The following is a 57,671-nucleotide window of genomic DNA, read 5'->3' on the forward strand; positions in this document are numbered from 1 at the left end:
CGCAACTTATTTAATAAAACAGTATGTCCTAAATGTAAATCGGGTGCAGTAGGATCAAAACCTGCTTTAATAGTTAATGGCTTATTTTTAGCTAATTTTGTTGCAAGTTCTTGTATTGGAAGAATTTCTTCACATCCTCTTTGTAGCTCTTCGCTAACTGTTTCTGCAATAAACATACACGTAAAACCTTTTAATGATTGACCTGACTTCTTACAGCGGGTATCTTAGCCCGGTTATTACATTCTCGCTAGAGGACAAACACTCTGTTAGGATTTAATGATGAATGCTCTAAACCAAACGTGATTTATTATAGCTAAATTGTTAACAAAAATGCTATTAACTGGCTCATAAAGCTTATTTAAAATTAAAATAATAAACCAGGAAGAAATAAATCTATGCTCAAGATAACTAGATGTTGTTATATACGCAATCATACCAGGCGTTATGATTAAAAAATAATATTTTCATATGTGGGTATTCGGATAAAGAGGCAAATTATTTGCATGAGCTTTAAATCGACATTAAGGGTATGTATTTTATTGTTTAGTTACCGCCAAAGTGTTTAGTAGATAGATAGAATCTAAAAACGTGCTACTAAATATTTTATAAGAATAAACATAATAAGAGGTATACAAAAAATGGCATGGCTCTTCGCATGGATTGTCACCCCGACTTACTTAATTACCATTTTAAAAATGATAGTAGTAAAGGCGAAACATGGATCAACAACCCAATGTCTCATTAGATAAATCAAATAAACCTTCAAAAATTTTGGCGTTAATAGCAATCTTAGTCGCATTTGCATTGCCTTTTATTTTAGTAAAAACATTTCATAATAAACAAAAAACCTCTTCTAATGCTCAGGTTAACTTACCATTGCCTAATACCGAGCCTGTAGTAGAAGAAACGATTCAGCCCACAATGCAATTACCTGAATTACCTATTGATACATCTGCCGATGTGACGCCTACAACTACCGATGCAGAAAAATCTACCTCATCTACCCTAGCTAATAGAGATGCGGCTAAACCTCCACCGCTAGCAGCACCGCCTAAACAGAGGCCAACTGAAATAAAACAATCTACATGGCAAATTGTCAAAACACGTGATCGTGACTCATTAGCTAATGTATTTAGCCGTGTTGGCTTAAGTGCTAAAACATTGCATACTGTTATGCAAGATATTACGCAAAAACAAGCCTTAACAAAGCTAAAGCCAAATCAGGAATTACAATTTTTAATTAAAAATCAACTTTTAGAAAAAATGATTCTTCCCTTTACGGATACTCAATATTTAGTCATTTATCGCGATAATAAACACTATAAAAGTGAAATTAAATTACGCAAAATGAATAGTTATAATCATTTTTTAACCGCAACCATCAAAGGTTCTTTATACACTACAGCGAAGAAGCAAAATATTCCTTATAAATTAATTCAACAACTGACAGAGATTTTCACATGGGATGTTGATTTTGCTAAAGATGTTAAAACAGGTGATCAATTTACTATTATGTACAAAGCCTTTTATGTTGAAAATAAACTAGTAGGCACGGGCGATATCATTGCTGTATCTTATAGGCATGGTAATAAAACTTTCCAAGCAATTCGTCATACTACGCGTTCAGGGCAAATAGACTACTACACCCCACAGGGTACTAGCCTAAAAAAAGCATTTACCCGTTATCCTTTGAAATTTAGCCATATTAGTTCCACGTTTAGCATGGCTCGTTATCATCCGGTTTTACATTATACCCGCGCTCATAAAGGAATTGATTTAGCCGCTCGAATTGGCACACCTATTCAAGCAACTGGTGATGGTCGAATAGAAATTATTGGCCGTCAAAATGGTTATGGCAATATGATTAAAATTAATCATAACAAACAATTTAGTACCATTTATGGGCATATGCTGAAATTTCAAAAAGGATTGAGTAAAGGAGATTTTGTTAAGCGTGGGCAAGTCATTGGTTATGTTGGTCAAACAGGTTTAGCTTCAGGGCCCCATTGCCATTACGAATTTCATATCAATAACCGCCCTAGGAATCCAGCAACCGTAGACTTACCTCGTGGTAACCCCATTTCTGGAAAAGAATTAGTAGCGTTTCGTGCAAAGGCAACTACAATGCTTGCTCAGTTAAAACTTTTTGAAGATGCGCGACTTGCTAGTGTTACAAAGAAAGGATTAACTAAACCTGAGTCTAGAAAGGTTTAACATTTATTAATTATTTTAAGCATTTTTGATTATTTATTTTAATCCTTAATCGCTTATAAAAATAAATTTTAGAATTTTTAAAAAAAAGTAAAAAGATAATTAAGTAAATAGCAATCGACAAACCACAATACTCGCTATAACGCCAGCTAAATCAGCAAGAAGACCGGCCGCAATGGCGTGCCTTGTTCGTCTGATACCGACAGCACCAAAATAAACAGCAATAACATAAAAAGTTGTTTCCGTACTGCCCATCATGGTTGCTGCCGCCTTGGCAATAAACGAATCACCGCCATGTTGGTGAATTAGTTCAGCCATAATACCGGTGGCAGCGCTACCAGAAAAAGGTCTTATCATCGCTAAAGGTAGTAACTCTGTAGGCATGCCTAATTTTTCTAACACAGGTGCAAGTAAAGTATTTAACAATGTAAAAAAGCCAGATGCCCTTAACATACCAATAGCAACAATCATGGCAATTAAGTAGGGCATGATATTTACACTAGTTTCAAAACCTTGTTTAGCCCCCTTTACAAAAGCATCGAAAACATTAATCTTTTTAAACGAAGCATATAACGGTATACCTGCAACAAAGCTTAAAAAAAGGCAATTCGATAACTGATTAACAAGATTACTCATGCGCTTTTAATTCCTTTATTTGATAAATGGGAAGGCGTGCTAAGCGTTTGACAGCCACAATGGCCACAATAGTGGAGCAGGTTGTAGCAAGTAGGGAACTAATAATAACGCTACTAGGATGCAAACTACCATTAGCAGCAAGAAAAGCGATAGCTGTGGCAGGAATCAGTTGCACGCTAGAGGTGTTAATTGCTAGAAAAGTACACATGGCATTGGATGCTTCATCAACATGAGTATTTAAGCGCTGCAATTCTTTCATCGCCCTTAATCCAAAAGGCGTTGCTGCATTAGCAAGGCCTAACATATTAGCAGAAATATTTAATATCATAGCTCCCATTGCAGGATGTTCAGCAGGCACATCTGGAAATAAGGGACGCATAATAGGTTTAAGTAAACGAGCAAATTTATTAACTAAACCAGACTCAGCTGCTATTTCCATAATACCTAACCAAAATGCCATAATTCCAGCTAAACCTAGAGCAATTTCAAAACCGAGTTTGGCTGAGTCAGTTACCGCTTGTACGACCTGATCAAGTCGGCCTTGAATAATTCCTACAACGACTGAAAGCAAAATCATACTTAGCCATATTATATTTAACACCCTTGCCCTCCAGATTTATCCTAGGTAAGCTTGTTTACTTTAATTTTTTTCTAAAGATATGATGATTACCTATCTAGCGAAATTTAGATATCTAGTTTATTTGATTATTTTACTTATTTCTCTGCCTTTATCCGCAAATGATTTGGCAGAAGAGCAAGCTAACCTAACCATTAAACAACTATATCATACCCTTAATAGCAACATGAACTTGGATATGGTTAACCGCCTTAATAAAATTAGTGCTTCTTTTGTGGGTAAACCTTATATTTTAGGCTCCCTAGGAGAAGGTGCAACAGCCTCATTTGATCAATTTCCTCAATATCGTACGGATGGTTTTGATTGTGAAACGTATGTAACTACCGTAATTGCCTTAGCATTTGCTAATCAGTTAAATGAATTTAAGAAGTGCCTAAAGAAAATTCGTTACTATCAAGGCCAAGTAGACTACTTAACACGAAATCATTTTACAGGCGTTGATTGGAATTATAACAATCAGCAGCAAGGTTTTCTTAAAGATATAACCACTACTTTTAGGGATAAAAATAATCAATCTATAGCACAAGTTGCGACCGCTTTGATAGATAAACCGGCTTGGTATAAATTCAAGTCGTCAGAAACCATCCGTTTAAAACAAAACGACAATACAGAGCAAGCAAAAAGGCTTGAAAAATTAAAACAAATGGGTAGCCACCTTCCCCGTGTCAAAGAACACGTGCCCTATTTGCCCCTGACTGCTTTATTTAATGATAAAGGCGAGCCTAATTATAATTTATTTAAGCAAATTCCTAATGGAGCGATTATTGAAATTGTTCGACCTAATTGGGAACTAAATAAAAAGATCGGTACTAATCTTAATATTTCTCATCTAGGATTTGCATTTCGAAAAGAGAACCAACTTATCTTTAGGCAAGCCTCTTCTGAGTATGGCAAAGTCGTTGATGTTTCTTTAATTAATTATCTAAAGGAAGCGACAAAAAGCCCCACTATTAAAGGTATTAATGTACAAATCATTATACCCAGTAAACCCTTAAATAAGGACTGTAGTTTAGCTAATAATTAAATAATTGATTATTAAGAATATATCTAAACTAGCTCTCTTTCGAGACTCGCTGCAAAGAGTCAAGTTGCAAGTTGCGCCAGTAAATTGGCCATTGCAGTAAAGTTTCCAAAGAAGGCACTAAGCTTCTGATTGCGAAATTAGAAGTAATGCTTAATAATGGAAAAATTCACTTGTACAAGGAGTGGGAATGTTAAGTAGGTTCTTTTCCCAACAGCTAACTGTATTGAGCCTTATAACGCTAGTATTTAGTGGTTGCTCCCGTTATGAACCACCCTATAATAATTTTCAACCATACAACCGTGTTGGCAGAGATTTTGTCGTTGGTGCAACCGCCGGTACTGTAGTCGGTGCTGTAGTAGGCGGGACAGTAGGTACAACACTTGCTGGTACTGCCATTGGTGCAGCCACAGTAGTTGGGCATGGTCTTTATAAGAATAGTAAACAATATATGTTAAGGGAGCTACAACGAGCTGACGTCCAATATATTAAATATGGCGATACGACGACATTAATTGTACCCACTGACAGATATTTTCGATTTAATTCAGCTAAACTCAATGAGCTTTGTTATCGGGGCTTAATGCTTATTGCTAGCGTCATTAAAATATCTTGCCCGATTGGCCCAGTTTATGTTGCTGGTTTTACTGATAATGTAGGTTCGCGTTATCATAAAAATACGCTTACTCAAGCACGAGCAGAAGCCATGTTAACATTTTTATGGGCAAATAATATTCACGCTAGACGCCTCAACGCTGAAGGCTATGGTGATAAATATCCCGTATCGGATAATAGATTAATTCATGGCAGCGCACAAAACCGGCGCTTAGAAATTCAATGTGCAAATACACCAATTATTTCTGCACCGCCAGCCTATGTTGGCATGACAAAATAAATTTCCTTAAAAACTGCTAGTGAGGAAACAAGGTCAGTCGAAAAAAGGCCTGAAAAAGTGCATTGTATATGACATATATTAACATCCCCATCTACAGGGGACAGGCTTTGAAGACTTTTTTCGGATGAAGTCGAACCTGAATGCCAGTTTCTAACGAAGTCTAATAAAATTTTAACAGTGTGACTGGCTTTTAAATAGCAACACTGTTAAGGTAGAGCCATACTTAATAAACTGGATTAATAAAAAAAGGGATTTTAAGTTGTAGATATTGTTGTTAATTGAGAATTAAATGAATTTAAAGTTTATTGGTGGCATCCTACTTATTGTTGGTACATCTATTGGTGGAGGAATGCTGGCGCTACCTGTTGCAACCGCAGCAGCAGGTTTTTGGTCTTCATCAATTTTTCTATTGTTATGCTGGGCTATAATGACCCTCGGCGCTTTGTTTATTCTAGAAGCTAATCTATATTTACCGCCTGGTAAACATATGGTTTCTATGGCAGCTGCAACACTTGGTAACTCAGGTTTGTTAGTGGCTTGGTTAAGTTATCTTTTTTTACTCTACACTCTTCTATCTGCTTACATTTCAGGCGGTGCTGATGTGATGGGTAGTTTATTTTCGCGGATTGGTATTTCTTTATCAGAATGGCAGAGTAGCCTTTTATTTACTCTTTTATTTGGTTCAATTGTTTACAGTGGTATACATAAAGTCGATTTATTAAATCGCGCTCTAATGTTTGGTAAATTAGCTATTTACTTGATTTTAGTAATTCTAATTGCACCACATGTTCATATGGTGAATTTAGCAGTAGGTAATTATCGTTATATTACGTCAAGCATTATGATTTTAATTACCTCATTTGGTTTTGCTATTATTGTGCCTAATCTGCGAGATTACTTTAATGATGATCTTATTACTTTGCGTAAGGTCATTTTAATTGGCTCATTAATACCTTTAATTTGTTATCTAGCTTGGAATGCCGTTATTATTGGCTCTTTACCCACGCAAGGCGAAAAGGGACTGGCTGCTTTAATGCAAAGCGAGCACACTACCAGTGATTTAGCAAACGTGTTATCCACTACTGTACAAAGTACAACAATCAATACCTTTTTTAATTTCTTCACTTCTATTTGTATGTTAACTGCTTTCTTAGGTGTTGCACTTTGTTTAATTAGCTTTCTTGCAGATGGCCTTAAAGTAGAACAAAAGGGTCGCAGCGGATTATTACTATTTATTTTAACCTTTCTACCTCCTCTCTTAATTGTAATCTATTATCCAGGCGCCTATATCCACGCGCTTAATTATGCTGGAATAATTTGTGTTGTTTTATTACTGCTTCTTCCAGCGTTAATGGTAGCTTACGGTAGAAAAAAGTTTGCTGGGCGATACCAAGTCGTAGGCGGTTTTTATACGCCTTGGTCCATTGTAATTATCTCTATAATTCTTTTACTTAACGCCATAATGCAATTGTTTTGATTATAAATATTACTTAGGGAACAGAAATAAGTAGATTGACAATTTAACAAATAAAAGATAGGATATTGGTTTAATGTTAAACAAAGAGATTGTTTTTGTGTCAAAATCGAAGTTCATTGGGGGAACTCTATTAATTGTTGGGACTTCCATTGGCGGAGGGATGCTCGCATTACCTGTTTCAACAGCGGGGGCAGGATTTACCAATTCAATCTTTTTTTTAATATTTTGCTGGTTAATTATGACTATTGGCGCTCTATTAATTTTAGAAGTTAATTTACGCCTTCCAGCAGGTAGTAATATGGTGTCTATGGCTAAATCTACTCTTGGTTTACCAGGACAGATTATCGCTTGGCTTACTTACTTATTTTTACTTTATACTCTTCTATCAGCCTATATTTCTGGGGGCAGTGATGTTTTTGATGGTCTATTACAACGACTAAATTATAATTTGCCTGCTTGGATGACATCTTTATTATTCACCTTCTTTTTTAGCTTAGTTGTTTATGCCGGTATTAGCACGGTTGATTATGTTAATCGAGGTCTGATGTTTGGTAAATTAGGTATTTATGTTTTGCTAGTTATTATTATTAGTCCACATGTTAATCTTAATGCATTAAAAGGAGGTTCAGCCCAAGCTATCACCGGTAGTTTAATGATCTTAGTTACCTCATTTGGGTTTGCCTCTATTGTTCCAAGCTTACGAGATTATTTTAAAGATGATATTACCAGTTTAAGGCGAGTAATCCTTATTGGCTCTTTAGTGCCCCTTATTTGTTATATCATTTGGGATGCTGTTATTATGGGTGTAGTCCAACGAGGCGGTGAAAATGGGCTTTTAGCACTTATGAATAGTAACCATGCTACCAGTGGCCTTACTGAAGCACTAAGTAATGTTATACACAGTCCTTGGATTACGGGGTTCTTTGGTTTTTTTACCTCTATTTGTATGATTACAGCTTTTTTAGGTGTATCTATAGGCTTATTTGACTTTTTAGCAGATGGATTAGCGTTAAAGAAAAAAGGTTTACAGGGGAAATGGGTACTGGCCCTTACTTTTCTTCCACCACTAGCAATTGTCTTGATCAATCCCGGTATTTACTTACATGCGCTAAGTTATGCGGGCGTGTGTTGTGTAGTACTTTTATTGCTTCTTCCTTCTATCATGACTTGGCGGGCTCGTAAATTAGATACAAACGAAAATTCGCATATAGTACCTGGTGGTAACTTTACATTAATTTTAGTTATGGTTATTGCGATATTTCTGCTTACGATTGCTGTTTGAATCTAGAAAGTGACGTCAGTATTGTTGACAATAAATAGAGTTCAAGCATAGCATGATCCCTTATTTAAGTTTAATAGGCCATTAATGGGAATTGATGCAATACGTCTCTTAGTAGGAGATGATCTAAATGCTGTAAATGATTTAATTTTAGAGAAAATTCAATCGCCGGTTAAACTTATGAATGATATTGCTGAGTATGTGATTCAAGGTGGAGGCAAAAGAATAAGATGTTTATTAGTTCTTCTTGTTAGTCGGGCCTGTAATTATCTTGGCAAAGAACATATTATATTGGCCGCTATGGTTGAGTTTTTTCATACTGCAACGCTTTTACATGATGATGTACTAGATGTTTCTACACTAAGACGTGGTAGAAAAACAGCTAATACTTTATGGGGAAACAAAGCTAGTATTTTAGCAGGTGATTTTTTATTTATTAAACACCTAGAACTTATGGTTGAATTAGGTGATATCCGTATAATCCAACTCTTAATTAGTATCGCTCCTCAAATAGGTAATGGTGAAATACAGCAATTTTCTAGCGTTTACCGTGCTGATATTAGCGTGGAGGAATATTTTGATTCAATCAGAGCTAAAACAGCACTTCTTTTTGCTGTTGCCTCCAAACTTGGAGCGCTTATTAGTAAAACGGATAATAAAACTCAACAGGGTTTGTATAACTATGGTTTACAGTTAGGAACAGCTTTTCAATTAATTGATGATGCCATGGATTATTGCTCTGAAGCAGAAATAATGGGAAAAAATATTGGCGATGATTTAGCAAGCGGAAAAGCGACACTACCTCTAATTTATGCATTACAACAAGGTAATCAATCTCAACAAAAGATTATAAAGCAAAGTATTGAACAAGGCTCGCTGGAATTATTACCACAAATCCTTGAAATATTAGATGAAACAGGCGCAATTAAGTACACTTTTAATTTAGCTGCTCTAAAGGTTGAGTCAGCTATTTCGTCATTAAACATGCTTCCTAATTCTAACTACAAAGAAGCTTTGCAAGAATTAGCCCAATATGTTCTTGAGCGCAAAAATTAATATCTCTTAATCATTTAGGTGATGAAATTAACTAGAAAATTTTTTCGATAAGATTATTAGATTTAGTTATTTAAGATGTATTTAAATTTTTAAAAATCCGAATATATCTTAATAAATCATATTAAAGCCTTTAGTTCACATCATGACATAAATAATTACTATGTCTTTGAGGGAAGATATGCATACAGTAATCAATGAATTAATATGCCCAATTTGGGGCGCTGAACAATGGATTCAAGAAGGATGGAACAAGCTAACGTCGGAAGAAAAACAAGACATTAATAGGCGCTTAGAACAGTTTTTCAGTAATGGTCTTCCTTTTAAGTTAAAACATGAGAAACAGCTATATATCTACATGTTCTCCTTAATGGCTCAGTTAGAAGTCTTAGCTATTCAATTACCTTTACGATTTGCTGAAAAAATTGCAAATCCTTTTTTAAAAGAAAAACTACGAGCTCAGCTACTTGATGAGATATTCCACGCAATAATATTCACAAGAGTCGCTTTTACTTTATCTGCTCCTTACCATTTTCCACCTACCTATAATGAAAAAATTGAAAAAATCTGTTGCTACGTTCGCTCGATTGAATGTCCTAAAGTAGGTTTAGCTGTTATGAACCTAGTATGTGAAGGCTTGGTAGAAGAAATATTTTCAGCTATGTACAATAATGATGTTGCTCGCGAATTATTTGAAATTATATTAAACGACGAACATAGGCATGTTTCTGAAACAGAGTTATATAGAGAAATTGGTTTACCACAAACAGAAATTCTCGAAGAAGAATTAACCAAGCTTGAATCACTTGTTATTTCTGCTTTTTTGTCTCAACCACAATACGCCACTGCAATAACTGCATTACTCACCCCACAAGGGAGACAAAATCTTACTAAAGAGCTATATGAAAAGCACAAAAGTCAATTAAAGAAAATTAATATGACACCTAGTGAAGAATGGGAGCTAGCATTTCATTTAGATAATTACTTTAACCAAGAATATAAGCCTCAAGTTAATGAAGTCAGAAATGAAATTTATCAAGAGATCTTTGAAATAGAGATGTCACCCATGCGTAAAGCATTAATAACTGGGGCCAATTTCTCTGGCGATCCAATAATGACAGCTCAGTTTAATTTAGATATTAGCAATTTTGGTTTTTTTGATCATAAATATCCTCACGAATTGTTAACACCCTTAGTAATGCAAGCAATAAGTTATGTCCTTATTTCACATGATCAATTCCGTAATTTTCTTAGTTATAAAAAATTACATTCCAGTAAAGGTGCATATGTAGCAATTATAGAAAAATTACCTAACTGTTTTGATCAAATGGGGACTATTAGTTTTAGAAATTGTCATGAATTTAATGTGGAAAGCTTAGTAGAAAAGATTGAGCGACACAAAAAAATAATGGTTGAGGCCTATAAAAAACGTACCCAGCTGGAATTAGAATCCCCTGAGTTAAAAGATGGTTCTGAGACACTACTTTATAATGGCGACTATGATGTTTATCCTTTCCCAGCTCCTGGAAGCTATGGTGTTTATTTGAGTAATGTTGGGCCTTTAGGATACACTAAGGCTAAAGCACCTTTATCAAAACATATGGGGCTCAATGCTCTTTTATTGGCTGTAACAAGAACACAGACATGGAATAATGATTCTAAATCATTTGAAATTAAAGATTTCCTACCTATCTCTTTTAGTATAGATGTACGTATTTTTGATGGCTTAGTGCCTATACCTCAGTTAGTTAATGAGGCATTCCAACTCATGCTAAAAAAAATGGATAAAGAAAAACAGGAGTTTTTAGAAACAGGTAATTTATCTGAGAGTAACTATAATAGATTAACAGATAAAATTTCCGATATTTTCTTAAAAGAAAACAAATTATTTAGTCGTAGAAAAATAATTTCTTATTTAATGAGCAATGCAGCACTGATTAAGAAATTGAAGCGCTTATATGCAGATGAAATTAAAAACGAGGGCTTAGATATATCTGATTATATTGCTAAGCACTTAATGAAGGACTATTCAAAATTTGAAATGGATGAATGGATTGAAAACCAACATCTTATGAAATTGGTTGATAAATTATTGAATGAAAATAGAGAGATTGGATATAGAGTATTGTGCTTGATGCAAACCGCTACATTTGATTATATAGATATTGAGGCCACTTTTAATAATCTTTATCAAAAAGTTGCAAACGGGCGCTTACATAAACTAGCCAAGCTATTACCTAAGCTTGTTGGATAATATCTTCGAGAATAAATAATGAATACAACGAAATTTAAAAAAATGGTTGAAAGCCTTATTATGACGCCTAGCCTTTACATTGGTTTAGTTATTGGATCTCTTTTAGGTGCTATAGGAGGCGGCTTAGGGGGTGGAATTACAGGCGCTGTTACAGGTTATTTTTATAAAGGAGCGCTAATTCAACAATTTAATGTATGTATTTTATGTCCGGCAGCTCTTTTAGGTTACTCTGTTTCTGCGGCTACCATGGATTTATTAGCCAGTACCTTAATTGGGCTAACGCTTGGTAGTGGCTTAGGGGGTATTGGGACAGGCCTCTCTACTGCCTTATGTGTTTACCTTAATAAAAAACTACCTCTTAACTTATCTCGTGAAACTATGAGGCCAGTAATTAAATTTTGTTATGTAGTTGCTGGTATATTAGGCCTTAGTATTCTTTTAGGTGCGCTACTCGGTCTAGGAGCTCATCTATTATATGGGCCTACTATTGGCGCGTTTTTTGGATTTATACTTACTTTGTTATACATTATAAATTGGATACGCTATCAATAAAATAATCAAAACGTTTTCATTATTTGACTAATGCACTTAGCAATTTAAGCCAAAAATAAAATTCTGACAAATTGCTAAATTTCATTGATAGCAATAGAAGCAAAAAATTTAACGCTGAATTGTGCCTGGTCTCTTTGGAGAGCTTTTAAACGTTATTATTAGTAATATCATAATTAACCCAATAACAGCGCCGCACCCTGTCCCAATACCAAGTGACTTTAAACTACCAATTGTAGCTCCTAAATTCATTCCTATAACAATTTCAATACTCATCCAGCAGGCTAATGATAAAATTTGTATAATATTTTCTGGTGATGCATTGCAATTATTTTTTGTCTTTTTATGTATCTTAAATAGCACTACACTAGTAATCACTACTCCGCTACACAATGCGCCAATAATTGATCCTATCAGACTTCCTAGAATAATGGAGGTATCAAAAGCAAACAGAAAACCTGTGCTTGCTCCACACAGTTGGAATGAATAGCCAATAAAACCACCTGAAATAAAGCCGATAATAGCCCCTGATGTGCCACCAATAAAAATACTAAATACAGCTGCAATATAGAGATTGGGATTAAGGATAAATTGATAAATCCATTTTTTTATCGTAAGAATTTTTTTGGCAAAATTCATAATAATCCTTACTTAAATAGAATATCTTATAATTCTTTCTATTGAGAAGCTAGGATATACTTAAAAATTCTTTTGTATATCAATATGCTATGCATGAAAATTTTGCTCAAAATTAGTAGAGAGAACGTACTTTTTTTATTAGTTGCTATTGTTTTAACAGGTGCTCCTCTTTTTTTATTTATTGACAGCCCCCTTGTGGCCTCATTTTTTAATTATGGCCAGGATACTTGCAATTTAATTATGTTTATTACATATAGTCTTTTTTTATTATTTGCTAAAAAAAAGTTGTATTGGCTCATATTACTGATGACAATTTGTAGCCTAGGTGCAGAAATTATAGGGTCTTTATTGCTAACACTTTATGAATATCGTTTAAATAATATTCCTTTGTATATTCCTATGGCACATGCTGTTTTATATGCAACGGTTTATTGTCTTTGTAATCATGAAATAGTTAAATCTAAGCGTTTAATCCTTGAAGAGTTTTTTACTAGATTTGCCTTCCTAACGTCATGCCTGTCCTTATTTATACTAACTGATATAGCTGGATTTATTTGTTACTTGCTTTTTTTATTTATTTTATGCTTTCGTAAAAACCAATTATTTTATTTAGTCATGTTTGCAATGGTATATTATATTGAGCTTTTAGGAACTGTTTTTTCTACTTGGTCTTGGTATGGCGTTACCGGTAAGCATCCTTATTATCCGCCGATTGGCTATACCCCTTCAGGCATGGCTGGTTTATATATACTCATTGATTTACTAAGCAATTCTATTTATTTTTACCATTTGAAGTTATTAAGATTTATTTATCGTATCACACCTCAACTTAAACTTAAGACGCATACATAAGGACCTCTATTTAATGTTCTTGGCAAACGGGTTTATTTTACTAGGATTAAATGCTATTTTCTTAAAAGTTAAGGTATTGCAGATTAGCTATAGATAAACTTTTATATTTACTTAAAGTAAGTTCTAAGTAGTCCTATTTTACTTTAAAACAATCTCGCTAATCATAACATTAAGAAGTTTCTCTCTACTTTGATGTATAACAAGCCTATCATGTTTGCTACTATAAATTTATATTGGAGTTCTTCATAAATTGTCAGTGAAGTCCGTTATTTAATTAGAGATAAATATTTTTTATGACAAAAGTTAAGCCTTTTCTTAAATGGGCTGGTAGTAAATTTCGCTGCCTTGATATTATTCTTTCTGAGCTTCCTCAAGCTAAGCGTTTAATAGAGCCTTTTGCTGGTTCAGGCGCTATCTTTATTAACTCGAATTATTCTAATTATTTACTAGCAGAGCAAAACCAAGATCTTGTTCTTATGTTTCAAACATTACAGCAAGAAGGATTAAATTTTATTGATTACTGTGAACAATTTTTTACCTCAACGAATAATTCAGCTGACCGTTATTATCAATTAAGAGAACAATTTAACCACTGTAAAGGTTCACGGTTACGAGCTGCCTTATTTTTGTATTTAAATCGGCATGGTTATAATGGCCTGTGTCGCTATAATAAAAAGGGTGTATATAATGTCCCTTTTGGACGCTACACTAAACCTTACTTTCCACGCGCTGAAATGTTATTTTTTCACCAAAAAAGCCAGGCAGTAAAATTTTTACAAAGTGATTTTAGAGCAACTTTTAAGCTTGCAGAACCAGGTGATATTATATATTGTGACCCACCCTATGTACCTTTATCAGCTAGTGCAAATTTTTCTTCTTACACTCAATTTAAATTTACTGAGCAAGATCATATAGAGCTTGCACAACTAGCAAAATACAGTGCCGGTCAAGGGATAACCGTTATTATTTCTAATCATGATACAGCATTTACCCGACATCATTATCAAGAAAGTGAAATCATTTCTTTTCCTGTTAAACGCTTTATTAGCTGTCAATCACTAAGCCGTAGGCCGGCTCAGGAGCTCATGGCTATTTTTAAAGGCGATTCTTAAAATCCACAAGTTATGGCTAGAAAGATTTAATTAAATTGTATTTGAACGAAAATCTTTCATAAAGAATGCTAATATAGTTACCAATAACAATGAAATGGGTAGAACTGATAAAGCCAATTGGTAATCAACAACTGTATAAATGTGTTCACCAGCAACAACATTACTATCACCAAACATATCGAGCAATTTACCAACTAAAGGCTGAAAGATAACCCCGCCTAACGTTACAATCATATTCACTGCTGCAAAAACGGTTCCTGATAGCTGCGCACCACTATTTTCTTTTGCCATGATAAAAACAATAATTTCTGTGGAGCTAAAAACACCATATAAAAACAATAATATATTAAGGGCAGAATATGATAGGCCCGGATAATACAACACTAAACTTATGCAAATTAAACCCATGATAGCGCCAACAACTAAGGGCAATACACGCCGTCCACTTTGATCTGATAAATAACCCACTAAGGGCGCGCCTACTGCCCAGCCTAAAAACATGGCTGAAACAGTTTTTGCAGCTTCAACTTTTGTTAAGTGATGAGCTTGTTCTAAGTAACTTTTACCCCACAGCTCACCGAAAACAGATAATGACGTATAAAGACAAGCGCCTACCAATCCAATTAACCATACTTGTGGCGAAGAGAGTACATGCCATACTTTCTTAAAAAATTCTGGCAAGGGATATCCATGCTTTTTATGACCAGCTGGGCCGTCACGTACAACAAGAGAAATCACTATAGTTAAAACAGCACCAATAATTATCATTAAGCGCAGAACATGTAACCAGCCAAAATCAACTGCAATATCCGTAATTTTTACTTCCCCATAAACAAGCCCTAACATGCCCAGCGTTGTTATCAATCCTGCCATTAAGGAAAAATATCTTTTGGGTAACCAACTCAATGCTAAAGATAAAACGCCAACAAATGCAAAAGAAGAGCCAAAACCAACTAAAAATCGGCCACATCCGGCAATCCACATTGAGGAAATATTAGTAAACATCCATGAACCAAGCGTGCAACATAAACAAGCAAATGTTAATAGTCTATGGGGCCCATATCGATCCATTAGCATACCGACGGGTAATTGCATAGGCGAATAAGCAAAATAGTAAAAAGCAGATAATTGTCCAAAGGTAGTTGCTGAAATATGGCCAAAAGCCGCACTCAATTCACTTTGTAGGGCACCAGGTATAATCCTTAGAACAAACTCATAACAGTAAAAGAATGCGCCTACAGCACAAACAAGGCTGCCAAATATAGCTTGGCTTTTACTGACAGTTTTAATCATTTGTAATTGCATAAGTTTCTTTCAGAAAAAAGGTTAAAATAGCAGCAATAATAATACCTAACGGAATTACCGATAATGCGAATTGATAATCGTCGGCCGTATATAAACTATGAAGCTTACCAAAGCCTAATTTATCTGCAGATATTACTATATTTGCGTGAGAGGCTAGACTAAAGTCTAATAATCGACCTACTAAAGGCTGTAGAAACATGGCACCAAACATAACTATCATGTTAGTTAAAGCCATAGCCGTCCCAGCTGCTTCATTTGGACTAAGCTCCCTTCCAACAGCAAAAACAATACATTGCGCACTGTAAAAAAGACCTAACATAAACATTAAAATTTGAATACTTAACTCATTTAGATTAGGTATATATAATACAGCCATCATAACAATGGCAGCACCTGAGGCCCCAATTAATAAAGGTAATTTACGTCTTTTTATTTTATCTGAGATAAACCCCATTAAAGGTGCACCAACTGTAAAGCCAAGAAAAAGAAGAGAGTTGGCAAAATCAGCACTAGCAGTAGTCAAATGATGTGCATGCTTTAGATAAGGAATACCCCATAACTCAGCAAAGACAGTAGTCGGTAAATAAACTAAGCAGCCAATTGCACCATTTATCCACATTTGTTTATTTTTAATAATAATACCTAGATCAATCATGCTTTTATGGAAACTAGCAATCGTACCACTAGCTCCTTCTGCTTTATTTTTATCGCGAATACCTAGCCATAATATAATTGCTAGAAATAAACCAAAATAAGCCGTCATTTCAACTGTAGGACGCCAACCAATTTTAGTTACAAATTCACCTAATAAATTATCCCCTAACATAGCACCAATTGTACCTAATGCTGCAGCAAGACCTGATACTAACGCTAGCTTATCCTCTGGCAACCAAATAGTAGCTAATTTTAATACTCCTACAAAAGCAAAAGCAGAACCAAAACCAACTAAAAAACGACCTAAAGCTGCTACCCAAACAATAGATGTACTTGCAAATAGAAAAGTTCCTATAGCGCAAACAAAACAAGCAAAAGTAAGTAAACGCCTAGGACCAAAGCGATCTAACAAAATACCAACAGGTACTTGCATTGGCACATAAGCGTAATAATAAAACGCTGATAAAAAACCAAACCCTGTTGCAGATAAGTGAAAATGAGCGCGCAGCGCAGGCTCCATTACACTAGGCGATATTCTTAATAAATATTCATAACTATAATAAATAGCGCCAAGCCCACAAATTAACCAAGCACTGAGGAAATACCTTTTATTACTATTACTATGCAAATTAAGCTCCTTAACGTGAGGTTAAGTACCATATCCCTTGGTTTAAAATCATTATATTAATACTGATAGCCTTCTAGCTAATCACGATTGTATAGAGCGGCTTACACCACTTGCTATTGCTGCTTTTGCTACAGCTTGAGTTACTCGTTCTCTTAAGCGAGGATCAATGGGCTTTGGAATAATATAATTAGGCCCAAATTCCCAGTCTGAAACACCAGGGTAGTTATCTTTTACAATTTGTGGTACGGGTTCTAAAACTAATGACCGAATTGCGTCAACTGCAGCAATTTGCATCGTCCGATTAATACGTGTAGCACGAACATCAAGCGCACCACGAAAGATATAAGGAAAACAAAGTACATTGTTAACTTGATTAGGATAATCACTACGACCAGTCGCAATAATAAGATCATTACGAATTTGGTAAGCAAATTCTGGTTTAATTTCTGGATCAGGATTAGATAAAGCAAAGATAACAGGTTTTGCTGCCATTAAGTTTAAAAGATCAGCACTTAAAAGATCTGGCTTTGCAACACCAATAAAGACATCAGCACCTACTAAAGCATCAGCAAGGGTACGCTTGTCTGTCGTGCGAGCAAAAGCAAATTTATAAGCATTTAAATCTTCTCTTCCTGAATGAACAATACCCTTGGTATCAAGAAGATAAATATTTTCTTTACGGGCGCCTAATGCGACTAGTAGCTGCATTGAGGCAATACCAGCAGCCCCTGCACCAATACACACTATACGAGCATCTTTTAAAGATTTTTTTTGTAAATCCAAGGCATTAAGTAAACCCGCTGCAACAACAATAGCTGTACCATGTTGATCATCATGAAAAACAGGAATATCTAATTGCTCTATAAGTGCTCTTTCAACTTCAAAACACTCCGGCGCTTTAATATCTTCTAGGTTTATGCCACCAAAAGTTGGGGAAATACGCTTAATGGTAGTAATAAAGTCTTGAGTATTAGGAGCCTCAATTTCAATATCAAATGCATCTATGTCTGCGAAGCGCTTAAATAATACTGCTTTTCCTTCCATTACTGGCTTACTTGCCAACGCGCCCACATCACCTAAGCCAAGAACTGCAGTACCATTTGTAATAACTGCAACTAAATTACCTTTAGAGGTATAACGAAACGCATTATCTGGGTTTTCTACTATTGCTAGTACAGGTTCAGCAACACCTGGCGTATACGCCAACGATAAATCGTCTTGCGAATTCGTCGGTTTTGTAATATGCATACCAAGTTTCCCTGGTGTTGGGAACTCATGATAATGCAAGGCACGTTGAGCTAATAAATTTTTATCCAATGTGCTTACTCTCTTTTCATAGGACTCAGCGAAAAATCATATAGAAAAATAATAAATATGAACAGTCATTTTCAGGAAAAAGGCACATTTTATTGCGCCTTTAAGTATGTATGTAGATTTAACATACAAGAAACAGCTAATTTTTTACATTAGTGGTTCAATTTTTGATCACAAAAGCTATTTCAGTTAATATTCTTTAAGCAAAATTATATCTAATTACATAGATAAATTACTATATTAAGCCCGTTCAGCTTCGCGTTTTTTATAGCGATCACGGAATTTCTGTACGCGACCACCAGTATCAACGAGCTTTTGCTTACCAGTGTAGAAAGGATGACATTCTGCGCACACTTCAACACTTAAATCTTGACATAAGGTTGAACGTGTTTCAAAGGAATGGCCACAACTACATGTAACTTTAATAGTTTCATATTTAGGATGAATTGAAGCTTTCATAGACGTATCTCTCACAAAACGAATATCGCCACCTGAACCTATGCCGGGCACCATACTCTTAATAAATGACGGCAGAGATTAGCAGAAATGACATTATAAATCAATTTTTCAAAATTGTTTGCAAAACCTCTAGGTTAATAAATTAAATTTAACTATTTTTTATCTTCCTATACCAAATAAAATCAACTCTTCGTAGTATTCTTATAGCCTTGATTTAAATCTTTAAATTTATATCAGGCAAATAAAGCTAAGCGGCTAGAGTTGTTTAAAATGTTTAAATAAGCCCGCTATTATCTTCGCCATACCCAATGGTAGTGATTCCTCCAGACTTGACAGCCTCTCCAACCACAGTGCTTTGTGTAAGTATTAATATAACGGTGACATACACCATTATAACATTTTGTCCAAACGCGATTCGTATTCCAGTTCCAATTGGCATAACTACTTGTTAATACGCCAAAACTGAGAAAAATACTTGCCCCTAAAAGAGTGAGTTTTTTGGCTATCATATAATCCCTCTTATTAACTATTATTTCATCATTATTATAGTTCAAATTTTAAACACAAATTATAAGGCAATAAAAAGAGCTTTGCTTTGCAGGTGAATTTCTTTCTATTTTATAAGGCTCGCCTTTAGGACCATTAAACTGGTCATATTTGGATTTCACGAACAAATCACGAAACGTTGGCAGAATTTGCACTAGTTAAGTACAAAATAAAATTTATACAGAATAAAACGAGAAAATAGATTATTTAATCCAGATTTAGCTCGACTAACACAGGTGCATGATCAGATGGTCGTTCTACTTTTCTTGGAAGTTTATCAATATAAGCAGTAACACAATTTTTTGTTAATTCTGTACTTAGTAAGATGTGATCGATGCGTAGGCCGCGATTACGCCTAAATCCAGCAGCACGGTAATCCCACCAACTGAATAATTTATCCTCTTGCGGAAAAAGCCTAAAGCTATCATGTAAGCCCAATTCCAATAAAGCAGCAAATTGCTGACGCTCTTTAGGGCTAACTAGAACACTTCCTTCCCATTCAAGGGGATCATGAACATCCCTATCCTCAGGCGCAATATTAAAATCGCCAACGACAGCAAGCTTAGGATAGGTAGTTAATTCTTGTCGAATATAAGCGTTAACTTTGTTTAGCCAGTCCAATTTATAATAATATTTGTCGCAACCAACTACCGCACCATTCGGGACATACAGATTAATTAAACGCATCTCGCCAATTGTGGCGATTAAAATGCGTCGCTGTGGATCGTTAAGGTCAGGAATATCAGTTATGATATCTTTAATAAGCTGTCGGCTTATAATAGCAACACCATTATAAGTTTTTTGGCCAGAGTAGACAATATGATAGCCACGTTCTACAAAAATTGAATGAGGAAAATTTTCATCGGTTAGTTTAGTTTCTTGTAAGGCTAAAATATCAATTTGATGTTCTTCAAACCAAGTTAATACTTGTTCAAGTCGAATTTTAAGTGAATTCACATTCCAAGTGGCTAACTTAAGCACACCAATCTCCTTGATAATCTATAATTAAGGGAGCATGATCTGACCATCTATCCTCACGGTGGATAGCAACTTGATGCACACTATCAATTAAACCAGGTGTAATCACTTGATAATCAATACGCCACCCAACATTTTTTTCCCAAGCTCTACCTCGATGAGACCACCAAGTATACTGTTCCTGCTCTTGATTAATTAATCGAAAGGCATCTACAAAACCTAATACGCTAAATAACTCATCCATCCAGGCTCTTTCCTCTGGTAAAAAGCCAGAATTCTTTTGGTTACTTCGCCAATTTTTAAGATCAATTTCTTTATGGGCAATGTTATAGTCACCACAAAGGATTAATTCTTTTCCCTGCTGCTTTAATGTAATTAAATGTTCTCTGAAGTTTTTGAGAAACTTAAACTTAACCTCTTGACGCTCAACGCCGCTGGTTCCAGAAGGTAAATATAGTGAAATAACACTTAAATTAGGGTAATCAAATTGAATATACCGCCCTTCTTGATCACAAAAATCAAACCCTAAGCCTTTTATAACAGCATGAGGTTTATGACGAGCATAAATTGCAACGCCACTATACCCTCTCTTTTGCGCATCGTAATAATCACAATGATAACCGCAAGGATAATAGGTAGCATCCAATAATTGATGAATTTGAGCTTTTGTCTCCTGAATACAAATGAAGTCAGCTTCCTGCCGAGCTAACCACTCATAAAACCCTTTTCGAGCTGCTGCTCGGATGCCATTGGCATTAAAAGTAATTACACGCACAAGGATACTCTTAAATAATTTAATTAATATAATTAAGCTTAGGGGAACAAACTATAGCAACATCTATATTGGGAGTAAATGTAGAATTTCTTCGATTTTTAAATTTATTAATTAAGGTTGTTCTACTGTAGAAGCCTTTTTCTCTTCAGTCTCAGACTCAATATAAGTGGCTGGTTTTAAATTAGAAAAATCAATAGCATCTGCAACTTTATCGAAAATAAGTGTGACAAATTTCAATTTTTCAATTTTTAAAGGTTGAGTATTAAAAATTGAAATCTGTAAGCTAAAGGTATCTTTAACTAGACTGGGATTGGCAACTGTTGCACGTACGTTTTGTTGTCCATTTGCTGTCACCATCATAAGAATTGCCTGAGGGGGATTGGTAGAAAAATTATTTTTTAATGTTTGGTTACTCCAGAGAGAGGCAAAGTTCTCAAGTGGAATTAAACTAGTCTTATTTTGGAGGGGAGTAAAATAAATAATATAGTTAGCAGGCTTATTTAAATTTAAAATATAATGATTTTTATGTAGAGGTGCTATATCAGCATCAGATGAACTAAGAAAAAGAAGTGAATTACTGGATATCGCAGAAACACAGCTGCTTAACCCAGACAGTAAAAGCGCCATGATCGTCTTCATTATTATCCTGTCTTATTTCTAGCTTATTTATTAGGCTAATATTCATTGCTCAACTTCCTACTGCAATATCTAGTTCTAATTAGCCTCCCTATCAGCAAGCTTGCTTTCTTCCTTAACTTTTTGAATTTTAATTAAATTAATATAATTGTTAAGTTCCTTTTTCTTGACAACCCAAATATTAGCTATCTTCTCAAGAGCGGTATAAATATTAATAATACGCATCATTTGCTCTTTCATTTTTTCTAAAACATTTAATTTTGTAGTTAAATCAATAATCGACTGCTCTTCTTTCATTATTTCTTTCTTCGTTTTTTCAGCTTCTTCATCACGTAAAAACAGTTTGTAATTACTATAAGCATAGGACAAAGCGTAATAAATTGTTAAAGAGACAGCGATACTAAATTCAATTAGTCGGGCACTTGGATTTCTTAGGGCTTGAGCAAGTGAATGTAGGCCTAGCTCTCTAGCTAGATTAGGTCCACCGGCTAGAAATACAAACATAGAGGCAAAGCCCCCCATTAAGGTTGGAATCACGCCTGCAATGAGCGCTAATAAATTTTTTCTTACCCAGGATTTTTGTTTAATAAAAGGATCTCGTTTATTAACAGGATTTGATAACACTTGAATAAAAGAGCTATTATCATCAGGTAGAGATAAATTCCACCCTTTCTTTTCCATTAAATCAACAACAGAAATATCGCTATCAGCATTAATAATCCAATGAGTTGTTAATAATCCATTTAGGCTATTTAGAATTTCATTAAGCCTATCTCCATAAAATTCATAGATACTTTCTGATTGGACTTCATCACATTTCTTGCGAATTACCAAACATAGATCATTAATCCAATTAATAAAGTCATTGTTTTCATTAAAAGCACAATACTCATGCAATGGATTACGGCCAACACTAGGCGTATTTTTGTAAAGGTAATTAAGCGAATGGTTAAGATATTTAATCATGGATTCAATCTGTTCTTGCTTTCTATTTAAGATCAAGCGAGAAACATGTAATTGTACATTCAGGATTTTTTGGGTATTAATTGCTGATTGCGCATTCTGAGCTGTTAGCTTAAAACTAAAGTATCCCACCAAACTACTTGTTAAAAGCGCAATAAAGGTAATGCCGGCAAGCGTAACAAATGAATTAAGATGGAGGTCCATAAAACCAGAAAATCCCATCCAAGCACCAAAGGTGCTAGTGATAATACAATTAAGCACTAAAGCGACATTACCTGATTTTTCCTTACCATCAGATTGAATATTATTGCGTTGCGTAAAATTAAGCGAACCTAATTGTAATAAACTTTTAAATTGTCTTTTATTTAAACTTTTTCTTAAGTGAGCCTCACCTAAGCGTAAATGGCCAAGGAGAATTTCAAGCTCAACTATATTTAAATCTTCTAAATTAACAACAGCCATTTGTCCTACAATTTTTTAATTAAAAAGTTAATTAGGAAATATAGTTTAACATAGAAAGAATTTAATTCGTAACCAATGGAAAAGTTAAACTGAGCTTACCATTACATCCTTATGCTATGACTTATCTGCATAATTTTCTTCCTATCATTCAACTGGATTTTGCGAACAAGTTGCGGGACGTAGACAGTGGTTAACGAAGCTATTTTCTTTATTCCTACGTCCCGTGGCTTGTCCACGGGATACAGTGGATATTTAATAGAGCGAGTTAGGAAGCTTAGCCACGTATAGGCTTAAAATTGATTGATTAACTATTTTTAAAAGGACTAAGGCTTTTCAAGTAATTGTAGGGCAATATAAGCAAGCCGCTTACCTAATTGTTTAGCTAATATCATTTCATCATCACTAATTGGATAACTATTATCAACGCCGGCAACATGAGACATACCATATGGACTACCTCCTGTTTTCGTCGTATTTAACACAGGCTCAGTGTAAGGAATGCCAACAAGGATCATGCCATGGTGTAATAATGGTAGCATCATACTTGTTAAAGTTGTTTCTTGGCCACCGTGAATAGTCGATGTCGAAGTAAAAACGCAGGCTGGTTTATTAGTTAGCTCACCTGTAAGCCATAAAGCCGTAGTACTATCCAAAAAATATTTTAGTGGGGCTGCCATATTACCAAAGCGCGTTGGACTACCTAATGCAAGCCCACTACAATATCGTAAATCTTCCAAGGTAGCGTAAGGGGCACCTGCATCAGGTATCGCTTTTTCTGTTGCCTCACAAACCGTCGATACGGGCGGCACTGTTCTTATACGCGCTTCAATCCCAGCAATACTTTCTATGCCACGTGCTATGTATTGTGCCAATTGGGCTGTAGCGCCATTTCTTGAATAGAATAAAACAAGAATATAGGGCTTCATTTTAATTTATTTCCTTCTCAATACTAAAACTAAATAAGTTTAACCTTTTATTGACTTTCGTTATATGTTCTTCAGGTAATCAAATGTAATGAAGGTTACAAATACAATGGTAAGTATCGTAGTCCAGGTAAGGCTACCATAATAGCGCCCTTTTTATCTTGTTTAACAAGTTTATTCATCATTATTGCTAAGACACCTAATTCTTGTAAAACTTATTAATTGTCACTCTTTTTTAACACATAGCTAAGGATTATCAATCCAAAAATTGATTAAATAAAACTTAAGGATGAAACACTTAACCAAACCAGTTATCATTTACTCTTTTATTATTTTAAAAAAATATTAGACAAGTTGATGACATTTAAAAGGGCTTTCTGTACAATTAGAAGCCTTTTATACCTGCTGCATTGGAGTTATGGCATGGCACATCCATTAATTAATATTTCACGGAAGCAAGCCTTATCTTTTGCTAGCTTTCTCGTGCTTTATCAATTTTTAACCTATATTGCCAATGATATGATTATGCCTGGTATGATTCAGGTGATCACTTCTTTCCATGGTCCTGAATCAGCAATTGCTACTTCATTAACAGCGTATATTTTAGGTGGAGCCAGTTTGCAGCTTTTCCTAGGCCCAATATCTGATCGAATAGGCCGCAAACCTGTCATGCTAACAGGCGCTATATTATTTTTTGTCTTTACCGCTTTTATTGCTTGCTCTAATTCAATTGGTCAATTTTTATTAGCTCGATATTTTGAAGGTATGGGTCTTTGCTTTATTGGTGTCATTGGTTATGCAACCTTGCAAGAAATTTTTGATGAAATGGATGCTGTTCGATTAGTGGCAACATTAGCTAATGTCGCATCACTGGCACCTTTGTTGGGCCCATTAGCAGGCGCCACTTTTATTCTTTATTTTCATTGGCGTGGTATTTTTGTCTTAATTGGTTCCTTTGCTTTACTAGCATTATGGGGGCTATGGCGATTTATGCCAGAACCTGTTGGCGCGCAAAAAACAGATGGACAAATTATTCCACGTATTTCTTTAGCACCGCGAGTTGTTTTAAGAAACTATATGCAGCTTTTAACCAATCCTAGCTTTATGGTAGGTGCATTGGCTGCTGGCATCGTTGGTGTTCCCTGCGTTGCCTGGATTGCGATTTCACCTATTATTATTGTTGCTGATGCAAAATTAAGTGTGATTGTTTATGCTCTCTGGCAACTACCTATTTTTGGAGCTGGATTATTAGGTAATTGGTATTTACATAGATTAACCCGCAAGAAAGCTCTCAAACCTATTATTTTCTTTGGCTCAATGCTAGCTACTGCTGGCTTACTTGCTACATTTTTATTACCCAGCCTCATTAATTCGAATTTTGAGTGGCTTTTGCCGGGCTTAACTTTATATGGCTTTGGCTTAGGAGTTACAGCAGCCCCACTAAACCGATATGTTTTATTTTCAACACCCGTAAGTAAAGGAACAGCTTATGCCATGATTAGTTTAATCAGTATGATAGCGCAAGCTGTTGGTGTAGAAATTGCAAATCATATTTATGAGCATCATAACAATAATTATTTTGGCTTATACTGTGCAATAGCTGGTTTAATCTATTTATTAGGTTTAGTAGCCGTTTTCGCTTTGTCTTTAAAAACAAAAGAAGATCTCTCTATTTCTGCACCAGCAGTTTAATAGAAGCTGGAATTAAAGGTTAACTTAAAGCGTATTAACCTACTAAAATAATGGAACTATCTATGGACTGGAGAAAGAAAGCCAATTTATATTGGGATAGGTTAGAACGATTTATTCGTTTTGTTATTAATCATTTTATTGAAGATGATTGTGCTTATCGTGCTTCCGCACTAGCTTTTACTACGCTATTAGCCATAGTGCCCTTAATGACTGTGGGTTTTTCTATCCTATCTTCTTTTCCGGTATTTCATAACTTTACGGGCCCCGTGCAGGATTTTATTTTTGAAAATTTTGTCCCTGCGACTGGTAAAATAATACAAAATTATATTCATGATTTTTCAATACAAGTTTCTAAGCTTTCAATATGGGGCGTGGCTTTTTTATTTATAACAGCCATCCTTGTTATGGTTACCATTGAACGTGCCATGAATAAAATATGGCGTGTATCTAGCGCTAGAAAAGGCGTTGCTGCTTTTTTGTTATACTGGGCTATTTTATCCCTCGGTCCTATTTTTTTAGGTTTAAGTTTAGCAGCCAGCTCTTATTTAATTTCTATTCCTTTCCTAAAAAATCAACAAGCTCCCTCCTTTATTGTAAGTATGCTACCTTTTTTACTTTCACTGACAGGCTTTACTTTTTTATATGTCATCGTTCCTAATCGTCCTATTCAATTTTGGCATGGTTTCATTGGCGGTTTATTTGCAACGATTTTATTTGAATCAGCTAAACAAGCATTTGCTTTTTATTTATCTAACTATGATACCTATCAATTGCTCTATGGTGCTTTTGCGATTGTACCCATTTTCTTTGTTTGGGTTTATTGGGTCTGGTTTATTACTTTATTAGGTGCCGAGGTAAGCTATGCACTTTCTGTTCATCATAAAAGACGTAGTGGAAAACCCATTGACCCCTTTTCTCATGCTTTACTTTGGCTCCAATTATTATGGCAAAAACAGAAAGAAGGACAAGGGCTGTGCCTTGATGAGCTCATTCAAGCGAGCACCCAACCCTATAAAATTGATAGTGATCATATGATTACTGAATTACAAAAAATCAATTTAGTTCATACAAGTATTGATGGGCGATATCAATTAAGTAGGAGTCTAAATGAAATTTCTTTATATTGGCTAAGTAAGCATCTCCCTTATAATTTGCCCGATCAATATGATTTTGAAGGCACTACAACCTCCCTTCCTTGGGAAGATATATTTAAAGAAAATGATAAGCTTTTACAACAATCTTTATCAATAAGCTTAAATGAATTATTTAGCAGTAGTGCATCTACAAACAAGAATATAGTTATTATTAATCAATCTGAGAATCGCTAAGCAAAACCTCAATAGCAAGATTCCCATCAGGGAATCCTAACTATAAAATGTAGCGTGCTAAATCTTCATCTTCTACTAATTTACCGAGATGAGCATCAACATAAGCTTTATCGACATGAACAATTTCGCCAGCTTTATCTGTTGCTTCAAAAGATACAACTTCTAAAAGCCGCTCCATTACAGTATAAAGTCGACGAGCACCAATATTTTCTGTACGCTCATTTACCCGCCAAGCAACTTCAGCAACTCTTTTAATACCTGTCTCATCAAATGTTAACTGTAATCCTTCAGTAGCCATAAGAGCAATATACTGTTCTGTTAAAGAATTGCTGGGCTCAGTTAATATTCGTACGAAATCATCTACAGTTAAAGCACTTAATTCTACACGAATTGGTAGGCGACCTTGTAACTCAGCAATCAAATCAGATGGTTTTGCAACATGAAATGCGCCTGATGCAATAAAGAGTACGTGATCAGATTTAACAGGTCCGTATTTAGTTGAAATAGTTGAGCCTTCAACTAAAGGTAATAAGTCACGTTGTACCCCTTCCCGCGATACATCACCACCACTACCATGCTCTGCCCGCTTAGCAACTTTATCTAATTCATCGATAAAGACAATACCATTTTGCTCAACACTCTCAATTGCTTTGGATTTGATATCTTCTTCATTAATTAACTTTGCGGCCTCTTCTTCTCGCAATAATTTCATTGCTTTAGCAATAGTTAATTTGCGAGTCTTCGTTCGGTTACTACCTACTTGATGAAACATAGCTTGCAACTGGCTAGTCATTTCTTCCATACCAGGCGGAGCCATAATTTCTATACCAACAGGTGTTGCAGCTAAATCAATCTCGATTTCATTATTATCTAGTGCACCTTCACGTAATTGCTTACGAAAGGCCTGTCTTGTTGCGCTATCTTTTTCTGCAGGCGATATACTACCTCTCGGGGGTGGTAGCAAAGCGTCAAGCACACGGTTTTCGGCAGCTTCTTCCGATAAATGCTCAACCTTTTTCATTGCTAATTGACGCTCTTGTTTTATCGATACATCAACCAAGTCACGCATAATTGAATCGACATCTCGACCTACATAGCCTACTTCAGTAAATTTAGTTGCTTCTACTTTAATGAAAGGTGCTTGTGCCAATTTTGCTAAGCGTCTTGCAATTTCTGTTTTCCCTACCCCTGTAGGTCCAATCATTAAAATATTTTTAGGCATTATTTCATTACGCAAATCAGGATCTTTAATTTGCATGCGGCGCCAACGATTACGTAGAGCAATCGCTACAGCACGCTTCGCTTCCTCTTGCCCAATAATATGTTTATTTAACTCCTCAACAATTTCACGTGGAGTCATGGTCATCGTGGTAATTATATTATTCACTGTCACTTTCCAATTCTTCGATAGTTAAATGATGATTAGTATAAATACAAATTTCACCCGCTATATTGAGACTTTTTTCTACTATATCTTTAGCGGACAAATCGGTATTTTTTAATAAAGCTCTCGCTGCAGCCTGAGCAAATGGTCCACCTGAACCAATTGCTATTAATCCACCTTCTTCTGGCTCAATAACATCACCATTACCTGTGATAATTAAAGAAGCTTTATTATCTGCTACTGCCAGTAATGCCTCCAAACGGCGTAACATTTTATCTGTACGCCAATCCTTCGCTAACTCTACAGCAGCTCGTACTAAATGCCCTTGATGCATTTCAAGTTTGCGTTCAAAGCGTTCAAAAAGCGTAAAAGCATCCGCGGTACCACCTGCAAATCCGGCAATTACTTTATCTTTATATAAACGCCTAACTTTACGTGCGTTCCCCTTCATGACCGTATTACCCATAGTGACTTGACCGTCACCACCAATAACGACTGTATTGCCTCGCCTTACTGATAGGATAGTTGTACCGCAATATTGTTCCAAAACTATTACCTCTAATCTAAATTAAGTTAAATTCATCAAGTGGGGGCTCATTACAAAAATTCAATAGGACATGGTAAAAATTTTCACTATTTGAACATGTAGCTCATGATTATAAAACGTCAATTTACAAAATTAATATTTTATGATTAAAAACTTACTTTACTTTTAAAAATTTTATTAAGACATCATTTCGTGATTAATACATTTTAAAGTATTCAACAAAGAAAAACGGGCAATGATATTATATCGCCATCATAAAATGACAAAATTTAATATCCATAAATACCACCCTTAAATAAAGGATACCCCATGAAGTAGCGGTTCTATCTCTAAATAATGCGCTAAGCTTTGACCAATATCAGCAAATGTTTCTCGTCGTCCGATAAATTTGCTTATTGTTTTAGGACCAAAAGCTAAAATGGGGATATGTTCGCGAGTGTGATCTGAGCCAGGAAAAGTAGGATCACACCCATGATCAGCTGCAATAAGAACTAAATCATCGGCTTTTAGCTTAGCTTGCAATTCCGGGAGTCGTAGGTCAAATTCTTCAAGAGCATGAGCATAGCCAGCAATATCCCTTCTATGTCCGTATGAAGAATCAAAATCTACAAAATTTGTGAAAATCAAACTTCCTCCTGGCGCTCTCTCTAAGGCGTCTAAGGTTGCATCAAATAAGGCCATGTTACCATCAGCTTTAATGGTTTCCGTTAAGCCTTGATGAGCAAAAATATCAGCTATTTTTCCAATAGCGATAACTTCTCGGCCCTGCTTTTTTAAAAAATCAAGCAACGTTGGCGCTGGCGGCAGAGTTGCATAATCGTGACGATTACCTGTACGTTTAAACGAACCTGGCGCACCTATAAATGGTCTTGCAATCACACGACCAATGTTATAATCATCAACAAGTTTACGAGCAATTTCACATACTTGATATAATTTATCTAAACCAAAATATTCTTCATGTGCTGCAATTTGAAAAACACTATCTGCAGAAGTATAAACAATAGGCTTACCCGTTTTAATGTGTTCTTCGCCAAGCTCATCGATAATAACAGTACCTGAAGCATGCTTCTGACCCAGTACACCAGGCAAACCTGTTTGCGCTAAAAAATCAGAAATTAATTTAGAAGGAAAGCAAGGGACAGTTTCTGGAAAATAACCCCATTCAAAAGTAACTGGAACGCCAGCTAATTCCCAATGACCGCTAGGTGTGTCTTTACCTAAACTCTGCTCAACAGCATAGCCATAATATCCAGCGGGCTTATCTAATGTATCAAGAGGTAATAACTTAACACCTGTACTTGCTAAAGCGGCATGATAAAGACCTAGTTTAGTTAAATTTGGAATATATAATGATCCTTGGCGAAGGCCACTACGATTAGCCTCTTCTTTTTCACATGCTAAATGAATATGGCCAAAAGTATCAGCACCCGTATCACCATAACGATGAGCATCCAAGCTGGCGCCAAGGCCAAAAGAATCCATCAATAAAATACATACCCTTCTTTCTGTCATGAATTAATCTTCCAAATTCTTCCCATACGTTTCTTTTAAACCAAATAAACCGAGTAAAGCAATAATAAGGCCAATAGGTAACATACAAGCCGCGAACTGATAATCACCTAAAGAATAGACAGGAATATTATTTAAAAATTTAACTTCGCCATGGTGAATTAAAAGGTAGCTATATAAATTTTGATAAAGAATATAGCCTCCTTGTACTAAGACAGATACAGAACTTATTGCGGTCGCAGTCATATTACTAGGGCTACTTTCTGCAACAACAGCATAACTTATAATTTGTGCTGCTGTAAAAAATCCCAATAAGAAAAACAGAACCTTCATCATTTGCGCAGTTAGCGGAAAATATAATATTAGGCAAAGGGTTAATAACGATAGCAATGCTGCGATTTTCATTGGTAAAATGCGCAGTCCTCGTTTGTCAGATAACCAACCAATAAATGGGCCTCCTAAGATAGCGCCTAAAAACAACATTGAGTTAATAACGGCTGCATCTTCTTTTGTTATATCTAATCGTTGCATTAAATATAAAGAACCCATCATTGCACCAAAAACAGCAATCGCCATATTCATCAAGCTTGCATACAAAGCAGCACGCATATTTTGACTATTTAAATAAGTTTGCCTCGCGATTCTTAATAACTCTTTTCCATTTTTTACTGCTACCGGCGGATTACTATTTTTTTTATCAACAATACCAAAATACATAATAATAAGCATACCTAAGCCAAGCCAGCCTACTTGTAATAGTGAATCTCGCCAACCAATCTGCCCTACCAATTTAGCTAAGGGATATTGCGCTAACATGCCACCAGTCATAGCAATAGTGACAATGACCCCAGTGATCATAGCCATTCGCCTTGGTGGAAACCAACGTGAGGCAATACGAACAGGGCCAAGAAAACAAAAGGCACTACCAATCCCTGTTATAAATCGACACAGTAATGCCAAATAAAAAGAGTGGGCGTATGCCAAAATAAATGTACTTAATATACAAAGTAACATTGCCACTAAAATTGTATTTTTAGCAGAATATCTATCAAGAACAACACCAGCTACAAGTAGAAAAACAACATTTGATAAATAATAAATACTTGATAAATAAGCCATTTTATCGGCTTGGATATGAAAGTCTTGCATAATATTATCGGCAATAGAAGCAAACATATTACCTTGAATACACTCGTAAAAGAAAAATAATGAAGCACTAAAGCAAACAATCCATGGCCATAACTTACTACCAAAATTAGCTACTTGATTAGATTCTTGTGCGATGTGCATTACATTTTCCTCTATCATTGCCTTGTTGATTCCGCTAACTATTCTTTGCCTTTACAATTTGTTTCCTTAGCTAATAACACTGCAACCAGTCCAGCGATAGCAGTCAAGGGAAACATCCACATGGCGTATTGAAAATCAGCAATAGAATACTGATTACTAGCTAAACCCGCGTGGTGTTGCATTAGCATACCAAATAAGACTTGTCCCATTCCTCCTCCGCCCATTATTAGGACAGAGGCAAGCCCTGTTGCAGCGCCTGTGTTGTCCTTTCCATTGCTTTCTGCGATTAAAGGATAGCTAATTACTTGCGTACTGGTAAAAAAGCCTAACGTAAAAAAGAGAATACTTAATTGTAATTGGGTAAGTCTAATACCTAAAAAGAAAGGCAATACAGTAATTAAAGTAATTAATGCGCCTAATATCATAAGTGGCTTACGTTTACCTTGATGATCAGATAGCCAGCCTGCAAGAGGACAGCCAATAATACTGCCAATAAATATTAAACTTACAATATTGCTCGCCGCAAACCCTGAGACTTGATGAACCACTTCTAAATAACTTGCACCCCAAAGTGCACACAAAACCATGATAGGTAAATTTAGGAAAGAAGTATAAAGTCCTGCCAACCAGTTTTGCCGATTTTTTAGAGCCCGTATAAAACTCGATAAAATATGTGTCTGTATGTCACTCTTTCTTATTGCTCTTCCCTTAGGGCTATCTTGAACAATAATAGCAATCCATCCTAATAACAATATACCTAAAGCACCATCAAGCAATAAAGAATTACGCCAACCATATAATTCATTTAACCGGGCAAATGGCGTATGAGCCATCATGCCACCTAAAAAAGCCATGGTTACGAGTAAACCAATTACAAATGCTTGTCTTCGAGGCGGGAACCAACGAGAGACTAAAACAACGCAAGATAAGAAACAAAATGCATTACCTATCCCAGACAGAAAATGAAAAAAACAAGCCCAATAAAAAGAATTAGTTAAAGCAAAACCAAAGGTACCTATAACGCATAAAAACATCGCAATAAGAATAACAAGACGGGTTGAGAATCGATCTAAAATAATTCCCGCTGGCAGTAAGAAAAGGATATCAGCCCACAAATAAGTACTAGACATCCAACTAAGTTCAGTAGCATCTAGATGAAAGTCATGGCGAAGAGGTAAATTGATTACATCAAAAATATTAAGTTGAAAAAACTCATAAAAGAAAAACAGGCCAGCTGATAAACAAACAAGCCATGCCGTGATACTATTTCGAGGTAAAACATCGCCCGCATCAATTGTCACTGAACTAGACAATAGCTACTCCTTCGCATGGTCTGCAAAAATTGGCCAGCATTATATCAAATCACCATTAAATTTGGTATCTTTTTTGAACAAAAAAATGATTAGCCAAAATTACTCTTTAACGCATAAAAATTTTTTCTAAGTTAATAATCTTTATATAATAAAAATTCTAATTTGTTAATGATTAAATCAGCTAAGGTTTGCATGTTGAAAGAAGTTAACCATTATATATCACCTTTAGTACTTCTTGTATTCGCTTTGATATAGCCAAACCTGCCTTGATCACTTATAGTGATTAAAGTTTAATTTATAAGGATGACTGATGATAAAAGCAAAAGGTTATGCCGCCGAAACCGCTAAAGCACCCCTAAAGCCTTTTTCTTTTGAACGCCGCGATGTTGGTGATTATGATATTCTAATCGATATTCACTATTGTGGTATTTGCCACTCTGATATTCATCAAGCGCGCGACGAATGGGGAGGTTCTTTATTTCCTATGGTGCCTGGGCATGAAATTGTTGGTACAGTTGCCGAAGTTGGTTCAGCTGTCACTAAATTTAAAGAAGGAGATAAAGTAGCTGTTGGTTGCTTTGTCGATTCTTGTAGACACTGTGAGCCTTGCGAGAGTCACATTGAACAATTTTGTATAGAAGGCCCCACATCAACATATAATAGTATGGAGCGTGATGGCAGTCGGACTACACAAGGTGGATATTCCAATTGCATCGTGGTTAATGAACATTTTGTTTTGCATCTTCCTGATAACCTTCCTATGGCAGCAGCAGCACCGTTATTATGTGCTGGTATAACCTTATATTCTCCTTTACACCACTGGCAGGCGGGACCTAATAAAAAAGTTGCTATTGTAGGCCTAGGTGGCCTTGGACATATGGGTATTAAATTAGCGCATGCAATGGGAGCTGAGGTCTCTGCCCTAAGTCATTCACCTTCTAAAGAAAAAGATGCAAAACGCCTTGGTGCTGATAATTTTTATGCTTTAACTGACGATGAAGCGTTTCGTAAGTTACATAATTCATTTGATCTTATTATCAATACCGTTTCTGCACCTATCGATTGGAATAAATATTTACAACTATTAAAATTAGATGGAACCATGGTTATGGTTGGTGTACCAGAAAAAAATATTCCTGTTAGTGCAATGACTTTAATCGGAAATCGGCGAAGTTTAGCAGGTTCATTAGTTGGTGGTATTAAAGAAACACAAGAGATGTTAGATTTTTGTAGCAAACACAATATAACATCTGATATTGAAATGATTCCTATTCAACAAGTTAATGAAGCTTATGAGCGGGTACTTAAGAGTGATGTACGTTACCGCTTCGTTATTGATATGGCCTCCCTTAAAAACGATTAAATTTTGTCATTAACCGCAAGTGTTTCATTTACTTGCGGTTTTACTAAAGTAAGCGATATGCAAGCTAGGCAGGCAACTACAATTAAATAAAAAGCAGGTGCTGTGCTTATCCCTGTGTAATAAATAAGAGAAAATGAAATAAATGGCGTTAAACCACCAAAGAAAGCAAACCCTAAATTATAACTAACGGCAATCCCACTATAACGAATAGACGTTGGATATAGCCTACTTAGAAAACCAGGAATGATACCCGCCGAAAGTCCCATTAAAACTGCACTTAGTAATAGGGATACGATGTAATAGGAAGTTAAATAAGCATAAATAGCAAAAATAGGATAAGCTAATACTATTAATAAAACACTAAGAATTAAAATTAACTTTTTAGTATGAAATTTATCACTAAGATAACCAAAAGGTACAGCAAGGCAAGAACCTAGAGCTACGGCTGCAGTGCGCTCCCAGAGATAAGTAGTCGCAGATAAATTTAATATTTCTTTAAAATAAGCAGGAATAAATAAAAAAAGAGAGGTAATAATGGCAGCACAAAGTGCCGTAAGTAAAGCGCCATTAAGCGTATTCTTACCTTGCTGTTTTATCACTGTTAAAAGAGGAAATTTTTCTGTTTGTTTTTCAATTGCTTGAAATTGCAATGATTCATATAAATTGCGCCGCATTCTATAACTAAACAAGCCCATTATACCGCCAACAATAAATGGTAATCTAAACCCATATGCTTGCATTTGCATATCATTAAACGAACTTACAATAATGGCATAAACGACTGAGCCTATAACAATACCCATTGTTAAAGCACAAAAAATTATGCCACAAGCAAGTCCCCTTTGTTCCGGTATAGACTCACTGACATAGGTGATAGCACCCGGTATTTCCCCGCCAACAGATAAACCTTGTAAAATTCGAAAAATTAATACTAGTATTGGTGCACTTAGTCCTATTTGATTATAAGTAGGCGTACAGCCTATCCCCAAGGTAGCTATAGCCATTAAAAAAATAGAGATAGTAAATGTGCTTTTTCTACCAAAGCGATCACCAAAATGACCAAAGATAATGCCACCAATTGGCCGCACAATGTAACCAATAGCAAAAGTAGCAAAAGTAATGATTAAACTAACAAGAGGATGAGTTACTGGGAAGAAGACGGCAGCCAAATAACTTGCAAACAGGGCGTAAATAATAAAATCATAAAATTCTAAGACTCCGCCTAAGCTTGAGAGAAATAATAGTCTTTTTTGGTTATTAGTCATATATTCCTATATTTATATTAAGTTCCTTTTATTAAAGACAAATTGGCAGGTTTAACTTGAAAACTTTTCCAATTGGGTACAAGTATCATCTGTTTTATAACAGAATCAATTAACTTGTTACTTAATAAAACTAGTATTATTAAAAGAAAAATAATGTAGCGGTTTAAATAATACCAAAAACCTTGTTGTTGCGGCTCAACAATATAATTATTTTGTAGCCAATTAGATATAGCAATACATATCGGTAAATAAATTAAAACAATAATTTCAGCAAAAATGCGTGTTTCCGCAACCAAGCCTACACCTAATAAGCCTAAAAAATAAAAAAAAGTAATATAGCGAATACGTCGATATTTTAATGGAATGTAGTCATAAAAAGTAAACCAAAACAAAGGCAATCCTGCGAAGGCAAAGATAAACATAAAAATATTTTGATCGGCAAAAAGCCACTGCATATTTACTGAAAAATTAGTTACTGAAGTATCATATCGATACCAGTAGGTGTATAAGCCTGATAAATTTAAAACCAAGTAATAAAGCCATAAACGAGCCAAAATATAAGCGCCTAAGCATGAAAAAAAGGGGACTAATAATTTGGATATGTCTTTACAGGAACGCAGATATAGAGCTGGAATTAAAAGAACAATTAAAATACTGCTCTCACGGTTTAGAGTTGCAAAAAAAACACATACTATTAGCCAAAACCAATTTTTTTTTAAACATAAATACAGACCAAGAATAATAAAAAATAGTGACGGTGTGTCATAAGGATAAAAAATAGCCGCGGCCCCGCCTTGTAAAGTAAATCGATAATTAATAATGGTACATAACGGTAACAAAAGGAAAAAAAGCCAGCTGAGCAAAAGGGCTAATTTATTATTAAACTCTAACTGTAATAATTTTTGTAAGGCGAAAAATGTTAAAATAACGAATAAAAGCTCTAAAAGAAAAAAAATTTCATGAGCCTGTAATGAAATCACGCTTGATATCAAGCGTGCTATGAATGGAACAAGCTGACGTTGGGCAAAAGGCAGTGGGACTGTAAAATCTAGCCAACTTTCTAGAGGAATTTGATAATAAAGACCCGTTAATTTTACATGAATATAAGCATATCCTAGTAATAAGACACTCGTAATAAACCAACATTTATAACGAAAGATATCTCTATTTAGACCTTTCGATTCTTGCACCATAGTTTAATCCTAAATTCCTTTTCCCATAGCATAGAGTAAATAAATTAGTTTTTTGGGCTTGGCCTCAAATTGATAATAAGTGAAATGAATCTTATGAGGAATCATTGTCCTTCCCACCTAGGCCAGAAGCTATTTCTTAAACATCACCCTAGTTTGTTTGAAATGGACTCCCACCTATGCCGGACCGACAAATTCACTTACTCTATTAATCAGAGGTCACACCTAGTTTTTCTCAGAAAAGCTTAGCTTTAATAACTAAATTTAAATTAATAATTAATTACTTAGTGGTTTGTATGATAGGTAATTTAATATCCTATAGTAAATCAAACATAAATAGCAGAATTTATCTTACTTGTAATTACAATAGTAAAATATTTCTTTTTATAAAGAGATATGTTATTGCTTAGCGAAAAATTTGACGGCAAATAATATGATTAACTTAAAAAATTACTTTAAAAAGATAAATGTAAGTGAAAAACCTTTCGTCTCTTTAACTAACAAAGAGCAGCTTGAATTTCTAGAGCAAATTTATTTTGCGCATTTAAAAACGTTTCCTTATGAGAATTTTCAATTAAGAGTTATCGCTAAGCAACATCTTTTAAAACGACAATCATTAAATTTTTTTAGTTATGACATGTTACTTACAGGTAATCAAGGCGGCTACTGTTGTCAAACAGCCATGCTTCTATATGACGCTTTAACGCAAATTGGTTTTTCTGTAAAACCTTATATAGGGCGTATATTAAATGGGGCTCCAGTCAATGATCCAAAAATCCTAGAATTACCTCCCACCCATATGCTTTTAGTTGTACGCATTGAAAATCAAGAATTTTTTCTTGATCCAGGACTTGGCTCAAGTGCACCAAGGCAGCCCATCTTAATTACAAATTCAGAACAACTAGTTAGTCAATATCCTGATCAATATAAACTTTACCCAATAGGCAACTTTTATGTCCTTGAACGACAAATCGATGGCAATTGGACGAGGTTACTGCAAACCGATTTACAAGAAGCAAGTATAAAACAGTTACAAAATAACTTATTAAAACTTGAACGCCACCCTTCTATTTTACCAATTCGTGATGAAAAAACATTAGTGGGTATCATAACCAATGAAGGCCGCAAAGTTTTAATATGGGATGTTGCCTCTAATGAATTAAAGTTTTCAAAACAAATAGGTGAACTCTACATTAAAGAAACGCTCTCGGATTTCAAAATTGGGCAAAGAAAGTTAGTTGATGAGTTTAATATTCATTATATTTCTGTATCTGCTTTAGAAGATTTTTGTAAAAAAATTATTTTACCAAAACCTATTCGTCCTTGGGAAATTAATTTACCTATTGAGGAAACAGAACTGGCAAGTTTAGAAAAAAACTTAAATTTTACATGATAAGATAGTTCATTAGAAATTAAGCTGCAAGAGTATATTATAGAGATAAGTAACTTTTAAACTTAAGCTCTTATTTTCTTCTAAGCTAAATATAATTAGTCAGGAGGCCGCGGTTTTTCTTTAGGCCCATTTAAGTAAATGAGGTAGTTAAATAAACTATCTACTGTTTTAAGTTTCTTAGTTGAGATTAATACATCTTCTAAATTTCTTCTATATTCCCTATTTTTTAATAAGCTTCCAATCGTTGCTATAAATCCAGGATCTCTTTTCAAAATTTCTGCATTTTCTTTGATTGAAAGACAATTTATCAATCACAGGCCGTAGCGCATCAGTATACCAAGGCATAATAATTTGTTAGACCGTCACAACATATATTTATTTTAGTACAACTAAACGTTGCTGCCTTAAAATTGAGCATCCCTTAATGCACGCATTAAGTTTGACAGCAATTTTGATATCTACTCGATTAATGCAGCAAAAATTTAAGCTAAATTAATCTAATTAATAATTTCTTAATAATTTGTTTTTATAATGAGCGGAATGTCTCTGATTTAGCTGCACCATGGAAACATTTGAGCATAAAACTGCTGGTGATCAAATAAGAATTGAAACATTTAATAATCCCTATCTTCACGGAAGTGATACGCTTAATCCAAATCCTAAGAATAAATTGACGCTTACCCTCATGCATTTAGTAGATGGGATCCCAGTACCTCTTGCCTTAACCTTAAGTGCAGGCGATATCGTTGCTCTTGCTGGTGATTATTATACGAAAGCAGGCTGGGGTAATGAATTAGAGCTCCCACTTTCCTTACATAAAAGTTCTAATGTTTATGAAAACAGGCAGTTAATTGACTTACCTATTAAATTAACTGAACAAAAAGCTTTTAATGAAGCTTACCATGATCTGGCCTCTCCTGCTGTCAAAAAAACTGATATAAAGCGTATCTATAGTATTGAAGATAAGCTACCAAGATTACTGCAACAGTTAGTTTATGCCTTTACGGTCAAAAATTATGGCGCTAAATTAGTAGATAATGAGGCTCATTTTGCACCTTGGTCCCTAAGAGCTTATTTAGTTGGTCATAACACTGCCTTAAAGATGTCGTATTTTGCCTATATTTTTCAGCAGCTAGCTAAAAAGGAAATCACCTTAGAAAGTGACAGTGTTCCCTTAGAAATAAAGGATATAATTAGAAAAGTTAACAGCTCTTCTCTAGATAAAAATCCATTTAATTTTCAATATTTAGATGATAATTCGATTTATGAAGAATTAAAAAACCGTTATCACGCTTTAGCGGTTAGCTACGAATTATTTACACTTCACTTTTACTCTGATCATTTTGCAGGTGGGCACTTAAGCCGTATAGGATTATTACGCAAAAAAATGCCTGAGCAATTTGGTGTTTGGGGCAGCATTTTAATCAATAATATGCATAATGAAGACAATACAGATGGTGTTACTACAACAAATTCTTTTCAATTTATAAAATATCGTAAGCATAAAAAATTTCGCGACGGCAGTACCCATCAAGAAGACTCTTTTATAGCCCTTCATGAAGATTGCCGAGCTTATGGCGACGGGACCTATAACAAGCGTAATAATGATGAAAATAGTAATATGTTGATTAATGGCATGGATAATTCATTAGGTGATATTGCTCACATTATGACGACTGGCCATGTCCGCCCATCTACAGCATATGGCGGCTTAACCTTTTTACCTGAAATTGATTATACTAAGCGCCAAGCACAGCCTCTGCTCATCCAGGGAAAAGATGGGAGAGTGTATTTTCGGAAAAATATTAGAACGATTGAAATGCTTTCCCCTATAGAATATAAAAACATGCTAGCTAAACCGACTAGTTATGGTTATCAAGAATTGACGAAATTTAAAGCATTTCTTGTGGTCTTTAAATTAGAAGTACTTGGTTTTTATTTTTTCCCAAAGATCAAAGAATTAACATCTATTAAACAGGCTGCTATTGAAGAGCAGGAGATAAAACAAGTTCAACCTAAGCGTCTTGGTGTAGAAGCTGACTTTAAAGTTCGTAGCAGTAAACCCATATCTATTTCCATACAACCAGTTAAACATATGCAAGAGGATAAACTTCCTCAATTATCACCCAAAACTCCTCAGAGGTTATTCGGTTTTCATCCGTTTTGGCGTCCTCATACGAATTATGTTAGTAAAACACCTGATTCATCTTCTATAAAATATGAGCAAGATGAGCACCTACCTAGTTCTGCTCCATAAATAATACTCTTAGCAAGGTTTGAATAAATAATAAACCCCTGACATACTTAATTATAATATTACCAATAGTATCACAAGATAGGAGCCTCTTATGACTACTGTAGGGACGTATCTTGCACAGCGTCTTCAAGAGCTAGACATTAAAGACTATTTTGCAATTCCTGGCGATTACAACTTAGGGCTACTGGATGAGCTTTTAAAAAATACTTCGTTAAACATGATCAACTGCTGTAATGAACTTAATGCCGGCTATGCTGCAGATGGCTATGCTCGAGTAAAAGGTGTATCTGCGCTGGTGGTGACTTACAGTGTAGGCGGGTTAAGTGCAGTTAATGCTGTTGCAGGCGCTTATGCAGAAAACCTACCGATTATTGTTATTTCTGGAGGACCTAATACCAACTCTGTTCAAGATGCTGAAATCTTACATCATACATTAGCAACTGAAAATTACAGTTATGTTCGAGATATATTTTCGCATGTTACGGCACATAGTGTTTTTATTCATAGACCCAGTGATGCCCCAATGCAAATAGATACCGCCATTGCTATAGCTTTGGAGAAAAGAAAGCCAGTCTATATTGAAATTGCCTGTAATATTTCGACCTTAGAAATTTCACCGCCAACAAAACGAGCGCTTAATGTCAAACGATTAAGTGATACTTCTTCTTTGCAAGCAGCCATTGCAGATACAGTTGCCAAATTAAATGCTGCAGTTAAACCTGTACTTATAGCAGGTAGTAAATCACGTTGTTGCGATGCAGCTGCAATGATTGAATCATTAAGTCAGTCTTGTGGTTATGCATTGGCAGCGATGCCCGATGCAAAAGGATTTGTTTCAGAACAGCATCCTAATTACATTGGTATTTATTGGGGGCCAGTGAGCACACCTGGCTGTAGGGAGATTATTGAATCCAGTGATTTATATTTCTTTGTGGGACCTAATTTTAATGATTATACAACCGTTGGACACGTATGTAACATACAACCCAAAAAATTAATTACGATTGCTGATGGCAGCGTATCTGTAGCGGGTAATGTGTACACCGATGTATACATGAATGAATTTTTGCGTGGCCTGCAAGATCAATTAAATTACAATGATACGGCATTAAAAGCTTACAAACGTATTGAGGGCTCTGCACCTTTATATATAAAACCGAAAGATTTGAATTCGCCCCTAACCAATCGTTTTTTATTTGGTCAAATTCAAAAGCTGTTAAGTAGTGATTATGCTGTTTTAGCAGAAACAGGAGATTCTTGGTTTAATGGCATGCGCCTTAGTCTACCTAAGGATTGTCAATTCGAAATACAAATGCAATATGGCTCAATAGGATGGTCTGTTGGCGCCCTATTAGGTATGCAAGCAGCACTACATAATAAAAAGCGGGTTATTGCTCTTATTGGTGATGGCTCCTTTCAAATGAGCGCGCAAGAAATTTCCACACTGGTACGATATGGTTATAAGCCCATTATCTTTTTGATGAATAATGCATCATATACTATTGAAGTTCAAATTCATGATGGGCCATATAATATTATCAATAATTGGCATTACGCGACTTTAATTGATGTTTTTAATGGTGACACGGGTACAGCACGTGCCTTTAAAGCGCATACTCATCAGGAACTATTAGATGTCATAGAAGAAGCAAAACAAGCCGATACACTATGTTTTATTGAAGTATTTTTAGATAGAGATGATTGCAATAAAAATTTATTAGAGTGGGGAGCTCGAGTAGGTGCTTATAACGGCCGGCCACCTCGAACAAATTAAATAGGCTCAGATAGGTTAAGCTTTATAATGGGCCAATAATATTATTAGCTCTTACTTAGGGCACGCCTAATAACTTTTAGCCTTTTTCAAACTACCATTGATGAATTGCTTTCTTTTGAGGTTACAAAGTAGAAGGTCATATAGTTATATTAAATCTGGACCCCGTATAAATGCTTCGCATTTTACGGGATAACGTTCGTTTAGTGACACAAAAGAGCTGTTGTCTCTTTTATGTCCAACTCACGTTACTTAGGAAGAATTAGTATGAATCGATATGAAAAAGGTTTAGAAATAATTCGCGAGCATTTAGGGAAAGAAGCAGCTGATGAGCATATAGAAAAAATTAAAGAAGTAGCGCCTTTCTTTGCCAAAGTAAATGTAGAATTTCCATTTGGCGATCTCTATGCTCATGAATGTACACTTGCGCAAAGTACTAGAGAATTAGCCACTATCGCTGCGTTAACCGTGTTAGGTTATGCTCACTTAGAATTAAAACTACATATCAAAGCTGCGTTAAATTGTGGTGCAACTAAAGAGGAAATTGTAGAGGTGATTACGCAAATGATTGCCTATTGTGGTTTTCCAGCTGCAACTAACGCTATCTTGCTAGCAAGAGAAGTGTTTAATTCTTTGGATGATAAATAAAATATACTTAAATTCTCTACAAGTATTTAGTTGAAAACTCTTAAGAAATAAGTATATTTTATTAGACCTCTTGCCTAACCTGTTTATTTTGGGGGAGTGCAAGGCGCAAGGTTTTTGAGGAGCAAAGTTTACATGCCGTAAATGAGCACCGGAGAAAACCTGGCAACACAGCAATCGCGTAAAATAAATAGGTTAGGCAAGAGGTCTATTCTAAAAATAAAAACCGAATAAATAGTAAAATCTTTTTGCTATTGTCGAATTAAGCGCTTATTCTTACCGTCATGTAACGTATTTTCTGTCGAGCGATAAGGATTAATATCTAAACCGCCTCGTCTTGTATAGCGTCCATAAACAGTCAATTGTTCTGGTTTACAATAAGTCATAATATCTACAAAAATCCGTTCAATACATTGCTCATGAAATTCATTATGATTTCTAAAAGAAATAAGATATTTCAATAAGGCTTCACGATTAATTTTCTTACCTTTATAGGCAATCTGCACACTACCCCAATCTGGTTGGTTGGTAACCAAGCAATTTGATTTTAATAAATCAGAATAAAGAATTTCTTCTACTTCTTCATCTGTAACTGATAAAAAAGAAGGTTCAACTTGATAAATAGAGCATTCAACATCCAGATTATCAATCGTTTCACCCTCACATGACTCAATAACTTTAAACTGTCTTGCCTCGGCAAGCGAGTAAATAGTGACTGAAACTTCAGCATCAATTCGCTTTTCTAAATCATTTTTTACAATACTCTCTAGCGCAAATTTATCTTTAATTTTTGTATTATTAAATGAATTAAAGTAGAGCTTAAGCGATTTAGATTCAATTAATTTAGGTGAACGGCAATCATAAATAATTTCAGCTACACCAACCATTGGCTTCCCTTTTTCATTAAGCCAAGATACCTCATAGTGATTCCAACAATCAAAACCAAAAAAGGGTAAAGCAGATGAATTGATTCCTATTTCTTGCCGTTTACCAGCTCGCGGTATGGGATAAAGCCTATCGGGATTATAAGTCAAATCATAATCTGATTTCTTTCCCAACTCCGATTCGTTATTAATTGCTTCATATTTACTAAGTATTTGATCACTCATCTTATTTAACTCCAGTATTTCAATAATTTTTGCTGTGCTTTGCCAATTTACCAAACTACCCATCTCTATTTGGCTAGCGATATAGGTTAATAAGGAAGCAGCTTCATTAATTTGTGCGGCTTTTGCGTGTAATTCATCGGCTTGAATTTTAAGAGAAGCATTTAAATTGAAATTTGGATTTTCAATACATTTTTTTATTTCCTCTAAAGAAAATCCTAAGTATTTCAACGTTATAATTTGCTGTAGAATTAATAAATCTTTTTCAGAATACAGACGATAGCCAGAAACTGACCGTTTGGTAGGTCTAAGTAAGCCAATTTCATCATAATATTGTAGTGAACGAACCGTAAGGGAGGTCATCCGACTAACTTCTTTAACTTGATAATATTTCATATAACCCTCTCGTTGATACAAATTTTAACCTATTACGTCACGTGAGGGTCAATATTTTTTAAAAATAAACAATTGTTTTATGTGTTATAGTAAAATAATTGAGAAAAAACAGCCTTTATAAGTAAACTAATTGGAATATTACACAATGATTGCAGCAATTATTTTTGATTTTGATGGCGTTATTTTAGATAGCGAACCGTTACATTATAAAGCGTGCTGCCAAGTTTTAGCACCTTTGGGGCTAGCTTTAAGCTATGATGACTATCAAAAAAATTATTTAGGTTTATCTGATAAGGACATGTTTCCACAACTAATGCGGGATAAACAGTATAGTATTTCTAACGAAGATATAATTAAGTTAATACATCAAAAAGCTATAGCTTATACAGAAATAATTTTACATCACCCTACCTTACCTATTATTGATGGATTTCCTGAATTTTTAACCAATATTGCAAAGAAAGTTAAAAAAATAGCAATTTGTAGTGGTTCTACCAAAAATGAGATAAATTCAGCTTTAACTAAAATAGCACAAGGTAAGCTACAAACTTATTTTAATACTATAGTAACTTCTGAAGATGTAAGTCATGGCAAGCCTTCGCCAGAAGGTTATTTGTTAACTGCTCAGAAAATGAATGTTTCTCCTAAGCATTGTCTAGTGATTGAAGATACGCCTCTTGGAATAGAAGCAGCAAAAGCAGCAGGTATGCAAGTTATTGGATTACTTACTAGTTATAAAAATAAATATGATTTAAATACAAATAAAGCAGTCAGCAATTTTAATCAGTTATTACAGGAAAATCTTTTAAATTTAATTTAAAAATAAAGCTTATTTAATAAGGTAAATAGATTACGCTTTATTAGCGTAATCTATTTATAAAATTAGAATGAATAAGCAGTAGCAGTAGAATACTCTACTTCTACTTTAGGTTGACTACTAACTTTATCTTTAATAGTACTAAAAGTACGAGTACCTAATTTTAAGATGTTCTCAGGTCCTGAGATTGCAGTCATAACGGCTAAAGCAACTGTGCCAACTGCAGACATGCCAGCTAAAATGCCAAGTTGTTTTGAAATTGCTAAATTATCAGCAGAAGCTTCTTTTTTGCCTGCCAAACGAGTAGCACCAGCCATCATTAAATAACCTAGGCTTGCAATAGCACTTGCAACTGCAACCGCGGCAACTGCAACACTAAGAACGCCCCAAGCTAGAGGTGCATATATTATGGAGCCAACTGATTTAGCAACATCTGCTGCAAGGTTCTTAACGGGACCTTTGTAAGGAGCAAAAAAATTAGAAGTAGTATTAGAACGCACTGGGCCTGTTAAAAAATTATAAGCTGGAGCAAGAACGTTGCTTGCTTTAAAATCTTTATTAATTTTTAAATTTTCCAGTGTCTCAGGTCTAATATATTTATCAAGTCTAACTTTAGCCATGTTAATTCTCCTTATTGAAATTAGGAGCCACAGTGTGCATTATGCAGGCAACTCAGTCAACCTAATCTTTGCTGTAAAATATATTAAATGAATAGACTTTCCGTAGGCAGGAAATGAAACCTGACTAGTCATAAACTGCAGGTTTTTTTCTTAATGACTTTACTTGGCTTTGTTTTGATTTTTCTGCTAGAATTTTTTGTTTTGTCCGTCTTGAGCGGCGCTTCTTTTGTCGCTTTATTTTCTCAATCTCTTGCTGTATTTTAGATTTTTCATCACTATAAATAGCAGCTAATTTTTCACAAAGCCTTATTCTGGCAAAGTAGCGATTATCTTCACGACTGCGTGTTTCCTGGCATTTTATCTCAATGCTTAAAGGCAGGTATTTTAAATAAACTGTTGAAGCAGTCTTATGTAAATTTTGTCCGCCTCTGCCACTACCAATAATAAATTTCTCAATTATTTGGGAATCCTGAATTTTAAGTTTTTCCATCCAATTTTTCAAATTATCCCATTTTTCTTTATTGATCATGACTCCTCATTGCTAGAATAATTTATAAAATACGTAATATAGTTGCCAACACCTTTAAATTTTTAACATTTTTAACAAACTTAGTCTAATTTAATCAAAGTTAACTATGATATAAAGCCAATAATTCTTTACTAGTATGACAACCTAGTTTTTCCATCACTTTAGCTAAATTACCTTCTACTGTCCTATATGACGTTTTTAATTCTTTCGCAATCTCTTTAGCTGCTTTACCTTGGGCCAATAATTTCACACATTTTGCTTGCTGTTTAGTTAGAGAAATAGGTGTGTGCAAAGTTTTATGAAATATCGTTAAATCTTTTTTTTCTAAATTTAACTGGATATTAGACTTAGAAGATTTAGCGTCAGTTATATTTTCTTGTATAGTACGAACGTGATGTTCTAGATTATTATCATCACTATTAATCGTAATCATTGCTAAATTCTCATACAAACTATTACGTTGGCTTTGAAGGGCTTGGAGAAAAGCGTCAATTTCCATAGGTTTTAACAATAACGGCACTGGATTACGGGATAACCGATCTAGTTGCATAGGTAAGCTTACTTGTAAATAAACTAAGTATTCTTTTTCTAAAAGTTTAGAAATTTCTTTGCTTTCTATAATATTTGCATCAGTAGCGACTACAATATTTTCTCTTTTTAAGAGACTAGTTAAAACATCTTTTTGACACTTAAAAAAAGAAGCCGCCCCTTTAGGTCCCATAATCTCATGTACCCTACGGCCAATCTTATATTCTAATCCAAAGTCTGCATCAGCAAATTCCCAGCCAAGCTGCGTTGCTAAGGACTGTGCTAGTAATGTTTTTCCTGCTCCAGGATGCCCTATAATAAAAATTCTTGTGTATTTTTTCATTTCTTTAACCTCAAACTAATAACTTTAAATATTGTATAAATTTTAATCATTATTATAGTTATTAATCTAAGTTAACGACAATACGTAGGACTACTTATAGCTATTACTGCTCTAAGTAACGAAGTGATCTAACGGTTATTTATATTTTAGTAATTTCAAGGCTTCGAATTCGCTAAAAATAGGCTACGTTACAGCCCAAATACTAATTAATAGTGATGCAATCACAAATGAGTAGAGAGCATCTGCTATTTCGCATATTACTGTTGCAAATTTATTAAATATTTCATTAAAAGGTCTAACTTTGTTAGTATTTTCATAAACTCCCTGTTTAGATTAAATTTAGACTTAATCTTTATATAAAAAAGTTTTCAATACTTTGAATGTATATTTATACTAAAACTTTAAATAATAGACCTCTTATATAATCTGTTTATTTGGGAGAGTGCAAGGCGCATGAGTTTTGAGGAGCGGAGTTTACCTAGAGTAAATGAGCATCAGAGAAAACCTTGCAACACAGCAATTCGTTAAATAAACAGGTTATGCAAGAGGTCTAATGTAGTTTTACTGGCCAAGGAAGATAACTTCATGAAAATAACTACATATCAATCAAAAAGAATAGGAACTGTTATTGTTAAAACACAAGGCAATCAAGCAACTATTTCCTCCAAGCGTTTAGAACTTAAGTCGCTTAATCAATGTGATACTTCATATTTAACCGAACAATACAAACGTCTCTTAATTAACCCTGAAAACACAAAATGGTTTGGCACAGGTAATATTTGGAGTGAACAAGAAGTAAAAGACCTCATTCTAGAGGAAAAAAAATATTGGCATGAAGGAAGGAATTTTGGTGCTTTTACAGTCTATGATGCCAAGGCAAAAAATTTTATTGGTAGTTTATTTATTAATCAGGCAACCAATGATTTTGCGCATATTGGTACTGGCCATAAGCAAGCAATAGAGATTGGTTATATTATTGACCCAGATTTTAATGGACAGGGTTACGGTACAGAAATCGCTATTTTAGGAAAAAAATACATAAAATATCTTGCTGAAAATTTAGCAAACCTCAATGAAGAAAAGCGAATTAAAGAAATTGTTGCAACTGTTCATCCACTTAATAAAGGTTCGTTAAGGATTTTAGAAAAGACACTGAAACACCAAGAACCAGAAGAATTTAAAAAATTTGGCGGGCAACCACGGCTTTTATTTTTTAAACCTTTAAAAGCAGAAAAATCAGCCAACATAGATTTTATATGTAATGCAAAATTATGAAACCCACAAAGAGTAGCAGGTAAAAACCTGCTTAATTAAATTTTTTTAAAGCAAATGAGCTAAATAAATACTTAAGATTTGTTTAAAATCACAACATATACTATTATTTATGCTTTTATATTAACCATTATGCTTTTAACAAGAAAACAATTTGTCGAATTATGCAATCGAGCGATTTTTTATACACGAGAAAAAATTACAATTAGGAACCAAAAAAGTGGTTATCAAAATTATCATCGTGAATTAAAAGAAAATCGTTATTTTTCAATTAACGTCCGCCCTCCTTTAATTAATTCCTCAGAACATTCCTATATATATCGACATGACTTTATTGAATATACTGGTTTAGGTAATTGTCATGAATTAGCTCATTTCCTTTTAGTAGAAATTGGTAAGAGAATTGAGGCATATAATGCAACAGCGAGACTTCGTGTTGTTAGTTCTAAAAAATTCGACCATGTCTACATTGAAGTACTTATTCAATTAGCGAATGAAATTGAGGTTTCTCGCTGGGAAGTTGATGCTTGGGATCCGCGTATTATAGATATCAGTATTCGTCCTGATGGGTCGATAAAAAATTCTGAGTATCTTGATTATGGATATGCCGTCTTTACCCTAAATTCTATTTACTCTCATGAAATTAATTATCAAAAAAGATATACTTTTTTTCAAAATCCACCTAAACCTATACCTGGCCCGCCAGATCTAAACGCTACTCCAGAAAGAGAAATTTTAGATAAACACCCTGATCTTTATAGAGACTATACATTAGAAGAGTCAATAAAAGAGGGCAAAATCGATCCTGATGGAAGTATTCATTACTTACAAAAAGCATCAACATGGCAGCTTTAATTATTTAAGAACTAAACACAATACTATAAATTATAGGCTAAGCAGTAAGTCCAAACGCAAAGCACGCTTTATAATATACGACAGTTTATGCTAAAGAGCTTATTTTTTGGTTCATTATTATCTACTGCTTGCTCTTTATCTGTAGTGCTACTTCTAAAAAATTGATCAGAATTTAAAAATTTAGAAATATTAAGATTGATAACACCTTTTGCCTTAAAATCAATAAAACTATCCATATGTAGTGCCAAGATATCTGTTTTTAAATTAGCATGAGCCGGATGACTACTAAAAATATCCATCATGGCAATAATTTCCGAAGTTAGGTAGCGCTCTGGCATCTCTTTTCTTGCTTCTGCTAAAATAAAGAATTTACTAACTCCCTCTTTTACTTCTTCATTTTCTAAAAAATCTGCTACAGATAAGGCCTTAAGTCGGCCTTCCATAGTATCATTCAAAATTAGGCAAATTTCCTCTCTATCTTTTTTACTATTTTTAACTAAAATTACCCCGGTGATTGCCGTTGTATGAATAGCTTCAAATCCGAATGCTGGATACTCTAAAATTAATGGTCCATTTTTTTCTAATAAAGTATATAAATCTTGATATATTAGCCTTTTTTCCTGATTAGTCGTTTTTTTATAATCCTCAAAGATACCTGTAATCTCACTTAAGTTTACAGTTTTTGTTAAATTTAAAATTTTTCTTTGATTGTCATAAAACTCATTTGTAGGGATCGCGCCATTTATCAACATATTATTTAAAGTATTAGGTGCTATCCCTGACTGTAGCATTTGCCCAATTAAAAATTCTTTTTGTGCTTCGAATTCTTCATCTTTTGCAGAGTTACATCTAACTATACTTGGAGCATAGAGCCAACATGAATTAATCGTTTTTACTTTTTGCTTTTCAACCACACTTTGTTTGGCTAAAGGAGATTTATAAATTAACAAAATAACTGGCTGATAATTTTAAATTTAGGCAAAAATTATAACATTTAAACTTAAATTTACTAGCTTAGTCTTTATAATTCACTAAATTGCAGTATTAATACTTTCTTTAGAGCAATTTAGGTGTCTTAAATCAGAAATAATTAAGTAAATCTACTAGAATAAAAGGCAGGCAAACCTATTACCTATTGGGAGATTAAAGTTCTAATAATTAGATTATTAATCTTTATAAAACACATCAGATTAAAAATTTAAAAAGTTATTTATCTTAATAATAAATGAAATCAGTTATTTTGAGCTATGAGTAAGATAACAAATATTTGCGCAGAAAAGGATTTCTCTTATGAAAAAAATATGGCTTATGCTTGTCTTCTTGATTCAAATGGCAACCCCTTTTGCTTCTCAACAAACAGTTATTTGCACTATGCAAGGATTAAAGGATAAGCTCTTATTTCCTCTTCCACAAAAAACCGCAAAATTGCCTCAGATTGATTTTCCATATCCTATAGAGACAACTATTTTCGTAATGAGAGAAAAAAATTTACTTCTTGTGGCTATGGATCAGGACGAAAAATCACGTCTGCGACTTTTTATTTCTGCACAAGCTGCTAACAATAAGAAAAATAGTGAGTATAAAGGACAATTTATGGTTGATTGGGGCGGGAATCAGCTGCAATTAGATAATGGACTTATATCTTGTAGATTAGAATAGCTACGATTAATAAGCCAGCCGGCCTTTTAAATGTAAATAAAATAACTTTAAACAACATACTTTAGGTATTTATTGAGGCAAATTAAGAAGAATGCTATCCTCTTGCGCAAAGAGTAAAAGGAAAGCCATGAAGTTAGATAACCAAGAGAAAGACAAAAATAGCCAAAATAGATTTTTTAAAAATTTACCTAATAATCTATTACAAACCAGCCTTCCTACTATGCGTAACATTATTATTGTTGATAAAGATGAAGAGCTAAGTCAGCAAGAAGAGCCGAGCCAATCAGTAGGTCCTATTTAGTCAAGCTTATGATAGATGCAATCCTTAATAAATTATCAGCTGTCCCTGAAATAGGTGTAGCACCCATATTACATACTGCTTACCAGGATAAATTCATTCATAGTTTAAAAGAAATTATTGATTACGCTGATAAGATGTTGGGTAATGATTATCAATCTTTATTAAATAGGATTGCTATAATTGAGTCTCAGTCACCTAAATTTATTTCTCCCAGATTATATAGTAGTTATTTTAAGCTTCTTAAAGCCATGCAAAATGATGATGTAACCTTAGTAAAGCAAATCATAAGCGCGCTTAAAACTGAGGATTACGCCTGGAGCATGCAAGAAATGCAAGTGAACTTAGGCTTACAAGAATCTTGGGAGAAGCAAATTTTTTATGAGGAAGTATGTGTCGCTTTTGGCTCAGATAAATTACAAGCATCTACACCCCTATCTAGCCAATTGGAACAATTTCAAGCCGATGTTCAAGAAGCAATAAAGTTAATAATTGCCGCTGATTTTAAATTTGCTACTGAGATAGAAACCCTCGTTTCAACACTCTTTTTAGTAGAAAGCAAAGTTAGCGTGGGAGCAACTTCGCCTATGTTTTTTGGTGCTATTTATCTTTCTTTACCTAAGAGCCATATAGAAAACTCAACTATGCTATTTTTAATTGAGCATTTAGTCCATGAAACATCACATTTGTTTTTAAACACTATTCTTGCTTATGATCCATTGATTTTAAATGAACCTACTGAACTTTTTTGCTCACCTATTAGAACTGATTTAAGGCCTCTTCTTGGTATTTATCATGCTACATTTGTTTTAAGTAGAGTAATAAGAATATTTAAACAAATAAAACATTTAAGTTTTTACTTTAAACAGAAGACATTAGAAGATGCAATTAGCAGTCTAACTAAAAAATACGAAAGAGCTTATCAAACAACCAATCAACAAGCCTCATTCACACCTTTAGGTAAACAAATTTTTATTTCCACCAGAGAATGTGCGCTATTAAATTAATTACTAATAGCTATAGATGTAGTTTATGCAGGGAAGATGTTAAAAGGGTTAAAGAGCTTTTTCTTTATTTACGCATTCTACTTAAATCAGACATAATATCAACAGTTATTAACGATTGTTAAAGATTTGTCTGATTATGCCTAACAAAGATCCTAAGGCAATTTTCCGACAACATGGCAGCTAACTCAGTAAGCTAACATGTAATTTACAACCTTTCTTTCTCAATCCTTTGGGTCTAAAGTGCTACCCATGTCTTCGGAATAAACCGGGCCTTATTGGTCGGGACGGTAGGATTTGAACCTACGACCACTAGCACCCCATGCTCTTGATATCAGATATAATCGAAATTACATTTTAGTATTTTTTCTCTGAAAAACTCTATACAAACAACGACCTTTCGCATTTCCCTTGTATCAAGTGATAACATCGAATATCATTCGATAACACAAAAAAGTGTACCTATAAGTGTACCTAAAATGGATTCTTGTTGTGAGTAACTTTACCAATACTTATATTAAAAACTTAAAACCTCGTCCAAATAAACAGTATGAAGAATACGAAGGTTAAGGGTTCGGTCTTTAGGTGTCGCCTGCAGGAACGAAGACATGGATCTATCGATATAAGATAAACGATAAAACTGAAAAAGTCAGTTTAGGTCATTATCCAAATATGAATCTGGCAGATGCTAAGAGAAAATTTTTTGAATTAAAAGAATTAAAACGTCAATCTATTAACCTCAAACAAGTTTTAACGCCCGAAATAGAAGAAGATAAAGATACTGGTAAAGAACTAGTTAATCGCTGGTATAACAATTATATCTCCAAACACAGGAAACAACCTCTGCAAATCCGCCAGCTCATTAATGCCGATATTATTCCTCTTCTGGGAGAAAAATATATCGATGAAATAGAAGCCAAAGATATCACAAAAGCATTAGATAAAATTGTTGCCCGAGGCTCAGATGTCCATGCAAATAAAGTGTTAAGTGCTATCAAGCAGGCCTTCAACTATGCTGTCAGTAGAGGTGAACTTAAGATAAATCCAGCGATTCATATTCGCGCAAGAGATATAGGCGGTGTCGAAAGACCTCGGGAGCGATTTTTAACATTAGAAGAAATCAAACAACTTTGGAAATTCTTAGATAATGGCAAACACAGTGTCTCATTACAAATCAAAAATGCTCTCAAGATATTACTGTTAACAGGCGTTCGCACTGGCGAATTAAGAGTCGCCAAATGGAATGAATTTGACTTCGAAAGCTCATTATGGACTATCCCTGCTACTAACACCAAAACTGGCATAACTATGCAAGTTCATTTAACAAACATGGTTAAATCACTTTTTATAGAATTATATAATTGCAGCATGGGTAATTATGTCCTAAGTGGCACAGACGGTCAAAGCCCACTTTCTGACCGCGCCCTACCGAAAGCTGTAATCCGCTTACAAGAAAGAATTGGTATTAGTAAATGGACAGCCCATAACCTTCGCAGAACCTTTGCTACCCAGCTGGGAGAAACCCTGCGCATTGACCCTGTTGTTATTGAAAAATGTTTAGGACATAAAATGCCCAAAATAATGGCGACTTATAACAAAAATTAAATGCTGCCAGAACGTAAAGAAGCCCTGGATAAATGGGCAAAATATATTGAAAAACTAGTCAATGCCGAAGACAAAAGTTACCATACATCCATTATTGAAAAGGATGTACTCTATGAATATTGATCAACTAAGGCAACTTGTTAAGAAAGGCGAATCAGATCATTTAGAATTCAAAATCTCTACCAGCCAACTGAAATCCGCATTTGAAACAGCATGTGCTTTCCTATTCGTAAGAGGATCCGAAACTCTCAGGCGCATTCTTTAGTGCTTCTAATCGAAATGACCTCCATATTTTCCAATCTTCCTGCATTAGCTTTTTTAACTTCATAAACTGATTTCCATCACTGTTATAGGATGAGATTTGAACTTATCCATACTAATTTCTTTTTATCCAAGGCATCTATAATACTCAAGTATGGTATAGTCGAGGGCAAATAAGTAAAGGTTTTCAAAATCAAATTCTTTTCAAATAATTAAATATTCTTTTATTATTCTTTTTCAAATGCAGGATAAAATTCGAGAAATGAAGTTTCACGCCAACAATGTTTTAATTTGGCTAACATGGCCAGAGCCATTTCTCGTAAATAAGGTAAATGCTGATGAACACTGCTACTCCCTATAAATGCTTGCAATCTCGATAAAACCCTAGGTCTAACCCAGTTGTCTTCTGCATTCCATAAGGAGTCCTTCGGTACAGGACCTGAAGGTCCAATTCTGTCTTTTTCCCAAGCTGAATTAATAAAAGGTATCGTTTGCTGTAAAAGCCAAAAACCGCAGGCATAAGTATAAGCTTGATTATATTGTTTATCATCAGCTGCTGCCGGAATAGTTTGCTTTAGTTCCTCCCTATAAATGTGTTCCATATGCCCAATAACATCTGTAGGAATCGCTTTAGCACACCAACATGTTGGCATACTCATTCGCAAATAAGTCTCATCTAACAAAGCATTACGTACGAAGCACCATTCAAAATCAATAAGCTGCAAATCTTTATTTTCTGCATGATCAAATACATTATCAGGACAAATATCCCCATGAGTCAGCACCGTAAAAGATCCAGGCTTTATTACATATTCAATTAAAGATTTAGCTTCTTCAATGCAGTCTAGAGTTAAAATTAAGCCTAAGTTTTTATTTGCCAAATCTAGTTTCGGCAATAAATCAGTAAATATGCAATTAATTTCATCCTCAACAGTTTCCGCTTCCAGATGAATCAAGTTCAAAATTTGTTTATAAAGCCCGATATTGCCAAAACTTGCTGCATGAAAACTACCCAAGGCTTTCATAAAACGGGTTAATGCAGCAATAGCTTTTTTGCGATCAGCTCCAGTAAGTGAATCAACTAAACTAACATGCTGAATTCCTAAATCTTCAATTAGAATAAAACGATGCTCTTTATTTCCACCATAAAATTTTGGGACGTTATGCCTGTTTTGCTTAACCTCAGAGGCAAACTCAAGGCCTGCCCAATCCCTTGCAAATCGTGCATAAACTTCCTCATCATCAGCATCAGTGTCTTCTCGGAGAGACTGCTTTAAAATAATACTTTTAGGAATTTCTTTCGCTTGGCTTGATAAAAATAGTCTTACTATGCAATTTCTACGTTCAGGCTCACTTAAAAACTGAGTGGAAATTATCTTAACCTCTGCAGCAAATTTCTTATTTAATAGATAGGTAATTTTATCAAGAAGATTAGAATTAAGAATTCGTTGTTCATTTAGGGGGCTGACTGTCATCTTTTAAACCTTAGAATCCGCAATCAATATTCATTATATCCGGCGGTATCCGCCATTGTATTAGCAACATCAGTTTATTCAAACTAATAATAGGTTTATGCGTCAGTAATTAATATGTGCAGATTTTTTGAATAACTTTGCCAACAATGGCTATTTCCATATATTCAACCACTTTAATATTTGGCCAATCATCATTTAAAGTCAAAAACTCATCTGCGAATCGCACAACAACTTGTTGGTAGACAAAGCGTAGAAATTTGCTTTTGGGACTCCATTTTTCCATGGTTACATCCTTACAACTTATTTTTTAGAACGCAATTTTTGGTGTATCTCGAGGATCACGCCCACAACAGTGTATAAATTATCATCATAAACTTCTACAGGTAATTTGGGGTTGATGGGATACAAATAGCGCTCATTTCCCTCTATTATTAGCAAAAGAGATTTATATACTTTTAATCCTCCTAATAGGAGCATAACTTTACAATCAAAAGCTAAAATATTTATCTCACAATATTATAGATTATATTAAATCCTAAATTACTTTCATATTGCTTAAGCTTCCTAACTGTGCTTACGCTTGCTTACCTTCAATTTAAATGCTTTAGTATGAAATTGCTATTAACTCGATTAATGAGCTAGTACACTAATTTTTATTTTTAATGAATAAGCTTATGGGCAACTCAAAATCATTTTATAATCTAGAAACATTGGGCGGAATTTTACTTTTTATCGCTGCGGTCATAGCAATTTTAATCGCTAACTCACCATTTCGATCTATCTATGAGCATATATTACAAGTTAATGGTGCGGTGAGTATAGGAACATTTTCTATTAGAAAGCCTTTATTATTGTGGATTAATGATGGCTTAATGGCCATTTATTTTATGTTAATTGGCCTTGAGATTAAACGAGAAATTAAGCGAGGCGTATTAAGCGATAAACGTAATCTCGTTGTCCCTGTTATCACGGCGTTAAGTGGATTATTACTGCCTGCTGCTATCTTTGCCTACTTTAATGCGCATAACTCGATTTTCTTACATGGCTGGGCAATACCTACAGCCACTGATATTGCTTTTACTTTAGGAATTGTTTCTTTATTAGGTTCTCGTGTACCGCTTTCATTAAAGATTCTACTGACAGCCATCGCTATTTTTGATGATATTGCAGCTATTGTTATTATTGCTATTTTTTATACGAACAAATTATCCTTGGTTTCGCTGTCCTTTGCATTGTTATTTACTTTAATTTTAATGGGCTTAAATTATTTTAAATACCGTCGTATATCGTTATTCATGGTTGTTGGGGTTGCGCTATGGATTGCAGTTTTAAAATCAGGGGTTCATGCAACATTAGCAGGCATAGTGATTGCTATGACAATTCCAGATGAGGGCAAAAGATCGATGCTTACTCGTCTTGAAAATAGTTTGCATCCTTGGATTGTTTTTTTAATTCTACCTCTGTTTGCTTTCGCTAATGCAGGTGTGAGTTTTATTGGTCTTGATAGGGCTATGTTTATGCATCCTATTGTTTTAGGAATAGCCTTAGGTTTATTTGTTGGCAAGCAAGTTGGTATTTTCTTATCGTTAGGTTATTTTGTTAAGTTTAAAGAGTTGCTTAAGTCAGACTATGTTACCCTTCGTCAAGTGTATGGGATTGCGTTAATTTGTGGTGTAGGTTTTACGATGAGTTTAT

The 57,671-nt window shown here is 34.7% G+C and carries 53 protein-coding genes and 2 pseudogenes (2 of these 55 cut by a window edge); 25 read left to right on the top strand and 30 right to left on the bottom strand.

The genetic code is table 11. The annotated features are described in order from the left end of the window. Positions 1-176: the beginning of a tyrosine--tRNA ligase gene (gene tyrS / locus DYH30_RS13420; RefSeq protein ID WP_115332136.1), read on the bottom strand. It extends 1,027 nt beyond the left edge of the window; only the first 176 of its 1,203 coding nucleotides appear in the window; it begins with the start codon at positions 174-176; its stop codon lies beyond the left edge, outside the window. A gap of 541 nt (positions 177-717) precedes the next feature. Between tyrS and DYH30_RS13425 the strand changes: the two genes are divergently transcribed. Then, positions 718-2,214 (top strand): M23 family metallopeptidase, encoded by a 1,497-nt coding sequence (locus tag DYH30_RS13425; RefSeq protein WP_115332137.1) that lies wholly within the window; start codon positions 718-720, stop codon positions 2,212-2,214. A gap of 99 nt (positions 2,215-2,313) precedes the next feature. Here the strand turns inward: DYH30_RS13425 and DYH30_RS13430 are convergent, their stop codons facing one another. Together DYH30_RS13430 and DYH30_RS13435 are read right to left on the bottom strand one after the other, a co-directional pair. Next, complete coding sequence (locus DYH30_RS13430) at positions 2,314-2,847, bottom strand: spore maturation protein (RefSeq protein WP_115332138.1); 534 nt, start codon at positions 2,845-2,847, stop codon at positions 2,314-2,316. Continuing rightward, complete coding sequence (locus DYH30_RS13435; protein WP_115332139.1) at positions 2,840-3,448, bottom strand: nucleoside recognition domain-containing protein; 609 nt, start codon at positions 3,446-3,448, stop codon at positions 2,840-2,842. The genes DYH30_RS13430 and DYH30_RS13435 overlap by 8 nt, the downstream gene beginning before the upstream one ends. 58 nt (positions 3,449-3,506) lie before the next feature. Between DYH30_RS13435 and DYH30_RS13440 the strand changes: the two genes are divergently transcribed. From DYH30_RS13440 to DYH30_RS13470, 7 genes are all read left to right on the top strand, one after another. Continuing rightward, entirely contained in the window at positions 3,507-4,508 is a 1,002-nt protein-coding gene (locus DYH30_RS13440) for an N-acetylmuramoyl-L-alanine amidase-like domain-containing protein (protein WP_115332140.1), read from the top strand. Positions 4,509-4,695: 187 nt separating this feature from the next. Next, a complete protein-coding gene (cmpA, locus tag DYH30_RS13445; RefSeq protein WP_165482122.1) occupies positions 4,696-5,400 on the top strand; it encodes a C-OmpA-like family protein CmpA in 705 nt (234 codons plus the stop codon). A gap of 289 nt (positions 5,401-5,689) precedes the next feature. Next, positions 5,690-6,877 (top strand): amino acid permease, encoded by a 1,188-nt coding sequence (locus DYH30_RS13450; protein WP_115332141.1) that lies wholly within the window; start codon positions 5,690-5,692, stop codon positions 6,875-6,877. Between the two features lie 97 nt (positions 6,878-6,974). Next, a complete protein-coding gene (locus DYH30_RS13455) occupies positions 6,975-8,159 on the top strand; it encodes an amino acid permease (RefSeq protein ID WP_165482130.1) in 1,185 nt (394 codons plus the stop codon). Between the two features lie 84 nt (positions 8,160-8,243). After that, positions 8,244-9,212, top strand: a complete 969-nt coding sequence (locus tag DYH30_RS13460; protein ID WP_115332143.1) for a polyprenyl synthetase family protein — start codon at positions 8,244-8,246, stop codon at positions 9,210-9,212. A 178-nt stretch (positions 9,213-9,390) separates the two neighbouring features. Beyond that, positions 9,391-11,463, top strand: coding sequence for a hypothetical protein (locus tag DYH30_RS13465; RefSeq protein WP_115332144.1), 2,073 nt, complete (start codon positions 9,391-9,393; stop codon positions 11,461-11,463). Between the two features lie 18 nt (positions 11,464-11,481). Next, on the top strand, positions 11,482-12,015 hold the full coding sequence (locus DYH30_RS13470) for a hypothetical protein (protein WP_115332145.1): 534 nt from the start codon (positions 11,482-11,484) through the stop codon (positions 12,013-12,015). Positions 12,016-12,123: 108 nt separating this feature from the next. Here DYH30_RS13470 and DYH30_RS13475 read toward each other — a convergent pair whose 3' ends face one another. Then, positions 12,124-12,651, bottom strand: coding sequence for a hypothetical protein (locus DYH30_RS13475; protein ID WP_115332146.1), 528 nt, complete (start codon positions 12,649-12,651; stop codon positions 12,124-12,126). A gap of 93 nt (positions 12,652-12,744) precedes the next feature. On the opposite strand from DYH30_RS13475, the gene DYH30_RS13480 reads away from it, so the two are divergent. Together DYH30_RS13480 and DYH30_RS13485 are read left to right on the top strand one after the other, a co-directional pair. Beyond that, on the top strand, positions 12,745-13,503 hold the full coding sequence (locus tag DYH30_RS13480) for a hypothetical protein (protein WP_115332147.1): 759 nt from the start codon (positions 12,745-12,747) through the stop codon (positions 13,501-13,503). Between the two features lie 293 nt (positions 13,504-13,796). Next, positions 13,797-14,615, top strand: coding sequence for a Dam family site-specific DNA-(adenine-N6)-methyltransferase (locus DYH30_RS13485; protein WP_115332148.1), 819 nt, complete (start codon positions 13,797-13,799; stop codon positions 14,613-14,615). 30 nt (positions 14,616-14,645) lie between these two features. Here DYH30_RS13485 and DYH30_RS13490 read toward each other — a convergent pair whose 3' ends face one another. The 10 genes from DYH30_RS13490 to wrbA form a co-directional block, all read right to left on the bottom strand. Beyond that, on the bottom strand, positions 14,646-15,920 hold the full coding sequence (locus DYH30_RS13490; protein ID WP_115332149.1) for an MFS transporter: 1,275 nt from the start codon (positions 15,918-15,920) through the stop codon (positions 14,646-14,648). Beyond that, positions 15,901-17,202: an MFS transporter gene (locus tag DYH30_RS13495; protein ID WP_242604686.1), complete on the bottom strand. Its 1,302-nt coding sequence runs from the start codon at positions 17,200-17,202 to the stop codon at positions 15,901-15,903. Before DYH30_RS13495 ends, DYH30_RS13490 begins: the two co-directional genes overlap by 20 nt. Positions 17,203-17,283: 81 nt before the next feature. Continuing rightward, entirely contained in the window at positions 17,284-18,519 is a 1,236-nt protein-coding gene (locus DYH30_RS13500) for a malic enzyme-like NAD(P)-binding protein (RefSeq protein ID WP_115332150.1), read from the bottom strand. 237 nt (positions 18,520-18,756) lie between these two features. Beyond that, positions 18,757-18,975: a 50S ribosomal protein L31 gene (gene rpmE / locus DYH30_RS13505; protein WP_115332589.1), complete on the bottom strand. Its 219-nt coding sequence runs from the start codon at positions 18,973-18,975 to the stop codon at positions 18,757-18,759. Positions 18,976-19,265: 290 nt separating this feature from the next. Then, positions 19,266-19,484: a hypothetical protein gene (locus tag DYH30_RS17855; RefSeq protein WP_131740635.1), complete on the bottom strand. Its 219-nt coding sequence runs from the start codon at positions 19,482-19,484 to the stop codon at positions 19,266-19,268. A 244-nt stretch (positions 19,485-19,728) separates the two neighbouring features. After that, the gene (gene xth / locus DYH30_RS13510; protein ID WP_115332151.1) at positions 19,729-20,502 is read right to left on the bottom strand and encodes an exodeoxyribonuclease III; all 774 of its coding nucleotides are present in this window, start codon (positions 20,500-20,502) and stop codon (positions 19,729-19,731) included. Then, positions 20,495-21,274, bottom strand: a complete 780-nt coding sequence (locus tag DYH30_RS13515; protein ID WP_115332152.1) for an exodeoxyribonuclease III — start codon at positions 21,272-21,274, stop codon at positions 20,495-20,497. The genes xth and DYH30_RS13515 overlap by 8 nt, the downstream gene beginning before the upstream one ends. A gap of 111 nt (positions 21,275-21,385) precedes the next feature. Continuing rightward, positions 21,386-21,913 (bottom strand): hypothetical protein, encoded by a 528-nt coding sequence (locus tag DYH30_RS13520; RefSeq protein ID WP_131740637.1) that lies wholly within the window; start codon positions 21,911-21,913, stop codon positions 21,386-21,388. A 75-nt stretch (positions 21,914-21,988) separates the two neighbouring features. Continuing rightward, positions 21,989-23,335, bottom strand: a complete 1,347-nt coding sequence (locus DYH30_RS13525; RefSeq protein ID WP_115332154.1) for a hypothetical protein — start codon at positions 23,333-23,335, stop codon at positions 21,989-21,991. A gap of 323 nt (positions 23,336-23,658) precedes the next feature. Next, entirely contained in the window at positions 23,659-24,261 is a 603-nt protein-coding gene (wrbA, locus tag DYH30_RS13530; protein WP_115332155.1) for an NAD(P)H:quinone oxidoreductase, read from the bottom strand. Between the two features lie 420 nt (positions 24,262-24,681). Here wrbA and DYH30_RS13535 point away from each other — a divergent pair, with 420 nt between their 5' ends. Then, positions 24,682-25,950 carry an MFS transporter gene (locus DYH30_RS13535; RefSeq protein ID WP_115332156.1) on the top strand — a complete coding sequence of 423 codons (1,269 nt, stop codon included), beginning with the start codon at positions 24,682-24,684 and terminating at the stop codon, positions 25,948-25,950. A gap of 62 nt (positions 25,951-26,012) precedes the next feature. Then, positions 26,013-27,278 (top strand): YihY family inner membrane protein, encoded by a 1,266-nt coding sequence (locus tag DYH30_RS13540; RefSeq protein ID WP_115332157.1) that lies wholly within the window; start codon positions 26,013-26,015, stop codon positions 27,276-27,278. A 40-nt stretch (positions 27,279-27,318) separates the two neighbouring features. Here the strand turns inward: DYH30_RS13540 and hslU are convergent, their stop codons facing one another. The 5 genes from hslU to DYH30_RS13565 form a co-directional block, all read right to left on the bottom strand. After that, complete coding sequence (gene hslU, locus DYH30_RS13545) at positions 27,319-28,644, bottom strand: ATP-dependent protease ATPase subunit HslU (RefSeq protein ID WP_174233283.1); 1,326 nt, start codon at positions 28,642-28,644, stop codon at positions 27,319-27,321. A gap of 13 nt (positions 28,645-28,657) precedes the next feature. Then, positions 28,658-29,209, bottom strand: a complete 552-nt coding sequence (gene hslV / locus DYH30_RS13550; protein WP_115332158.1) for an ATP-dependent protease subunit HslV — start codon at positions 29,207-29,209, stop codon at positions 28,658-28,660. 291 nt (positions 29,210-29,500) lie between these two features. Beyond that, the gene (locus DYH30_RS13555) at positions 29,501-30,724 is read right to left on the bottom strand and encodes a phosphopentomutase (RefSeq protein ID WP_115332159.1); all 1,224 of its coding nucleotides are present in this window, start codon (positions 30,722-30,724) and stop codon (positions 29,501-29,503) included. Positions 30,725-30,727: 3 nt separating this feature from the next. Next, on the bottom strand, positions 30,728-32,011 hold the full coding sequence (locus tag DYH30_RS13560) for an MFS transporter (RefSeq protein ID WP_242604687.1): 1,284 nt from the start codon (positions 32,009-32,011) through the stop codon (positions 30,728-30,730). 38 nt (positions 32,012-32,049) lie between these two features. After that, positions 32,050-33,324: an MFS transporter gene (locus tag DYH30_RS13565; RefSeq protein ID WP_115332161.1), complete on the bottom strand. Its 1,275-nt coding sequence runs from the start codon at positions 33,322-33,324 to the stop codon at positions 32,050-32,052. Positions 33,325-33,634: 310 nt separating this feature from the next. Here DYH30_RS13565 and DYH30_RS13570 point away from each other — a divergent pair, with 310 nt between their 5' ends. Continuing rightward, positions 33,635-34,687: an NAD(P)-dependent alcohol dehydrogenase gene (locus DYH30_RS13570; protein ID WP_115332162.1), complete on the top strand. Its 1,053-nt coding sequence runs from the start codon at positions 33,635-33,637 to the stop codon at positions 34,685-34,687. Here DYH30_RS13570 and DYH30_RS13575 read toward each other — a convergent pair. Continuing rightward, positions 34,684-35,952 (bottom strand): MFS transporter, encoded by a 1,269-nt coding sequence (locus DYH30_RS13575; RefSeq protein WP_115332163.1) that lies wholly within the window; start codon positions 35,950-35,952, stop codon positions 34,684-34,686. The two genes, DYH30_RS13570 and DYH30_RS13575, sit on opposite strands and share 4 nt — an antisense overlap. Positions 35,953-35,969: 17 nt before the next feature. Continuing rightward, positions 35,970-37,145, bottom strand: coding sequence for a hypothetical protein (locus DYH30_RS13580; protein ID WP_176579742.1), 1,176 nt, complete (start codon positions 37,143-37,145; stop codon positions 35,970-35,972). Positions 37,146-37,575: 430 nt separating this feature from the next. Between DYH30_RS13580 and DYH30_RS13585 the strand changes: the two genes are divergently transcribed. Continuing rightward, the gene (locus tag DYH30_RS13585) at positions 37,576-38,535 is read left to right on the top strand and encodes an arylamine N-acetyltransferase family protein (RefSeq protein ID WP_115332164.1); all 960 of its coding nucleotides are present in this window, start codon (positions 37,576-37,578) and stop codon (positions 38,533-38,535) included. Between the two features lie 95 nt (positions 38,536-38,630). Here the strand turns inward: DYH30_RS13585 and DYH30_RS18025 are convergent, their stop codons facing one another. Next, positions 38,631-38,807: a hypothetical protein gene (locus tag DYH30_RS18025; RefSeq protein ID WP_160116216.1), complete on the bottom strand. Its 177-nt coding sequence runs from the start codon at positions 38,805-38,807 to the stop codon at positions 38,631-38,633. A 290-nt stretch (positions 38,808-39,097) separates the two neighbouring features. Here DYH30_RS18025 and DYH30_RS13590 point away from each other — a divergent pair, with 290 nt between their 5' ends. From DYH30_RS13590 to DYH30_RS13600, 3 genes are all read left to right on the top strand, one after another. Then, complete coding sequence (locus DYH30_RS13590) at positions 39,098-40,792, top strand: hypothetical protein (protein WP_115332165.1); 1,695 nt, start codon at positions 39,098-39,100, stop codon at positions 40,790-40,792. 91 nt (positions 40,793-40,883) lie between these two features. Next, positions 40,884-42,566: a thiamine pyrophosphate-binding protein gene (locus tag DYH30_RS13595; protein ID WP_115332166.1), complete on the top strand. Its 1,683-nt coding sequence runs from the start codon at positions 40,884-40,886 to the stop codon at positions 42,564-42,566. A 264-nt stretch (positions 42,567-42,830) separates the two neighbouring features. After that, complete coding sequence (locus DYH30_RS13600) at positions 42,831-43,211, top strand: carboxymuconolactone decarboxylase family protein (protein WP_207385767.1); 381 nt, start codon at positions 42,831-42,833, stop codon at positions 43,209-43,211. 248 nt (positions 43,212-43,459) lie between these two features. Here the strand turns inward: DYH30_RS13600 and queF are convergent, their stop codons facing one another. Then, positions 43,460-44,317, bottom strand: a complete 858-nt coding sequence (queF, locus tag DYH30_RS13605) for an NADPH-dependent 7-cyano-7-deazaguanine reductase QueF (protein WP_242604697.1) — start codon at positions 44,315-44,317, stop codon at positions 43,460-43,462. 243 nt (positions 44,318-44,560) lie between these two features. Further along, positions 44,561-44,710 (bottom strand): annotated as a pseudogene (locus DYH30_RS18360) (MerR family DNA-binding transcriptional regulator); the annotation flags it as partial. 145 nt (positions 44,711-44,855) lie between these two features. On the opposite strand from DYH30_RS18360, the gene DYH30_RS13610 reads away from it, so the two are divergent. Next, positions 44,856-45,530 carry an HAD family hydrolase gene (locus DYH30_RS13610; protein ID WP_115332168.1) on the top strand — a complete coding sequence of 225 codons (675 nt, stop codon included), beginning with the start codon at positions 44,856-44,858 and terminating at the stop codon, positions 45,528-45,530. 62 nt (positions 45,531-45,592) lie between these two features. Here DYH30_RS13610 and DYH30_RS13615 read toward each other — a convergent pair whose 3' ends face one another. The 3 genes from DYH30_RS13615 to DYH30_RS13625 all read right to left on the bottom strand — a co-directional run bounded on the left by DYH30_RS13615 (position 45,593) and on the right by DYH30_RS13625 (position 47,547). Next, positions 45,593-46,147, bottom strand: a complete 555-nt coding sequence (locus DYH30_RS13615; protein ID WP_115332169.1) for a hypothetical protein — start codon at positions 46,145-46,147, stop codon at positions 45,593-45,595. A 124-nt stretch (positions 46,148-46,271) separates the two neighbouring features. After that, positions 46,272-46,676: a peptide chain release factor family protein gene (locus DYH30_RS13620; protein ID WP_115332170.1), complete on the bottom strand. Its 405-nt coding sequence runs from the start codon at positions 46,674-46,676 to the stop codon at positions 46,272-46,274. A gap of 100 nt (positions 46,677-46,776) precedes the next feature. Beyond that, positions 46,777-47,547: a LuxR family transcriptional regulator gene (locus tag DYH30_RS13625; protein ID WP_115332171.1), complete on the bottom strand. Its 771-nt coding sequence runs from the start codon at positions 47,545-47,547 to the stop codon at positions 46,777-46,779. Positions 47,548-48,132: 585 nt separating this feature from the next. On the opposite strand from DYH30_RS13625, the gene DYH30_RS13630 reads away from it, so the two are divergent. Further along, positions 48,133-48,822 carry a GNAT family N-acetyltransferase gene (locus tag DYH30_RS13630; RefSeq protein ID WP_115332172.1) on the top strand — a complete coding sequence of 230 codons (690 nt, stop codon included), beginning with the start codon at positions 48,133-48,135 and terminating at the stop codon, positions 48,820-48,822. A gap of 129 nt (positions 48,823-48,951) precedes the next feature. Then, positions 48,952-49,674, top strand: a complete 723-nt coding sequence (locus DYH30_RS13635; protein ID WP_131740639.1) for a hypothetical protein — start codon at positions 48,952-48,954, stop codon at positions 49,672-49,674. 68 nt (positions 49,675-49,742) lie between these two features. On the opposite strand, the gene DYH30_RS13640 is transcribed toward DYH30_RS13635, so the two are convergent. Beyond that, complete coding sequence (locus tag DYH30_RS13640) at positions 49,743-50,624, bottom strand: papain-like cysteine protease family protein (protein WP_115332174.1); 882 nt, start codon at positions 50,622-50,624, stop codon at positions 49,743-49,745. Positions 50,625-50,964: 340 nt separating this feature from the next. Here DYH30_RS13640 and DYH30_RS13645 point away from each other — a divergent pair, with 340 nt between their 5' ends. The 4 genes and pseudogenes from DYH30_RS13645 to DYH30_RS13655 all read left to right on the top strand — a co-directional run bounded on the left by DYH30_RS13645 (position 50,965) and on the right by DYH30_RS13655 (position 54,363). Next, positions 50,965-51,333 carry a hypothetical protein gene (locus tag DYH30_RS13645; protein ID WP_115332175.1) on the top strand — a complete coding sequence of 123 codons (369 nt, stop codon included), beginning with the start codon at positions 50,965-50,967 and terminating at the stop codon, positions 51,331-51,333. Positions 51,334-51,460: 127 nt separating this feature from the next. Then, positions 51,461-51,634, top strand: coding sequence for a hypothetical protein (locus DYH30_RS18030; protein WP_160116217.1), 174 nt, complete (start codon positions 51,461-51,463; stop codon positions 51,632-51,634). Between the two features lie 8 nt (positions 51,635-51,642). After that, complete coding sequence (locus DYH30_RS13650; protein ID WP_115332176.1) at positions 51,643-52,638, top strand: aKG-HExxH-type peptide beta-hydroxylase; 996 nt, start codon at positions 51,643-51,645, stop codon at positions 52,636-52,638. A 489-nt stretch (positions 52,639-53,127) separates the two neighbouring features. Next, positions 53,128-54,363, top strand: a pseudogene (locus tag DYH30_RS13655) (tyrosine-type recombinase/integrase). 365 nt (positions 54,364-54,728) lie between these two features. On the opposite strand, the gene DYH30_RS13665 reads toward DYH30_RS13655, so the two are convergent. Together DYH30_RS13665 and DYH30_RS18035 are read right to left on the bottom strand one after the other, a co-directional pair. Next, positions 54,729-55,976: a phosphotransferase gene (locus DYH30_RS13665; RefSeq protein WP_115332177.1), complete on the bottom strand. Its 1,248-nt coding sequence runs from the start codon at positions 55,974-55,976 to the stop codon at positions 54,729-54,731. Positions 55,977-56,085: 109 nt separating this feature from the next. Further along, positions 56,086-56,259: a hypothetical protein gene (locus tag DYH30_RS18035; RefSeq protein ID WP_160116218.1), complete on the bottom strand. Its 174-nt coding sequence runs from the start codon at positions 56,257-56,259 to the stop codon at positions 56,086-56,088. A 391-nt stretch (positions 56,260-56,650) separates the two neighbouring features. Here DYH30_RS18035 and nhaA point away from each other — a divergent pair, with 391 nt between their 5' ends. After that, positions 56,651-57,671: the 5' portion of a Na+/H+ antiporter NhaA gene (gene nhaA, locus DYH30_RS13670; RefSeq protein ID WP_115332592.1), read on the top strand. The gene runs 131 nt beyond the window's last position; 1,021 of the gene's 1,152 nt are visible here — the first part of the coding sequence; its start codon is at positions 56,651-56,653; the stop codon falls past the right edge of the window.

This window comes from Legionella busanensis (assembly GCF_900461525.1).
GTDB classification, from domain to species: Bacteria; Pseudomonadota; Gammaproteobacteria; order Legionellales; family Legionellaceae; genus Legionella_C; species Legionella_C busanensis.

Excerpts from the sequence above, each read along its gene's own strand:
- DYH30_RS13425 (WP_115332137.1), top strand. The coding sequence starts at position 718 with ATGGATCAACAACCCAATGTCTCATTAGATAAATCAAATAAACCTTCA.
- DYH30_RS13430 (WP_115332138.1), bottom strand. The coding sequence starts at position 2,847 with ATGAGTAATCTTGTTAATCAGTTATCGAATTGCCTTTTTTTAAGCTTT.
- DYH30_RS13440 (WP_115332140.1), top strand. The coding sequence starts at position 3,507 with ATGATGATTACCTATCTAGCGAAATTTAGATATCTAGTTTATTTGATT.
- cmpA (WP_165482122.1), top strand. The coding sequence starts at position 4,696 with ATGTTAAGTAGGTTCTTTTCCCAACAGCTAACTGTATTGAGCCTTATA.
- DYH30_RS13450 (WP_115332141.1), top strand. The coding sequence starts at position 5,690 with ATGAATTTAAAGTTTATTGGTGGCATCCTACTTATTGTTGGTACATCT.
- DYH30_RS13460 (WP_115332143.1), top strand. The coding sequence starts at position 8,244 with ATGGGAATTGATGCAATACGTCTCTTAGTAGGAGATGATCTAAATGCT.
- DYH30_RS13465 (WP_115332144.1), top strand. The coding sequence starts at position 9,391 with ATGCATACAGTAATCAATGAATTAATATGCCCAATTTGGGGCGCTGAA.
- DYH30_RS13470 (WP_115332145.1), top strand. The coding sequence starts at position 11,482 with ATGAATACAACGAAATTTAAAAAAATGGTTGAAAGCCTTATTATGACG.
- DYH30_RS13475 (WP_115332146.1), bottom strand. The coding sequence starts at position 12,651 with ATGAATTTTGCCAAAAAAATTCTTACGATAAAAAAATGGATTTATCAA.
- DYH30_RS13480 (WP_115332147.1), top strand. The coding sequence starts at position 12,745 with ATGAAAATTTTGCTCAAAATTAGTAGAGAGAACGTACTTTTTTTATTA.
- DYH30_RS13485 (WP_115332148.1), top strand. The coding sequence starts at position 13,797 with ATGACAAAAGTTAAGCCTTTTCTTAAATGGGCTGGTAGTAAATTTCGC.
- DYH30_RS13490 (WP_115332149.1), bottom strand. The coding sequence starts at position 15,920 with ATGCAATTACAAATGATTAAAACTGTCAGTAAAAGCCAAGCTATATTT.
- rpmE (WP_115332589.1), bottom strand. The coding sequence starts at position 18,975 with ATGAAAGCTTCAATTCATCCTAAATATGAAACTATTAAAGTTACATGT.
- DYH30_RS17855 (WP_131740635.1), bottom strand. The coding sequence starts at position 19,484 with ATGATAGCCAAAAAACTCACTCTTTTAGGGGCAAGTATTTTTCTCAGT.
- DYH30_RS13520 (WP_131740637.1), bottom strand. The coding sequence starts at position 21,913 with ATGAAGACGATCATGGCGCTTTTACTGTCTGGGTTAAGCAGCTGTGTT.
- DYH30_RS13525 (WP_115332154.1), bottom strand. The coding sequence starts at position 23,335 with ATGGCTGTTGTTAATTTAGAAGATTTAAATATAGTTGAGCTTGAAATT.
- wrbA (WP_115332155.1), bottom strand. The coding sequence starts at position 24,261 with ATGAAGCCCTATATTCTTGTTTTATTCTATTCAAGAAATGGCGCTACA.
- DYH30_RS13535 (WP_115332156.1), top strand. The coding sequence starts at position 24,682 with ATGGCACATCCATTAATTAATATTTCACGGAAGCAAGCCTTATCTTTT.
- DYH30_RS13540 (WP_115332157.1), top strand. The coding sequence starts at position 26,013 with ATGGACTGGAGAAAGAAAGCCAATTTATATTGGGATAGGTTAGAACGA.
- hslU (WP_174233283.1), bottom strand. The coding sequence starts at position 28,644 with ATGACCATGACTCCACGTGAAATTGTTGAGGAGTTAAATAAACATATT.
- DYH30_RS13555 (WP_115332159.1), bottom strand. The coding sequence starts at position 30,724 with ATGACAGAAAGAAGGGTATGTATTTTATTGATGGATTCTTTTGGCCTT.
- DYH30_RS13560 (WP_242604687.1), bottom strand. The coding sequence starts at position 32,011 with ATGCACATCGCACAAGAATCTAATCAAGTAGCTAATTTTGGTAGTAAG.
- DYH30_RS13570 (WP_115332162.1), top strand. The coding sequence starts at position 33,635 with ATGATAAAAGCAAAAGGTTATGCCGCCGAAACCGCTAAAGCACCCCTA.
- DYH30_RS13575 (WP_115332163.1), bottom strand. The coding sequence starts at position 35,952 with ATGACTAATAACCAAAAAAGACTATTATTTCTCTCAAGCTTAGGCGGA.
- DYH30_RS13580 (WP_176579742.1), bottom strand. The coding sequence starts at position 37,145 with ATGGTGCAAGAATCGAAAGGTCTAAATAGAGATATCTTTCGTTATAAA.
- DYH30_RS13585 (WP_115332164.1), top strand. The coding sequence starts at position 37,576 with ATGATTAACTTAAAAAATTACTTTAAAAAGATAAATGTAAGTGAAAAA.
- DYH30_RS13590 (WP_115332165.1), top strand. The coding sequence starts at position 39,098 with ATGGAAACATTTGAGCATAAAACTGCTGGTGATCAAATAAGAATTGAA.
- DYH30_RS13595 (WP_115332166.1), top strand. The coding sequence starts at position 40,884 with ATGACTACTGTAGGGACGTATCTTGCACAGCGTCTTCAAGAGCTAGAC.
- DYH30_RS13600 (WP_207385767.1), top strand. The coding sequence starts at position 42,831 with ATGAATCGATATGAAAAAGGTTTAGAAATAATTCGCGAGCATTTAGGG.
- queF (WP_242604697.1), bottom strand. The coding sequence starts at position 44,317 with ATGAGTGATCAAATACTTAGTAAATATGAAGCAATTAATAACGAATCG.
- DYH30_RS13610 (WP_115332168.1), top strand. The coding sequence starts at position 44,856 with ATGATTGCAGCAATTATTTTTGATTTTGATGGCGTTATTTTAGATAGC.
- DYH30_RS13615 (WP_115332169.1), bottom strand. The coding sequence starts at position 46,147 with ATGGCTAAAGTTAGACTTGATAAATATATTAGACCTGAGACACTGGAA.
- DYH30_RS13620 (WP_115332170.1), bottom strand. The coding sequence starts at position 46,676 with ATGATCAATAAAGAAAAATGGGATAATTTGAAAAATTGGATGGAAAAA.
- DYH30_RS13625 (WP_115332171.1), bottom strand. The coding sequence starts at position 47,547 with ATGAAAAAATACACAAGAATTTTTATTATAGGGCATCCTGGAGCAGGA.
- DYH30_RS13630 (WP_115332172.1), top strand. The coding sequence starts at position 48,133 with ATGAAAATAACTACATATCAATCAAAAAGAATAGGAACTGTTATTGTT.
- DYH30_RS13635 (WP_131740639.1), top strand. The coding sequence starts at position 48,952 with ATGCTTTTAACAAGAAAACAATTTGTCGAATTATGCAATCGAGCGATT.
- DYH30_RS13645 (WP_115332175.1), top strand. The coding sequence starts at position 50,965 with ATGAAAAAAATATGGCTTATGCTTGTCTTCTTGATTCAAATGGCAACC.
- DYH30_RS18030 (WP_160116217.1), top strand. The coding sequence starts at position 51,461 with ATGAAGTTAGATAACCAAGAGAAAGACAAAAATAGCCAAAATAGATTT.
- DYH30_RS13650 (WP_115332176.1), top strand. The coding sequence starts at position 51,643 with ATGATAGATGCAATCCTTAATAAATTATCAGCTGTCCCTGAAATAGGT.
- DYH30_RS13665 (WP_115332177.1), bottom strand. The coding sequence starts at position 55,976 with ATGACAGTCAGCCCCCTAAATGAACAACGAATTCTTAATTCTAATCTT.
- DYH30_RS18035 (WP_160116218.1), bottom strand. The coding sequence starts at position 56,259 with ATGGAAAAATGGAGTCCCAAAAGCAAATTTCTACGCTTTGTCTACCAA.